The sequence below is a fragment of the Microthrixaceae bacterium genome (assembly GCA_016702505.1).
In the GTDB taxonomy this organism is placed as follows: domain Bacteria; phylum Actinomycetota; class Acidimicrobiia; order Acidimicrobiales; family Iamiaceae; genus Aquihabitans.
On record JADJDU010000003.1, the window covers coordinates 1 to 57,671 of the forward strand.

Consider the following 57,671-nt stretch of genomic DNA (forward strand, 5'->3'; position numbering starts at 1 on the left):
GTGCGCGGTGTCCGGCCATGATGGTCGGGTCACTCACCCATCGCACTGACTGCTGGAGTTCCCATCATGGCCTACACGCGCTTGACGTTGCCCGGGCACGAGGAGATCAGCCGGTGCCTGGCTGAGAACCCGATGGTCTCGTGGACCGAGCTGGGCCGGGTCTTGTGTCGACACCGGTCCTGGTCAAGCCCGATGTCGACGCCAACGGTGGCCGCCACCGCTACCGGGCAAGCACGGCGCAACGGGCCCTCGCGACAAGCGGCCCCGACGTGGGTGCCGGTTCGTCACAGCCCGAGCGGCAGCCAAGGTGACCAACCATCTCACTGCCGGGTACTCCCGGCAGGCACCACCTGCTCCGATCGGCGGGATCGCCACCGAAACGATCTACCAGGGCATCTACCGGGGACTGCTGGAAGTTAAACCCACCGAAGTGCTGCGCACCCGCCGGCACCGTCGCCGAGGCCGCAACCAGCGTCGATCCCAGACCAGCACTCACGTCTTGGGTGCCTTCACCTCGATTCATGACCGTCCCGCCGAGGTCGAGGACCGTAGCGAGTTCGGACACTGGGAAGGCGACGATCATCGGGGCCAGGAACCGGTCGCGTTGATCACCCTGGTCGAAACGTGTCAGCCGCACCCCAGGTCGTGCTCGCGTTGCCCCGGCGGTCACGACTCGCTCACCACCTACAGAACGCTCGACGACTGGGTAGCGGGAATGCCCGCCAGCCACGCCGGTCCATCACCTGGGACCGAGTCAGAACTAGCCAAATGGGCCCTGATCGCCATGGCCTGGGGCATCGACTTCTACTCGCGGACGCCCACTCGCCCTGGCAACGAGGCCAAAAACAAGCGGCAACCGCCAACTCCAGTTCTGGCTCCCCAAAGGAACCGACCTCCTCCATCCACCCCAAGCCCACCTCGACCACATCTGCCACATCCTCAACACCCAACCCCGCCGATCACTCCACTGGCAGAGCCCCAACCACGTCTACGCTGCACGCACCGCGCACTGAATCCTGGAACCTGCCGACTGCCGACGTCATGCGGTTCTCCGCATCGAACCGAAGGTTGCGGTCGTTCCCGACGGATAAGTCATCGGTCCGGTTCCTCCGGGCGTCATAAGCGCATCAGCTGATCTCCTCTCGCTCGACGACAGACAGGGCACTGGCTGCTGGAACTCAACGTCCCATCACCTCACGGTGTTACCGTTACGCCGGAACCCGTCGGCCTGCGTTCAGGTATGCAAGCCAATCAGCTGAGCCACAAATGCAACCAAACTGCACACAACAATGGCCCACCTGCCCATAGAGTCGAAACTTCCCAGGCGCGGTCATTCGCCGAGTAGGCCTTAGCAGGCGCGCTCCCGTCGCCTTCAGATAATTCGCTAGCATCGCGAATATATCGGCGGGATGAAACAACAATCACCAATCCACGACGCCATCATTAGAGGCTGCCATTGGTCGTCCATAATCAACAATCCGTAGGGGATGAGACTGAGCGGCACAAACAACATCGGGAAGAGATATTCGGGAGAAACCACATGCCGACATCATCACCCATGTGACGTCCCACCCAACCTGGAACATACTTTCCAAAGCCCAGTCCAACAGTTGCTCCAACAAGTGACCACCAGTCACAACTCGTGAAGATACATGAATAGGATTCGGATACAAAGTTGAGTGCCGTCGCCTTGCTTGCATATGCCGTGACGCAGGCAGGGCTGACAATGGCAAGGGGCCATCGAAGGTTAGCCGACAACACCACCGACAGTTGTAGCTGTGGAATCCCACCGCACCTTGTCCGCTTGACCGATTGCCGATAGCACCGTATCAGCGTTACCCATCGTGATGCCGTCAAGGACCCCGGCAGCGGAATTTGCCGCATCCTGGCCTCGGACCGGACTCCTATCCGCGATGTCGTCGACGATACCGCCCGGTGTGCACGGACCATCACCCAGAATCCGCAGAGACCGGTTGGATCAGAGCGATTGGCTGGGTTGCCTTGGTATAGCCGTAGGGTTCCTCGGTGATTGCTAAGAGTGGGTCGACTGTTGTGATTGGCCTGTTGTGGGGTCGTAGTGGCGGGCTCTTAGGTAGATGTAGCCGGTTTCGGGGTCGTGGTAATGGCCGGTGTATCCGTTGAGGGTTGTTCGAAGCCACCAGTTTGTGTTGGCGGTGATTTCACCGTGGGCGTTGTAGCTGATAGTGTTGCGGGTGGTTCCGTTGGCGTTGGTGGTGAGTCTGGTGGAGCCTTGGTGGTCTTGGTGAAGGTTATTGGACTTCGCCGGTGGTGTTGATCTGATAGATCGGTGTCCCGCCCGGCCCGTAGATCCTACGCGCTCTGTGCGCCTTGATGCTCGGCTAGCAGCAACGGCGGACCGGTTCCGCCGGGTCAGGTGTGTTCTTTACGCCACTCGACGCCGGTGCCGGCGGTGTTTATCGGAAGTTGTTTGGCGGTGCGCATGCCGGTGGTGTCGTATTCGTAACGCCACGTCCTGGTCGGTGCCTTGAACACGCCGATCACATCGACCGCCACGTCAGTTTGGGTCCAGGATCCGATCGTGAGAGTCGGTGTCGGTGAGCGGGATGATCATGGTCGTCGAGGCGTGTTGGGCGGGGTCGAACACCACGATCCCGCCACCCAAGTCGGCTTCGGTGGTCCCAACCCGGACACCGGTGCCGGTCGGGTTGATAGCGGTGACCGAAACCCATGACCGCCGCCAGTCTCACCCGACAGCCCCCCTGTCCGGTGGCCGCGACTTCGACTGGCGTGTTCGCCTGGGCGTGTCACGGGTTGTTGTCGCATATGCCGGTGCTGGTGGTGGTGTCGACGGGCGGGTGGGGGCTTCGAGTAGATCCAGTCCGGAGTCGGTGTCGTTTCCGGTGGGGATCTTCCAATACCCCCGTGACCGCGACCCTGATGCTGGTGACACCGGCGGTTTCCAAAGTGATGGTGCCGTCAGGGTTGGGGGCACGGTGAACACACCAGCAGCGCCGACACTGCCTGCCTCCCACCAACTCACCCGGCCGCATCCCCGACGGGGCGACACGCACCCTGGCCACGGGCGCGTTCTGGGCCAGGATCGACACGGTGACCGCGTTCACCCCCGGATGCGGGGATCCGCCGTGTCCGGCGGTGGCGATATCGGTTTCACCCGCCGGGAGGTTTCCACACGGCGAAGCGTCACACACACCAGTTCCCGACGTGGATTCGGCGGTGACTGTGGGGGGGAGCGGCCAGTAGTTCAGGGCCGGAACCCACGGCGACGGCGCCGGAAATAGCCGACCACATCGACCGACACATCACACCACCCCGCTGGCCAAGGTGATCGTCCCGTTCCAGCCAGTTTCGCGGTCACAGTCTGAGCCGGGTTTGCCCGCTGTTGAGTGGGAGGTTCCAGCGGCGGCGTCACCAGCGGGGTTCACCTCCAACCAACCATCCGATGTGGTGCCTGGCGCGATGATCGGCTCACCACCGCCGTCACCCCTGACGCCGGCACACCACCACACCGGCGACCTTCTGATTCGGACTGGGATCGCGCAAGGTGCTCCTGAGCTTGGAAGCGAGTATGGAGCATGGCAAGCTTAACAGTGGTGGCCGAAACGGCCGCAGAAGTACCGGACGAGTTGCGTGAGCGAGGCGGTCCCGGATGGTCCTGGAGATCCGCCGTGAGTCCGGCCAGTCTCAGGGTGATCGCCCGGGTGGCTCGTGACCTTGGTGTAGGTGCCCGGTCCTAGCAGGTGGCTGGGTAGGCCGAAGCTGAGGTCGACTCGGGGACCCGTCCGGGCACGTCGACGGCCTGGCACGCAGCGTATCGCGGAGCTGGTGAAGGAGAACCGTGAGCTCCGCAGGGCGAACGACATCTTGAAAGCCGCATCGGTTTTTCTTCGCGACCGAGCTCGACTGGTCACCCGAAGAGGGCAAGGCCGCTGACCTCGGCAGAGGTCGCTGCGGTTGTTGAGTTCATCGATGCCCACCGGACCCGTGAGTCCGGTGGGCTGAGATGGGGGATCGAGCCGATCTGTGAAGTGCAGAGATCGCCCCCACCACCTACTGGTCCGCCAAGACCCGCAAGCCCTGCGCCCGCAAGGTCCGCGACGCTGAGATGGGCCCGAAGGTCCGGGCGATCTGGAAGAAGAACTACTCGGTGTACGGCCGCCGCAAGATGGCCGTCGCCGTTCGTAAGGCCGGCATCGACATCGGCCGTGACCAGGTCGCACGCCTGATGAAAGCTGAGGGCATCAGCGGCCAGTCGAGCGAAGAAGCGTTTCACCACCCACGCCGATCCGGCCGCGACCCGGGCCCCGGATCTGGTGAAACGGAACTTCACCGCGACCGCACCCGATCAGTTGTGGGTTGCGGATTTCACGTACTGCTCGACATGGTCTGGGATCGTGTACGTGGCGTTTGTTGTCGACGTGTTCTCCCGGCGCATCGTCGGCTGGAAAGCAGCGCGCACCATGCACGCCGACCTCGTCGTGGATGCGCTGAACATGGCCGCCTGGACCCGGCGGGGCACCGACCTCGCCGGGCTGATCTGCCACAACGACGCCGGCTCCCTGGGCAGTACACATCCATCACCTACACCGACCGCATCGACGAGATCGGAGCGACGCCCTCCATAGGCACCATCGGCGACAGTTTCGATAATGCGATGGCCGAATCGGTGAACGCCCTCTACAAGACCGAACTGCACCGAAACCCTGCCGTGCTCGCCGCCAACGGCGGGCACTGGAAAGGGCTCGAGGACCTCGAACTCGCCACCTGTGGGTGGGTGTCCTGGTTCAACGAGGACCGCATCCACGGCGAGCTCGACGACCGCTCCCAGGCAGAGGTCGAAGCCGCCCACTGCCGTTCACGCGGTCAGGCCGATGCGGCCCTGACAAATCAAACCCACCGAGCACCCGTCAAACCCAGTCCGAATCAATCTGACCGCTCCAAACGCGACATCAATGGTATTCGCGCGTCGCAGTCCAGATGAGGTCAAACAATTCGTCCTCATCCGCCCGACGGGCACCTAACGCCACGGAGCTCTTTGGCCGATACCCGAGAGCCTCAAGACGAACCAGCACGGCGTCGAGAAGGTCCGCCCGACTTGCGGCATCCCAAGCAGGAAAAAGGCTGATTCGCTCCGTTCTTCCGCGCGGCAGCAGCCTCTCGACTCCACCCGGGAGTCGTCCCACCCTTGTTCCCGAGTAACGAGCAAGCTCTACATGTCGAATCCGGCTATCGAGTACTCCGAAGTCGCTAACCACGCAGGGCCTTCCCGACTTCCCAGATCTCAATGTGCCATTTCCGGTTTCCGATACCGATGCGGAACACGTCCTGTCCTGCCGAGGCGGATCCCTTCCACCCCCACCCGATACGCATCCATGTGTGGTTCAGAAGGCCACCGCCACCTTTCCCGCCGCGACCGAACAAGGTGCTTGACTTGCCGAACACCGATGAGTCTCGGATCCGAGCAGCCTGGGTTCCACCGGCTGCCCAGATGTCGATGACGAACATCGTCGCCTGCCCACCCCGGTACCAGCCGGAACATTCATTGGCATACTGCCCGGTGTCAGTGGCTCCTGTCGCATTCGTAACGGCGGTGATAGGGTTTATGTCGAGCATGCCGCTCGAGAAGTCCACGATGCCCTGAGCAACCTCGGGATGTTCATCACGGATGTTGTCGGAGGCGGTGTTACAACTCTCGTCGGACGGACCGTATTGAATGCAGAACCCGCCCGGCAGGTCGATGCCCAGGCCCGAGTGATCCGTATTGTTCAGCGGGTCTCCGCTTACGTAGCCGTAGGGTTCTTCGGTGATTGCGACTAACGGGTCGAGGGTTGTGAATTGGCCGGTTGTGGGGTCGTAGTGGCGGGCTCTTAGGTAGATGTAGCCGGTTTCTGGGTCGTGGTATTGGCCGGTGTAGCCGGCTAGTGGTTGTTCGAGCCACCAGTTGGTGTTGGCGATGATTTCACCGTGGGCGTTGTAGGTGATGGTGTTGCGGGTGGTTCCATTCGCGTTGGTTGTGAGCCGGGTGGAGCCTTGGTGATCTTGGTGGAAGTATTGAACTTCGCCGGTGGTGTTGATCTGATAGATCGGTGTCCCGCCCGGCCCGTAGATCACATACGCGCTCTGCGCGCCTTGATGCTCCGCTAGCAACAACGGGAGACCGCCGCTGGCGGTCCAGGTGTGTTCTTTACGCCACTCCACACCGGTGCCAGCGGTGTTGTCGAGTTGCTTGGCGGTGCGCATGCCGGTCGTGTCGTATTCGTAACGCCACGTCCTAGTCGGCGCACGGAACACACCGATCACATCGACCGCCACATCAGTTTCGGTCCATGATCCGATCGTGAACGTCCCGGTATCGGTGAGCGGAATGATCATGGTCGTCGACGCGTGTTGGGCTGGGTCGAACACCACGATCCCGCCACCCAAGTCGGCTTCGGTGGTCCCAACCCCGAGGACACCGGTGCCGGTCGGGTCGGTAGCGGTGACCGAAACCATGACCGCCATGATCTCACCGCTCAGCCCCGCCTGTCCGGTGACCGCGACTTCGACTGGCGTGTTCGACTGGAGCGTGTCACACGGGTCGCTGTCACAGACACCGACGTTGGTGGTGGTATCCACCAGTCGGGTGGGGGCATCGAGAAGATCCAAGCCGAGACCGGTATCGGTTCCGGTGGGGACCTTCCAGTAGCCCGTCACCGCCACCCTGATGTTGGTGGAACCGGCGGCTTCCAAAGTGATCGTCCCGTCAGGGTTGAGGGGCACAGTGAACACACCAGCAGCACCGACACTGCCCGTTTCCCACACCAACTCACCTGCTGCTGCCGTCCCAGATGGTGCGACACGGACCTGGCCACCAGACGCATGCTGGGCGAGGATCGACACGGTGACCGCGTTCACGCCCGAAGCGGGGATCCCGCCGTGTCCGGCGGTGGCGATATCGGTTTCACCCGCCGGGAGAGTCCCACACGGCGAAGCGTCACACACACCAGTTCCCGACGTGGATTCGGCGGTGACTGTGGGGGTGAGCGGCCAGTAGTTCAGGGCCGGCACCCACGGCGACGGCGCCCGGAAGTAGCCGACCACATCGACCGACACATCCACACCCACCCCACTAGCCAAGGTGATCGTCCCGTTCCCAGCCAGTTTCGCGGTCACGGTCTGAGCCGACGTTTGTCCGGCGTTGAGTGGGAGTGTCCCGGCGGCGGCGTCACCAGCGGGGTTCACCTCCAACCAGCCATCCGATGTGGTGCCTGACGCGATGATCGACACCACCACCGCCGTCACCCCTGACGCCGGCACACCACCCACACCGGTGACCTGCACCGCGACAGGGTCATCAGCGGCAAGCCGGGCACACGGGGCACCATCACAAGTTCCGGCACCCGTCGTGGTGTCCACGATGCGAGACGCGGGGACGGGTACGTATTGGCGGGCGGTGTCGTCCTGCCACGTCGTCGGCAGGACCGCGCTGGTCATGCGGTTCTCGGCATCAAACCCATACGTTGCGGTCGTTCCCGACGGATACGTCATCGAGGTCCGGTTCCCGCGGGCGTCATAACCGTAGGTGGTCGCATCCTCGGGTGGGGTCCCACAATCACCGCCCTCGACGGTTTGCGATGTCCAACACAGCCGTTGGGCGGGGTCGAACACCTGCAACACCCCATCCTGGTCGACCAGGTTCGTGGCCGCATCAAACCCGAACCCCTCCGTCCCAGTCGCGGTCAGCCGGTCCCGGTCGTCATAGGCCCACGACTGATTCTGACCAGCCACGACCCCGGTGCCGGCGACAGACGTGACCTGGCCCTTCAAGTCACGGGGCCCATAGGAGAGGCTGCCCAGCATTGTCGAGCCGCGGTTCCATGTGACACCGACCATCCGATCAGAGCGATCGAACGAGTAGACGTCACGGTTCTGTGACGACACCGGGAACACCGTCTCAGACCAGTTGCTGTTCTGGTCATAACCAAACGTGGTGAGCCGGCCCGTCCAGTCCGTGGTCGAGGCCATTCTTCCGGCCCCGTCGAAAGTGCGGGTGACCGCGGTGGTCTGGCCCGGGTAACCAATCGATGTCAGGTTTCCAGTGTCGTCCCACCCGTAACTGGTGGCACGGCCGTTCACATCCGTGTGTGACGTCAACCGTGACCGCTGATCCCACACCCATGTTTCGGTGTCACCGCCCCGAGACGCTGAGGTCCTTCGTCCCAGCGCGTCATAGGTGATGGCGGCGATGTCGGGGGTGGCCGGATCGGCGTAATCGACACCGGTCGGACGGCCCGCCAAGTCATATGTGTAGGTGACACAGCCGGTCTTGGGTGCGCCATTGCAGTTGCCGCCGGGTTGGGTGACCGACGCGAGCCGTGACGCCTCGTCCCAGCCGTAGCTTGTGGTCGCGTTGGTCGGGTCGGTCACCGACTCGACCCGCCCCAGAGCGTCGAAACTGTAGGCCCAGGTGCCGTCCAGCTCGTTGGTGAACCCGGTCCGGCGCCCGTCAGGGTCATAGCTGTAGGTGCGGTCCCCCGGACCGGGTGGATCAACCGTTGTGAGGCGGTCCGCGTTGTCGTAGCTGTAGGTGGTCACATCCCCCGCAGTGACCGTGGCCGACAAGCCGGTCTCGGTCGAGGTCACGTTGCCGTTGGCGTCAAAGGAGGTTTCGACCCGGTTCCCCATCGGGTCGACCTCGCCGGTCACCCGGCCCCAATCGTCATACTCCAAGGTCGTCGCCCACAGGGCCGGTGTCGCACCGGCGAGGTTGCCTTTCGGGGCCACCACCGTGTTCAGCCAGCCGATGTTGTTGTAGGACATCGTGGAACGACCGCCCACCGGATCAACCGCTTCGACCACATCACCACTGGCCGGGTCATAGCCATAAGTCCAGTGCTGTGAGCGGCCGTCGATCACCTCCACCAGATCCTCGCGGTGCACACTGTCATAGACGAAGCTGGTGGTTGCTTCCGAGGCGGTGCCGACCGCGTCCACCATCACCGTCGGCAAACCATCAGCGTTGTAGGAGATCGTCGAGGTCACCACGTTCGCTGTCGAGGACGGCAACGGTGCTGCGGTCTCACCCACTGACATCGACGTCACCTGATCCTGGCCGTTGTAGGTCCACCGTGTCACCCGCCCCGACCCATCACGGACCATCGTGGTGTTCCCGTGAGCGTCGCTGTCGAACACCGTCACCTCATTGGCCGCGTTCGTGACCGACTCCAACGCCAAAGTGGCCGGGTCACGAACAAAGACCGTCTCAGACTCCGCCGCAGTGCCTGGGGCCCACACCGTCGACGTGTGCACACCCAGCCCGTCATGATCATAAACATCGATCTTTTGGCGGCCCGACGCCATCGTTATCGTCGTCGCACCCGGAACCGGCGTGAAATACTCAAACGTCACTTTCTCGTTGTTCTCATTTGTTTGTGACGCGACCCGACCCAAATGGTCATAGGTGTTTGCCACCACCGCACCAGGTGCGCCGCCGTGATGGCGGGGTTTACGCATACTCAACAAACGATGCGAACCGTCGTAAGTGAACGACCATATCCCGTCACCAACATCGGTGAACGACACCAAATCACCGGCCGCGTCATAGGCCATGTGGATTGACCGAGGACCGCCCGAAGCCACCAGCGAGTCAGTGACCGACACCAGCCGGCCCGCCGACCACCCGAAACTCAACCGGCGACCAGCCTCGTCCTCCATGAACACTGCCACCCCGCCACTGTAGGTAACAGTGGTCTCGTTACCGAACTGATCACCAATCGAAACCAGCTTCCCAGCCGCGTCGAACGTGAACTTGTCGAAATGGTTACGGGTAAACACCCAGCCCCCACCCGGCAACGCCACCAAACCAGCAGAGAACCTCGACGGAGCCACCCAACCCCCGCTGCCATCCGGGCCGAAACGAACCGTCGAACCGCCCTCTTGGGACACCACCCGATCCCCGCCATCAGCCACCACCGTCATCGACAACACCGACGACCACCCAAACCCCGACAACCCAGCACTGCCAGCACCCAACGAGTTATACGCCAACCCGAACCCCAACGAGCCCCGACCACCCACCGAAATACCCGGCAACACCATGTTCTGATTACCAGTCCTAGTATCCACCGGATCCGCGAACACCTGCTGCACCGCACACGGCAAACACAAAGCCGGATTCACCCCAAACGTCTCCGACTCAGCAATCAAACCATTAGGACACCCCGGCGGATCATAAACAGCCCCACCAGACACCGTAAACCCAGCCGACCACTTCAAATCCGCGCCACCCTTACCGCGCTCGGTGCTTATACCCAACGTAAACCGCTGCGACACGCCCGTATCGTTGGTGAACAAATAGCCGGCATGATCTTCCAACTCGAACCTGCCAGCAGCACCATTCGTGTCAACGATAAGATCAAACGGTCGACCAGAAACCACCACGTCGTCAAGATCCGAAGTCTTGTACACCTCAACAAGACTCGCGAACTCAACCCACGTATGCGAATACGAACTCGTCGCCTGAGCCGAACCCTCCTGATTAGTCCACAAAGCCGCACCAGCCGGTACCCACACCGTCACCCACTGCGGCTCCGTGTAAACACCAGTCAACCCAGCATCAAATAAGGACACCCGCTGCGACGAGGAACACCACAACTCCGGCGCCCCCTCAGCACCAACCCCCGGATCAACCGCCGCCCACACCGAGACCGGAGCCACCACCAACACCCCCGCCACCAACGAAACCACCACCAGCCACGCGGCCCACCAACAAGGCCCTACCCGCCGCCCAGCCCGAAACCAGCCATCAAACCGAGAGAGAGAGAGAGAGAGAGAGAGAGCACCAAACCCACCTTCACACGAGATGTCCAACCCCCATCGGCACCAATCCACCGAGACTTGAGCACGAGACGGTCGGCGAGCCACAGGCTCCGGGCCAAGCCCGCAATCCCAACTGCCACTCGCCTTCCGGCGCGTACCCAAGCCGAGATCGTCGGCGCTTCACCTATCCGATGTTTGCTGGGTCGGGCTGCAGGCTTTCCAATGCGTCGGCTGCGGCTGGGGCTCCTCCGGCGGTGGTGAAGGAGTCTGCTATTCGTCTTGCTGCGGAACGTAAGTCGGGGTCGGTCAGGGCGTGGTGGATCACTTCTCGTAAGGCCTCGGCTCGGACCCGGGTGAACTTGACCCTCACTCCGGCTCCGGCATTCACCACCTGGTCGGCTACCACCGGTTGATCGTCTCGGATGGGGGCCACCACCAACGGCAGCCCGGCGGCCAGGCTCTCACACACCGTGTTGTGGCCGGCGTGGGAGACCACCGCATCACACCGGGCCAGCACCGCCAACTGGGGGATACGGGTCCGAACGACCACATTGGGCGGGGGGTCGGGCACCAGTTCGGGCGGGGCAACGAACACGGCCTGCCACGGCTGATCTCGACAGGCCTCGGCCGCGGCGGTAAAGAACCTTCCGCCCACCTCGGCGTTCAGGGTCCCCAACGACACCAGCACCGTCGGCATGTCCGGGGCCAGGAGGTCCCAATCGAAGTCGTCGGTATCGGGGCGGCCGAGGGTGGAAGGGCCGACGAAGGCCACCGGGACATCCAGGGACACCGGTCCGGTCAAGGCCTCGGTTGTGTAGGCCACCACCAGATGGGGCGACAAGCGGAGATCGCCGACTTCGGCCTGGTCGACGGGGATGCCGTGGGCCACCTGAAGATCGACGCGGAGCCTGTGCATAGCGGCCGCCACCAGGGGCAAGCCTTCGAGGGGATCGACCAGTTCCCCTGATGTGGTGGCCGACGTGGCCCACACCAGCCCTCGGCGCCGCGCCACCACCGCCCCGGCCAGGGCCTGCTGGTCCACCACCAACACGTCGGGCCCGAACTGGTCGACGGCGGCATCGACTCCGTCGACCATGGCCCCGGCCAGTGGCAGCAGCACCTCCTCCTGGAGGAACTTGAAGGCGGCGGCCCCCCGCAGGTCGGGGCGACGCTCCCCCGCCGCGGCCACGTGGTCGGCAACCTCCTGAGATGTGGCGGGCAGAAAGGTCGCTCCCGCCGGGAGGAGGTGCTCGACCGTGCCCGGCAGCCCACACCAGGCCACCTCGTGGCCCCGTTCGGCGAGGAACTTCGCCACCGGGACGGTCGGGTTCACATGGCCGGTGAAGGGGGGCACCACGAATAGGAAGCGGGTCACCCTTCAGCCCTCGCCGGAGGGGTCAGGGCGCGAGCCACCAGCCCCGACGCTGTCCCGACCAGCCATGGTGGTGAATCGCCCGATCCAGGCCAGCGCCCGTTCTCGTACCAGGGCCGACTGCTCGGTTAGCAGCGAGTGGCTGCAACCTTCCACTATCTCCAACTCACAGCCGGGCACCTTGGCCTCCAGCTCACGGGCCCGGTCCAAGATGTCGGACTCGCTGCCGTACATGGCGTAGGTCGGGCAGGTGATCTGGTCCAACCAGGCGATCGGGGGCTCGGCCTGGAGGTCATCGATCAGCGACGTCTCCATCAGGAACCGCTCGGAACGCTTGGCCAGGCGCGACAGCTTGCGGTCGGCGTTCTCGGCCAGCCAGTCCTGCACTGCCGTTTCGTCCAGGCCGAACGCGGCCAGCGCCAGGCTGCCGGCCATGTGCTCGCCCCAGCCCTCCACCGCGAAGTGGGCTTCGATCAGGAACAGGCTGGCCACCCGGTCGGGATGACGGTGGGCGAAGGCCAACGACACCACCCCGCCGAAGCTGTTGCCGAACAGGTGGACCGGCTCGTCGATCCCCCACTGTTCGAGCAGGGCGTCCAGGTCGTCGACGTTGTCGGCCACGGTGTAGCCGGTGGCGGGCATGTCGCTGCGGCCGTGACCCCGCAGGTCGACCAGGTACACGTCGGCATGGAGGGCCACCGCCGACGCGATCGTGTAGTACCAGCTCGACAGGTTGTCGATCACCAGCCCGTGCAGCATCACCACCTTGGGCCGGGTCGCCGCCGGCCCGCCGGGGGTGGTGGTGTCGGCGGGTTTGAGGACCTGGACGTGGAAACGCAGGCCGTTGGCCTCGACGTGGGGCACCGGTCAGCCGCCGAGTGAGGAGACCACGAACCCGACCACGTCACCGACGGTCAGGGCGATGATGTCGTCGAGCTCCATGCCCGCCAACCAGGTCACGAAATCGACCCTCTCGCCGTAGGTGACCAGAAGCTGTTCGGACAACGCCACGAACTCGATGCTCTCCAGTTGGAGGTCGGCATCGAAGGACGTGTCCATGGCGATCGGCCCATCGAGCAGCAGGTCCTCACCCACCACGTCTACCAAGATGCGTTCCATCTCGGCCAGGACCGACTCGGCGGTGACCCCATCGGGGGCGGCGGCGTCAGTCATCTCGGGGCTCGATGAGTGTCCAGGCAACGACGTGCTCCTGCGGTTGGGCGGGGCCGTCAGGCGCCGCGGGGTTGGTGACGGTCCGGGTGGCGATGACTCGGTTCCCGATGCGGACCCGGTCACCGTGGTCTTGGGACACCTCGAAGTCTCGCGGCCGTCCATCCATCCCGGTGCCGTCGGCTTTGGCCGCGGCCTCCTTGGCCGCCCACCAGCGGGTGATGGTGCGGTCCCGCTCGGAAGGCGGACCGGCCGCCAACAGGTCCCGCTCGGCGGGGGTGAGGGCCGTCGCCTCGAACGACGCGGGACGCGGCTCGACCAGCTCGATGTCTATGCCCACGTCGGTCCCGACCGCGGCGAGCGCCACACCTATCCCGGCGGTGTGAGCGATCGACACCACCACGTCGTCCACTCCCGGTCCGGTCACGGTCGGTCGGCCATCGGCGTCGTTGGCAACGGAGATCTCGACCGGGAACACCGGGCCCGTCCCCTCGGACCACAACAGCGTACGGACCGCGTCCTTGGCCGCGATGCGGCCCAGCAACCAGGTCCGCTGGACGTTGGGGTTGCGAGCGAAGTAGTCGTCCCGTTCGGCCTGGCCCAGGAAACGGCGCATCACCACGTCGCGCGACGCCGAGTCGGGCCAGCCCTCGCGCACCATCACCCAACCCTCGGGCTGGGGTTCGGCCAGCGGAGTCACCTGGGGTTTGCGCAACACCATGAACAGGCGATCGTTGCTCTGGAACCGGCGGTCCTCCCACCCATCGATCCGACACCACACCTGCCCGTCAACGGTGAGCTCGAGGTCGGCCCGAACCGTCTGGTCGGTCAGCGAAGTGCAGTTGACCACGCACCCGACCCTCGAGCCCGGTTCGGGCAGCGGGCCGTAGAACGTCATGGAGTCGATCGAGGTGGGAAGCACCAGACGGTCACGATCCACCGCAGAAGCCATCCATAGGCCGAACACCTGCCCGGCGTTGTCGAGCAGGGCGCCAGGCGCGGAGCCGGCCACCAGGACGCCGGTGGCGCCGTCAGCCCCGAAGGTGAGCTCGGCCAGACCCTGGTACTCGGGGCCGTGGAACAGGTGGCGCTCGACGTAGATCCGCTCGGGAGCAACCGGGACCTCGATGTGGCCGGTGACCGGTCGGGCCTCCGGAGCGGGCGCGGCGGGCCAGTCGGCGGCCAGGTGGACGATGGCCCGGGCATGGCCGTCAACCGAAGCCTTCACCACCGTGGTGCCCGGCGGGGCCGCCGCGGTTGCCGCGGCGTCGACCGCCACCTTGACCGTCACCGACGTCGGCGGTTCCACGGCCAACCACCGGAACGCCCGTATCGACTCCACGCTGAGCACTACCGACCCTGGGACCAGGGCCTGCGCCTCGGCCGCCAGCATCTCGATGATGCCGGTCATGGGTACCAGCGGGAACTCGTCTTCGATGCAGTGCCATCCGGCCGGTTGTTCGTAGAACGAGTGATCCCGCCACCACGGTTGGTCGGTGACCGACAGCTCCCAGGTGACCTCCCGCGACGTCACTGGAGCGTCTGGACCGGAGGCCGACGCGGCGCCGGTAGATCCGCCCCCTCCGATGGATGCAGCGGTCTCGGCGGGAACCGACCCACGTGTTGCACCGTCGGTACCGCCGGTGGCGGCAACGTTGGCCGACGGCGCGCCCGTCGCACCCGGGCGTCTTGCCCCGGTGACCGGTGCCGGGCGACGGAGGGCGGGGTTCGCCGCGGCGTCCAGCACCGCTCGGGCCGCGGCCCCGGCCTCGCCCAGCGCGGCCCGCATCTCGGCCAGCAACTCGGCCGATCCCATCGCGGTGCCGGCCAAGGGCGACCCGGCCGAATCGGCGGTCGGCCACCCAAGATCGTCGATACCCGTCCCACCATCGCTGACTTCTCCGGCTCCGGACACGGTGATGGCGAGCGGGGACAGGTCACGGATCAGTGTCGAACCCAACACCAGGGGAAGACCGACGGTAGGCCGCGGCCCGGACGAACCGCCGGGAGACGCCCCTACTGACTCGGAGGCAGCACCGGAAGAGACATGACCCTGACCGGCGGGGTCCAACTGGTGGCCGAGGGGCGCGAAGTCGACGTCCACCCCCGAGCTCCACAGCGCGGCCGCCACCCGGCGGAGCTGACCGATCCCGGTCTGCTTGGCCACGTTGGCCGAGATGGTCAGCACGTCGTGGTCCCGAAGGGTGTCGTCGAGGAAACCGGTGAGGCTGCCGGTACCGACCTGTACGAAGACCCGCACGCCGTCGTCGACCAGCGCCTCGGCCAGTTCCCGGAACCGCACCGGTTCGACCAGGTGACGCCCGGCGAGGGTCCGGGCCTGGTCGGGGTCATCGGGGTAGGGCGCCACGCTGGTGGCAGACCACATCGGTACCGTGGCGGCGACGACCGGAATGGTCCCGAACTGGTCGGCCAGCGCGGCCACGTGGGGCGCGAACAGCGGGGAGTGGAACCCGGACCGGAACGGAAGCACCTGGGCCAGCACCTTGGCCGCCTTGGCTCGAGCCAGGATCTCGGCCACAGTGACCTCGGGGGCGCACACCACCGACTGGTGCGGGCAGTTGTCGTGAGAGACGTGGGCGTCGCTCAGACCCGCGACCACCTCGGCGGCCATGTCGGCCCCCGCACCCAACGCCACGAACACCACGTCTGACACCTCGACCGAACCGGGCCGCAACGATCCGAGGAACTCCTCCACCGACTCGTCGGGGATCATCCCCGAGACGATCTGGCCGGTCCACTCCCCCAGGCTGTGTCCGGCCACGGCGTCGGGACGGATCCCGAGCCGGCCCAGGGCATCGGCCAGGAGGCGACCGACCGCCACGATGCCCCGGCCCTGGGAGTGGAGGCCGGTCAGGTCGGCGTCGAGCCCTTCCCAGGTCATCTCGAAGAGGTCGGCGACGTCGTCGACGCGAGGCTCGAAAACCGGCTCGACCCCGGGGAACACGAACGCCACCTTGCCGCCGGCGGTGACCAGACCGTCGGGGTCGAACCACACGTCGTTGCGGCCCCGGAAGGCGGTACCCCGTTCCAGCACCTTGCGAGCCAAGGTCAGGCGTCGTTCGTCGGGTGCCACCACGGCCAGGCGGGCCGGCCCACCGACGGGGACGGTCAGCGTTGGTTGGCCGGGAACCCAGCCGTCGAGCTGGGCCAACAGGTCGGCGGCGTCGACACCCGCCAGCAACAGCACGTCCTCTGGGGCTTCGCCTACCCGGCTGGTAGCAGCGTCCGAACCAGAAACAGGGCGACCGGCGATGACCGGTGATGCCGCGCCTCCACGCAGTCCGGGGGGTTCGGCCAGGACCACGTGGGCGTTGATGCCTCCGAAACCGAAGGCGTTGACCCCAGCCAGGCGGCGGTCGTCCCCGGCCCAGGGCTCGGCCTGTGAGATCAGACGGAATCGGGTTTCGGCCACGGCTGCGGCCGGCTCCTCCACGTGCAGGGTCGGGGGCAGCACCCCGTGGTACACCGCCAACGCCGCCTTGATGAGACCGGCGGCCCCGGCCGCGGGCATGGCGTGGCCGATCATCGACTTCACCGATCCCAGACCGGCCTTGGCCGACGAGGCCGACGACGGCGCTCCGAACACGGTGCGCAGGGTGTCGAGCTCGGTGCGATCCCCCACCGGGGTGGCGGTGCCGTGAGCTTCGATGAGCCCGACCTCGGCGGGGTCCAGTCCGCTGGCCCGCCACGCCGCCTCCACCGCCAGCACCTGCCCCTCGGGCCGGGGGCTCATCAGGCTGGCGTCGCGACCGTCGCTGGCCACGCCGGTGCCCGCCACCACGGCGTAGATCCGGTCCCCGTCCCGTTGAGCGTCGGCCAGGCGTTTGAGCACCACGATCCCCGTTCCCTCGCCGACCAGGATTCCGTCGGCGACCTCACTGAACGGACGGATCGCGCCGCTGGGCGACAGGGCCCGAAGTTGGGAGAACACGCTCCACAAGGTCAGGTCGTGGCAATGGTGGACCCCGCCCGCCAGCACCACATCAGCCCGCCCGGAGCGAAGTTGGTCCACGGCCTGATCCACGGCGATCAACGAGGAGGCACAGGCGGCGTCCACCGTGTAGGCCGGGCCCTGGAAGTCGAAGCGGTTGGCGATGCGCGACGCCGCCAGGTTCGGCACCAGCCCGATCGACCCCTCGGGGCGTTCGGGACCGAGGCGGTCCTGGAACTCGGCCTTCACCGCCTGGATCCGGTCCTCGTCCAAGCTCGGCATCAGCGATCGCAGCGTCTCCACCAACTGCTGGGCGGTGCGCACCCGTTGGTCGAGGCGGGCCACACCGTCACCCAGGTATCCACCTCGGCCCAGGATCACCGCCACCCGCCGCGGGTCGACCCGCTGGTGGACGTCTCCGGAGTCGGCCAGGGCCGCAGCCGCAGCACCGAGGGCGATGAGCTGGTCGGGTTCGGCCGTCTCCATGGCCACCGGCATGATGCCGAAGGCCAGGGGATCGAAGGTGACCAGGTGATCCACGAAGCCACCGCGGTTGCAGTAGAAGCGGTCGGCACCTTTGGCGTCGGGGTCGTAGAACACCGGATCCCAGCGGTTGGCCGGTACCTCCGAGATGGCATCCACCCCGCTGGTGATGTTGGCCCAGTAGGTGGCCAGGTCGGGCGCGCCGGGGTAGAGGCAGGCCATGCCCACGATGGCGATGCCGTCGTCGGGACCGTCAGGCCAGCCGGGCCGGTCAGGCACCGGGCTTGAACCCTCCGACCAGGTCGTCGCTGGCCGAGGTGTGGTCCACCGGCGGACCGAACGCGGCCGGAGTACCACGCATGACCACGAGCTGAGACGGACCGGTCGGTGCCGCCACCTCGTGAAGCAACGCCATCACGCCGTCGGCGGGATCGACCAGGCCGATGCCTCGGCGGGCGTACTCGCGTTCCAGTTCGGCCGACACCATGCCCCCGCCGCCCCACGGACCCCAGTCGATGCTGATGACTCGGCAGTCGTGCAGCCCGTCCCGGGTGCGGGCCAGGGTGTCGAGGGCGTCGTTGGCCGCGGCGTAGTCGGCTTGGCCCTTGTTGCCGAACACGCCGCTCACCGAACCGAACAACACCACGAAATGCATCCCGGCCTGACGGTCCAAGATGGCCCGAGCACCGTCCAGCTTGGTGCCGTAGACCCGGTCGAAACCGGTGAGGGTCTTGTCTCGCAAGAAGTGGTCGTCGAGCACTCCCGCCCCGTGGATCACACCGTCGATACGACCGTGACGGTCACGGATCTCATCGAGGAGCTTGCCGAAGCCGGGGTCGCGGACGTCGAGGGACAGGTACTCGACCTCGGCCCCGAAGGAGCGGAGGGTGGTCAGTGTGGCCCGCATCTCGCGGTCGGCCTCGATGCGGTTGCAGGCTGCTTCGATCTCGGCCGGGGCGTGGAGCTCGCCGATCTCCAGCAGGGCCCGGCGTAGCGATTGGCGGTCGGCGGCCCCTGCCGTGCGGGGGTCCTCAGCCCGTTCGGGCAGGCTGGATCGACCCACCAGCACCACCCGGCACGGGTTGGCTCGGGCCAGTCCCTCGGCCACCCGGGCGGTGATGCCCCGGGCTCCACCGGTGATCACGATCACCGCGTCGGAGCCGAGGCCCAGCTCGCCGGGCACGGACAGGTCGACGGCGTCTCCCACCGTCCGGGTGGTGCGCTGACCCCCGGCCCGGCTCACCGCGGCGGGGGCGTCGAGGTCGAGGAGCTCGTCGACGAGGGTCTCGGCCAGTTCGGCCAGATCGCCTTCTAGGTCGGCGGGTTCGACCTCGACCGAGCGGACCAGAGCGTCGTGACGTTCGCGGGCCAGCGCTCGCATCAGCCCGGGGATCCCGGTCGGGGTGCCGTCGGGGTGGACGGCGACGGTGACGGCCAGGGCCCGCCGGGTCGCCCCGAGCAGTGCCGGTTGAAGATCGGCGAACACGGTGCGGGCATCGATGGCGGCGTCGCCGGTGGTGGCGGTGAGGTCCACCACCACATCGGCGGTGGCGAGCTGTTGGGAGCGGGCCTGGTCGGGTTCACCCCGTTCCAGGACGGTGGCGGTCGCGCCCCGCTCGCCCAGTGCGGCGACCAGCGCCGAGGTCAGGCCGTCGTGGCCGTCGATGACCACCGCCGAAGCACCCTTGAGGTCTCCCACGGCCACCGCCGGGTTCAACGGGGTGACGTGAACCTCGAAGCGCTGGGCCACCGGTGGCAGCGGGCCGTGGTGGTGTTCCTCGTGCGCGTTGTGGGCGGCGACCACCGACTCGACCGTGACCGGAGACGCCTCACCGGTGGTGAGGGCCTCGATCCATTCGACTATGGCTCGCAGCGACTTGTGCTGGGCCAGTTCCTCGACCATCTCCTCGTCGACCGCGCTCTCATCCAGACCGGCCAACCCGATGCGCTCGGCCAGTTCACCGACGATCTCGATGCGCTTGATGGAGTCGATGCTGAGATCGGCTTCCAGGTCGAGGTCGGGGTCGAGCATCTCGACGGGATACCCGGTGCGTTCGCTGACGATGGCCTGTACCTCGTGCATGAGTTGCTCACCGGTGAGCACCGGAGCCGGAGCGGCCGCGCCAGCAGCCGGGGCCGGCATCGGGGTGGGCGCAGACACCGGTGCAGCCGAGGCGGGGACGGCGGCCGGGACCGCGGCGGGGGCCAACGCCGGCTGGGCCGCCCCGGCGATCACCTCGGTGTAGTCGGCGAAGGCGGCGGTGGCCGGCACCGCGGCGCCGAGGTAGCGCAGCATCACGTCGCGCTCGGCGGCCACTATCTGGCGGACGCTGCGCAGGTACTCGAGGACGACGCCGCTCGGATCGTCGGGGGTGTGGGTCATGGCGATAGCTCCGAAATCCAGGGCGGGCAGGCGGTCGGCGGGCTGAAGGCTGTTGGGCAGGGGCACGCCGGCGGCGTTGGTGACCAGGGCCCCGTCGATTCCCCAGTTGGGGGCCGGGACCGGCAGGGCGTGCAGATCGGCCGGCGTGGACCGGCCTTCGAACAGGGCGGAGGGATCCACCTCCACGCCGAGGGTGGCGAGCTGGGCGACGGCGGTGAGGAACCGGCGCACCCCTTCTTCGCCGGCTACGTCGCAGGCCACCATGGCGTGGGGACGGTCGCCGAGGATCTTGGGGACCTGCTGGGTCAGCACCCGACCCGGTCCGGCCTCGACGAAGACCCGGACCCCGGCCTCGTACATCGATTCGATCTGGTCGACGAAGCGCACTCCGGCGGTCACCTGTTCGGTGAGCAGCCGGGACACGGCGTCGACGTCGCCTTCGGGGTAGGGCTCGGCGGTCACGTTGGACCACACCGGGAAGGCGGGGGCCGCGACGGTCACCTCGGCGAGACGGGCGGCCAGCAGCTCACCGGCCTCAGCGATCAGGGGACTGTGGAAGGCACACGCCACCGGCAGGACCTTGGCGGTGGCCCCGCCCGCCTTGAGGGCGGCCACCGCTTCGTGCACCGTGGCGGTGGGTCCCGACAGCACGGCCTGCCGAGGCCCGTTGTGGTTGGCGAGCACCAGGTCGGGCCAGGGGGCCAGGGCCTCGATCAGCTCCTCACGGCTGAGGGCGACGGCGGCCATGGTGCCGGGGTCACCGCCCGAGCGTTCCACCGCTTCGAGAATCGAACCACCCCGGGCCGCGCTCAGTTCCAGCAGGGTGGCGTCGTCGAAGGATCCGGCCGCGGCCAGCGCCGCCAGCTCGCCGTAGCTGTGACCGCCGGCGACATCGGGGCGGATACCGAGCCGACCGAGCAGCCGGGTGAGGGCGAGCGACGCGATGCCCAGGGTGGGCTGGGCCACGTCGGTGGCGGTGATCGCCTCCTGTTGGGCGTCGCGTTCGGTCCGGGTGAAGGCGGCGGGCGGGAACATCTGGTCGGCCCAGCGTTGCCCGGTGCGCAGGAGATCATCGAGACCCCCGAAGGTGACGAACAGGTCGCTGAGCATCCCCGGTCGTTGACTGCCTTGGCCGGGGTACAAGAACCCGACGGTGGGGGCCGGGTCGGTGACGTCCCGTTCGGGGTCGGCCACGAACACCCCGGCCCGGGGGTCAGATGTTCCGGTCCGGGCCATCTCGACGGCTTCGGCCAGTTCTGACAACGATCCAGCCACGAACGCGGCCCGGACCGGCCCGGTACCGGCTCGACAGACCGCGTGGGCCAGATCGGCCACGCGGTGCCGTTGCCCGGCCGGGTCGGACTCGATCACCGACCCGACGGTGGCGGCCAACTGGTCGAGGGACCGGGTGGCATCGGCGACCGAGGCGCCACGGATCAAGAACAACTCAGCGGGCCAACGAACCGCTCCGTGGACGGGGCGGTCGCCAGCGTCGTAGGAGGACACCACGGCGTGGAAGTTGGTGCCCCCGAACCCGAAGGCACTGACCCCGGCCCGGCGGGTCTCGGCCGCCCACGGTCGGGACTGGTGCAAGAACCGGAACGGGCTGGTGTCGGCGTCGTAGTACGGGTTGGGCTCCACCAGGTTGACGGTGGGCGGCAGGACACCGTGATGCACGGCCTTCGCCGCCTTGATGAGACCGGCCAGACCGGCCGCGCACTTGGTGTGGCCGATCTGGGACTTGACCGATCCGAGCACCGCGGCACCGGGGGCGACACCGGCTTCGGCGAACACCTCGGTGAGGGTGGCCATCTCGGTGCGGTCACCGACGACCGTCCCGGTGCCGTGGGCTTCGACCAGACCGATCTCGGTGAGCGGGTGACCAGCCTGGGCCAGAGCCCGATGCACGGCGCGCTGCTGGCCTTCCTTGCGGGGTGCGGTGAGCCCGAGGTGGCGGCCGTCGCTGGACCCGGCCACCGCGTCGATCACCGCGTAGATGCGGTCGCCGTCGCGCTCGGCGTCGACCCGACGCTTGAGCACTACGCAGGCCACGCCTTCACCCAGGGCGATACCGTCGGCGGCGGCGTCGAAGGTGCGGCACCGGCCGGTGGGCGACAGGGCGTGGACCGAGGCGAACAGGAGGTAATCGTTGAGACCGTTGTGGAGGTCGGCACCACCGCACAGCACCAGGTCCGATGTGCCGAGGCGCAGCTCCTTGCAGGCGGCATCGAGGGCGGCCAGCGACGAGGCACAGGCGGCATCGACGGTGTAGTTGACCCCGCCCAGGTCGAGCCGGTTGGCGATGCGTCCGGCGATCACGTTGGCCAGCACCCCGGGGAAGGAGTCCTCGGTCAGCGACGGCAGCCATTCCTCCAGGGCGGGGGGGATGTCGCCCAGCAGTTGGGGTAGGAAGGCACGCACCCCGTAGGCGCCACCCAGTTCGTTGCCCGATTCGGTGCCGAAGATGACCGATGCCCGCGACCGGTCGAAGGCCCGTTCGGCGTAGCCGGCATCGGCCAGGGCTCGGGCCGCCACCTCCAGGCTCAGCAGTTGCACCGGTTCGATGGCGGCCAGCGACGCCGGGGGGATGCCGTAGCCGAGAGGGTCGAAGCCGATGCGGCGCAGGAACCCGCCCCACTTGGACGGGGTCTTGCGGCCGGCGTCGCGGGTGAAGGCGTCGGCGTCGTAGTAGCGGTCTACGTCCCAGCGCCCGGCCGGAACCTCGGTGACGGCGTCGGTGCCGGCCACGATCTCGGCCCAGAACTCCTCTAGGTCGTCGGCACCGGGGAACAGCGCCTCCATGCCGATGATGGCGATGTCGAGCGGGTCGGCCTGCGGCTCGGGTTCGCGCACCTTCACCCGCGGCGCGGGAGAGCCATCGGCAGTGCCGGAGTTCCATGCCGCGCTGCCGTTGCTGACCTCGGCGTGGAGGTCGGCGATGGTGGTGACCTGGTGGCGCAGGGTCGCCACCTCACCGATCATGTACATGCCCTCGCGGCGCTGGTGGTCGGGGTCGACGGTGACCAGGCCGGTGTCGTCACGGACGATGCCCTTGGATGCGATGCGAAGGCGTCCCAGGTTCAGCGTCTCCAGTTCGGCCCAACGGGCCTTGGGGTCGACGCCGGCGTCTTCGAGTTCGGTCTTGCGAGCGGCGAAGGCCCGGACGAAATCGGTCTCGACGCAGCGGGTGGCGTGGCCGGGTGCGGTCTCGAGCAGCACGGTGGTGTCGCAGTGCACGGCGACGTCCTGGAACGCCGGCTGTATGGCCCCACCCTCCACCGCCTCTTTGGTGAACAGGTAGGCGGTGCCCATCAGCACGCCGACCTTGACTCCCCTCTCGGCCAGGGTGGCGCAGGCCGCGGCGGCCATGGCCGCGGAGCGGGCATCGTGGATGCCTCCGGCCAGGAGGATCTGGAGGTTCTCGGGGTCGTCGACGGTCAGCAGACGTTCGATCTGGGCATCCCACAGGGCGAAGCTGGAACGGGGACCGACGTGACCACCACATTCGCGCCCTTCGAACACGAACTTGCGGGCCCCGTCCTTGAGGAACCGGTCCAATAGGCCGGGCGACGGCACGTGCAGGTAGGTGCTGATTCCTGCCGCTTCCAACGGTGTGGCCTGGCTGGGTCGACCACCAGCGATCAGGGCGACGGGTGGAGCGATCTCGTGAACCACCTCGAGTTGTTCGGCCCGGAGTTCAGCGGGAACGAAGCCCAACACGCCCACGCCCCACGGCCGGTCGCCCAAGCGTTCGGCGGTCTCGGTCAGAAGGTCGCGGACCTCTCGGGCCGGGAGCAGGGCCAGAGCCAGGAACGGCAGTCCTCCGCCGTCGGCCACCGCGGCGGCGAAGGCGGCCCGGTCGCTGACCCGGGTCATGGGGCCCTGGGCGATCGGGTACTGGGTGCGGTGGGCTTCGGCCACGCCGTGGCCGGGTGCGAGCGGAGGCTCGGAGGCGGCGGCATCGAGGTGTTCGGTGACGGCGTGCCTGATGGCCTGGACCACTCCACCGACGGTGGCGTGGCGGCGGGCCAGTCCTTCGGCGAATCCACCGTCCTGGCCGAAGGGGACCAGATCGTGGCGGAGGCGGGACCCGAGGCTGGCCGCGACCTCGGCATCTGGGGTGTCTTCGGCCAGTGCGGCCGCGGGTAGGTCCGGGCGGGTGTAGATGCGGTGACCACCGACCACACGGGTCTCGCTGCCATCCATGGCGGCGAGGGCATGGCGGGTGTCGGTGTCGAGGCCCGATTCCCGCAGGAGGCCGAGCTGGACGTCGAGCACGACACCGGCGCCACCTCCGGCCATCACCGCGGCCGCGGTGTGAGCGCCGATCCCTCCCCGAGACCAGACCGGCACTCCGAGGTCGACCACCTGTTGGAACAAGATGAAGGCCTCGGTGGTGCCGACACGGCCACCGGCTTCACAGCCCGACGCCACCAGGCCATGGGCGCCGGCGGCCACTGCGGCCTCGGCTTCCTCGCGCGAGGTGACCTGGGCCAGCACCCGCCACGTTCCGCTGGAACGCCAGGCCTCGACCGTCGCTCCCAGATCCTGGGCGTCCACGACCACAGCATCGACACGGACGTCGGACTGACCGATCAGGGCGGCGGCCACCGACGGTTCGAGGCCGGTCCCGGCTCGTAGCCAACACGAGGCGACGTTTCGTCGGGCCAGTTCGGCCACCGTCGTCGCCAGGGTGGCCGGGTCCGATACATCGAGCACACCGCGCCCGCCGGCGCGCTGGGCCGCCGCCACCAGCGCCGGGTTGGGAAGCCCGCACGGGTCGGCCGCCACCACCATGTCGGTGGTCTCGGCGATTTCGGATGGCTGCGCTTCGTTCATTCTTCCCCTGTCACCAGGCCGGTGGTCGGGGAAGCCCCGAACGCCGGAATGAGCCGCCTGTCACACGGTAGGTTACCCACTGGTAGCAACCCCTGCCTACCGGTCGGTAGGGAGGGGCCGCGGTCCAAGTTTCACCGTTGCCAGACGGGACAAGCCCCTAGGACGGACTCATCCATGGCCCTTCGACTGGCCGGCAGCGACGCCGGTTTCCTCTACATCGAGAGCCCGACCAACACGTCCACCTGCGTCGACCTGATGGTGTTGGGCCCGGCCGGCGACGGCCGCCCGTCGCTCACCGTCCACGAACTTCGAGACCACCTGGCCGCTCGCCTGCCCCGGGTTCCGTCCCTTCGCCGGCGACTGGTCCCCGTCCCCGGAGGCCTCGACACCCCCCGTTGGGTGGACGACCCCGACTTCGACCTCGGCTACCACGTCCGCCACGCCACCATTCCGGCGCCTGGCGGCGACGACGAGCTGCGCCGCTACGTCGCCACCCAGCTCCCCGGCTTGATCGACCAACGCCATCCGCTGTGGCAGGTGGTCCTGGTCGACGGTTTGGCCGACGGCCGTCAAGCCCTGGTCTGGCGTTGGCATCACACCTTGGCTGACGGCGCCGGCCTGGTGACCACCTTGTCCCGCCTACTGGGCCCACCCCGCCCCGGCTCGGACCCAGGCCCGGGCCCAGGCCCAGACCTTGCAGCCGGGTTCGACCGGTTCGACGATGCGTCGCCACTGCCCCGCCCCGCCCAGTTGGTCAAGGGTGCTCTCGGCCACCAGGCTCGAGCCTGGCGCGATGTGCCGCCGCTGCTCGTCGAGACGCTGCGCCGCTTCAAGGCGGTGGACGAGCGCCGCGCCACCGCCGCGGTCGCTGTGCCCCGATCGATGGGTGATGCTCCCCGCACCGTGCTGAACCGCTCGGCCGATGCTCGCCGCGGGTTCGGTCTGGTCGAGGTGGACCTGGCCCGGCTCCAGGCCGTCCGCAAAGCGGCCGGGACCACCCTGAGCGACGTGGTGCTGGCCGTGGTGGCGGGCGCGTTGCGAGCTCACCTGCTGGCCGACGACGAGCTGCCCGATGGGCCCCTGGTGGTCAACGTGCCAGTGGCCAACGATGCCCCCGGGGCCCCGCCCCGCATCACCGGAAACGTGTTCGCCAACTACTTCTCGTTCCTCGCCACCGACGAGCCCGATCCCATCACCCGGTTGCGCCGCGTGGCCGAAGCCAACCAGGAAGCCAAGGACCAACTCGAGATCCAAGGTCGCCACACCCTGCCGGCCTGGCTCGACCGCATCCCACCGGTGGTTGCATCTAGGGCCTCGGCGTGGATGGCCGGTCGTCAACGCACCGGCACGGCCCCACCTGATTTCAACGTGTTGGTCTCCAACGTCCGGGTCACCGAGGCCAACTGGTCGCTCGGAACCCGCCCGGTGGAGCGCTTCGCCATGTCGGGCCCGGTGGCCGACGGGGCCGGTCTGAACATCACCGTCACCGGTTACGGTCCCACCGTGCACTTCGCCCTGGTGGTGAACCCCGCCGCGGTAGCCGACCCCCAGGGACTGGCCGAGCGGATCGATGATGCTCTCAACGACCTGGAAGAAGCTCTCACTGCGCCCACCGACGACCCCGCTGCCTCACCCACCGAGGAGGCCTGAGATGATGCGCCTGTCGGGAGAAGATGCCGGGTTCTTGTACATGGACCTGCCCGGTCAACCCATGAACACCATGGCGGTCGGTGTGCTGGCTCCCACCGACGGCGCACCGGTGACCCTCGATGATCTGGCTTCCCACCTGGAGGATCGCCTCGATCAGCTTCCGTCGTTCCGGTGGCGGATGGTGCGGGTGCCGCTGCGCCTCCACCATCCGGTCATGGTCGACGATCCCGATTTCGACCTCGCCTTCCACCTTCGTCACGAACGGGTTGCGGCCCCCGGTGACCCCGCCGCCTTGAACGCCCTGTTCGCCCGGATCGCCGAACGACACCTGGACCAGCGACATCCCCTGTGGCAGGCGACCCTGGTCGACGGGCTCGAAGGTGGCCGTCAGGCGGTGATCCTCAAGTACCAGCACTGCCTGGCCGACGGCGTGGCGGCCTACACCATCTTCTCCCGGGTGTTCTCCGACGAGGTCCGAGATCCGCTCCCGGGGGCGGGCCCCTTCGCCCCGGCACCGCTGCCCGGCCGGGTCAGGCTGATCGGCAGCGCTTTGGCCGACCACGCCCGCGCCCTGGCCCGCCTGCCTCGGCTGGCCGCCACCACCCGGACCCGGACCGGCGCCGTCAAGGCCCGGCGAGCCCGAGCCGAGGTGGCCACGCCCGGCTTCAGCGGAGAAGCCCCGTGGTGCGTTCTCAACGACGCCTTCTCCCCTCCCCGCGCCTACGTCCGGGCCGAGCTTCCATTGGCCGGACTGAAGCAGATCAAGGCCACCGCCGGGGTGACCCTCAACGACGTCATCCTGGCCGTGATGGCTGGTGCCTGCCGCCGCTACCTGGAAGCCCACGGCGGCGTTCCGACCCTCCCGCTGCTCACCAGCGTGCCGGTGTCCGACGAGCCCGCTGACGCCCCGGTCCGCCAGCACGGAAACCGGTTCTGGAGCTTCACAACCTCATTGGCCACCGACGTCGAGGACCCGTGGGATCGGCTGGCCAAGATCAGTGCCGTGACCCGCGAGGCCAAGGAACAGCTCTCGATCCTGGGCACGGACCTGATGCCGGCCTGGCTGGACGTGGTGCCGCCGCTGGTGGCCGAGCCCGGGGCCCGTGCCCTGGTCGGTCGGCTGAAGGCCAGCACCGACCGCGTCGACGCCAACATCTTGATCTCCAACATCAAGGGCCCCGACCAGCCCTGGACTCTGTTCGGCCGCACGGTCGAAGACCTGCACGTCGACGGCCCACCCAGCAACGGGGTGGGCTGCAACGTGATGGTGTGGAGCTACGGCGACCGGATGCTGCTGGGGATCTTGGCCTTCGCCGACGCCCTGCGCGACCCCGATCTCCTGTCCCGTTCGATCACCGAGTCATTCGAAGAACTGGCCGCCCAGACGGTGAAGACATGAGCTTCTACCGGGAACGGCTGCTACCCCGCCTCGTCCACGGTTGACGCCTGAGGTTCTGACCTCATCGGGTGGTCATACCGGCAACAGTCCCAAGGAACGTTCGAGCGACCCGGCGGTGATCGCGCTCCGGCGCAGGAACCACTCGTGGGCCAGTACCTGGTGGAAGATCCCCGGTGGGATGCCCATGAAGTCGGCGGCATCGGGGACCTGACTGGCGTGGGCGGCCAACGCCGCTTGCTTGGCTGCCCACTCCCGGGTGGGATCCAGGTCCAGTCGGGTCAGCGGCTTGGGCTCGTCACCGATCCCGGCGTGCCATCCGCCCGCGGTCGGGGCGACGCCCAGGGCGGCCAGTTCCGCCGCACACCATGCCTGTGGCGCCAGCCGGCCCGCCTCGATCCGCTCGGCGCGGAGCTCCCCGAGCCAGCGACGGTCGATGGTGGCCTCCAGGATCTCGGCAACTCCGGCAGCGGCGGCGGCGGCGGCCACGATCTGGTGCACCGCCGTGTGGTCGGGGTGACCGTAGATCCCGTTGGGGTCCTGACCGACCACGGCATCGGCACCGCAACGGACCAACAGCCGCTCCAACACCTCGGTGGCCTCGACGACGGAGGCGGACAAGGTTCCCGGGCGGTGATTGGCCGACGTGCCGGCCATGCCCGAGTCACGGAACCCGAGATAGTGGATCTCATGGGCACCGAGCACCGCCGCGGCCTGGGCGGTCTCCATCCGGCGGTGATCGGCGGCGTCGAGGGTGACCCAGTCGGGCATGGTCCCCTCCTCCCCTGCCGTCCCCAAGACCAGGATCACCCGCCAGCCGGCGTCGGCAGCGCGGCGCATGGCACCACCGGTGAAGATGGCCTCGTCATCGGGATGGGGCTGAACGAAGACCGCAGTTGGCATCGAGGTGGCGACGCGGCCCGACGCCGCCGTCAGCGCCGAATGGACTTGAGGACCTGGCGGGCCACCGCGGTGTTCATCTGGTAGATCACCGACTTGGACGCGTCCTTGGCCAGCTTCACCACGGCCCCACCGCTCACCTCTTCCAGCGAGTCGAGCCCGTCGTGCAACGCCTGCTTGGTGGTGTCGGTGGCCTTGTAGCCGGCACTGGTGAGCGCCTTGACCAGTTCGCTCTGGGCCACCGGTTCGGGGGCGGCGGAAGCGATGATGCGCAACGCCTCCTTGGTGAGCTCGGCGCTCTGGTCGACGACCTCGTGGGTGGTGAGGTTGCCTTCCTCTTCGCCTTCCAGCGATGCCAGCCAGCGGCGGACCTTCACCACGAGCTCGCCGTGCGTTTCACCTTCGAAGGACAAGGTCGCCATGGTCAGATGGTATCGCTCCAACGGTTCCAAACGGCGATGCAACCCCCGGCCAGCGGGCTAGGTGGGCGGTGTCAGTTGGCCGACGGGTTCAGCGGGCAGTTGGCGAACCATCCCGTCGTTCCGGGTTGGCGACGGACCACCCGGCGCCACAGCCCTTCGGGGTCATCGGTCAGGGCATCTTCGGGTAGCGCCGGCACCAGCCACCATGCACCCTCGCGCATCTCGTCCTCCAGTTGGCCGGGGGCCCATCCCGATGATCCGGCGAACAGGCGTAACTGCCCGAACGGCGCCACATCGCCTCGGGGCGGTCGACCCAAGTCGACCGAGCCCAGACCGTCCACCAATGGAGAAAACCCGTCCAGGTCACAGTCGTCGTCGGCAGGTCGCCCGATCCCGATGACGGCGTCGGGACCTACGGGTCCCCCGACAAACAGCCGGTCTGGTGGAGACATGTGGCCATCCCAGCCGTCGACCACATCTTCGGCCGCGGTGTCCGAAGGGCGGTTGAGGATAAGCCCGAACGCGCCCTCGTCACCGTGGGTGAGCAGCAGCACCACGCTGCGCTCGAAGTGCGGGTCGCCAATAAGAGGGGTGGCCACCAGCAACCGTCCGGCATGATCGGCTACGCCCATCAGCAGACCAGCGACGTGATCGCCCAGCACTTCACGACCACAACGCTAGGCATCTGACCCGACTGAGACGACCACGCCGGCCGAACCGGTCCTCGCTCGGACACCAAGCGCCGTTCAGTCGTGGTCGAGGTCGCCACGAGTGAGGGTCCCTGTGAGCAGCCCCAGCAGCTGGCGCAACATGGCGGCGGTGGCCCCCCAAACCGTGTCTCCCATCAACTCGAAGAAGAAGATGGGCCTGACCATCCCGAAGATGTGCCATCGCTCCTCCCGGTAGACCTCCGGTAGGAGCAGCTCGGACAGAGGCACGTGCAGCACTGCCTCCACCTCGGCCGGGTTCGGTGTCACCACGGGTCGCCCCGAGGCCAGAAGCCCCACGTAGGGAACGATGAACGAGCCGCTGGTGATGGTGGTGAGGTGGTCCAGTTCACCCACCACGTCCACACCACTCGGGTCCAGGCCGATCTCCTCGCGGGCCTCGCGCAGGGCGGTGTCGACCAGTCCTTCGTCGGGCTCACGTCGACCGCCGGGGAAGCTGACCTCACCGCTGTGGACCCGCAGCGACGGTGAACGACGAGTCAGGATCACGTTGAGATCGCCGTGGTCCTCATAGAGGGCGGCCAACACCGCCGAACCCCGCCCCACCTTGTTCTCCCGCTCTGAGCGGTGGGCCGGCCCCAAGACCTCGAAGGCGTTACGCACGTCGTTCGGGGTCAGCGATGGCCTCTGGTGCTCGGCCCAGGGGGCTGGTCGACCCGGCTCCACCAGCGGAGGGCGGGGGATGTGTTGGGGACCACCCCGGCCCTCGGTCATCGACACAGCCTACCGAGGCCACCGCCCCCGCGGCCCTGGGTGGACGTCCGGCAACGTCGCCATCGGCGACTCCGGTACCGTGACGGCACCGGCGAGCCAGCTCTGGGAGCACCGTGTCCGACGAGAGCAACCCCCATCTGAGAAACATGCCCCGCCAGGCCCGTTCCGCGGCCCGGGTCGAGCACCTACTGGACGTGGCCGAGGAGGTGTTCGAGGAGGTGGGCTACGACGCCGCCACCACCAACCTGGTGGCGTCGCGAGCCGGGGTCCCGGTGGGCACGTTGTACCGCTGGTTCCCGGACAAGGCCGCCTTGGCTGAAGCCCTGACCGATCGATACCTCGACCACCTGATGGGCCTCTACAGCGGGATGCTGGACCAGATCTCGCCATCGGATCGCATCGGTGACTTCGTACGACGGGTGTTGAACCGCCTGGCCGAGGAGACCCGCACCCAGCGGGCCATGCCGGCCCTGTTGGTGTCGGCCATGGTTCCAGGCGGAAGGTCACGAGCCGGGGCCCGGCTCCGCCAGGGCCTCGAAGGTCACGTCCGGATGCTGTTGGAGCTCCGGGCTCCCGGCATTCCCGAAGACATCCGGGACCGATCCTCAGAGGTGATCGTGACCCTGGTGTACCTGGTGTTGGCCGCCGCCGCCGACAGCGCCACTGATGCTGACTCCGACGCCGATGTCGCGGTCGGAACGGAGATGGACTTCCGCTCGCAGATCACCGACGAGTACATAGACGTCGTGTTGTCCTACCTGGAGGCCAAGTTCCCGAGTCCCGGGCACCCCGCCTGGAGCGACCCCGACGTACCGGTCAAGCCGGTGTTCGCCGCCCCCGACCGCAGCCACCGCCTGGCCGCCGCCGAGTCGGCCAGCGCCGACTGAACAACCCGCCCGTCACCGCAGCATCGTCGGGCAGCATCCTTAGCCTGGATCCACCGATCGATCTTGGGTTGTGCTCGATTCTCCTTGGTCACCCAGGCGAATTCGGCTCGCTGTGCGGCCACCGTTAGTGCTCGGTTGTCTGACGAGCTGAAGCCACAGGACTGGGCGGGGGTTCGGGGCCAGAGCCCTTTGTGGCGGAGCCCCCGACCTGCGGAGATCGGCTTTGCCGGTCGTAGCAGCGAAGGCCGCGGCCGTCAGGCCGGCGATCGAACTCCGCCGGAAGGCTCTGCCTTCGGCGGATCCAGGCTTAGCCTGGACGCGAAGGAGCCCGGGCTCGCGGCCCGGGCTCCTTCAGTTCATTTCCCTGGGTGGGAAAGGGTCACATCATTCCGCCCATGCCACCCATACCGCCCATGCCACCGGGCATGCCGCCGCCAGCGGGCTCATCCTCGGGCTTGTCGGCCACGATGGCTTCGGTGGTGAGCAGCAAGCTGGCGATCGATGCCGCGTTCTGCAACGCGGCCCGGGTCACCTTGGCCGGGTCGATGACGCCGGCCTTGACCAGGTCCTCGAACTCACCGGTGGCGGCGTTGAGGCCGATGCTGCCGGTCTCACGCTCGATCTGTTGGACAACGACGGCACCTTCGAGGCCGGCGTTGTCGGCGATCATGCGAGCCGGGGCGTCGAGGGCCCTGTGCACCGAGCGGGCACCGGTGGCTTCGTCCCCCGAGAGGGTTTCGAGCACCTTGGCCACCGCGGCGCGGGCCCGGACCAGGGCGGTGCCACCGCCGGGGACGATGCCCTCCTCGATGGCGGCACGGGTGGCCGACAGGGCGTCTTCGATGCGGTGCTTCTTCTCCTTGAGCTCCACCTCGGTGGCGGCACCGACCTGGACGACGGCGACGCCGCCGGCCAGCTTGGCGAGGCGCTCCTGGAGCTTCTCGCGGTCCCAGTCCGAGTCGGTCTCGTCGATCTCACGCTTGATCTGGGCGACCCGACCGTCGACGTCGTCGGCGGAGCCGCCACCCTCGACAATGGTGGTGTTGTCCTTGGTGATCACGACCTTGCGGGCGGTGCCCAGCAGGTCGAGCGTGGTGTTCTCGAGCTTGAGACCGACGGTCTCGGAGATCACCTGACCACCGGTGAGGATGGCCATGTCGCCGAGCATCGCCTTGCGGCGCTCGCCGAAGCCGGGGGCCTTGACGGCCACGGAGTTGAAGGTGCCACGGATCTTGTTGACCACCAGGGTGGCGAGGGCCTCGCCCTCGATGTCCTCGGCCACGATCAGCAGCGGCTTACCGGTCTGCATGACCTTCTCGAGCACCGGGACGAGGTCCTGGACCGAGCCGATCTTGGATTCGGTGAACAGCACCAAGGCGTCCTCGAGCACGGCCTCTTGACGCTCGGGGTCGGTGACGAAGTACGGCGACAGGTAGCCCTTGTCGAACTGCATGCCCTCGGTGAACTCGAGGTCGATGCCGAAGGTGTTCGACTCTTCGACGGTGACCACACCGTCCTTGCCGACCTTGTCGATGGCGTCGGCGAGGACCTCGCCGATGGCCTTGTCGTTGTTGGCCGAAATGGTGGCGACCTGGGCGATCTCGCTGCGGTCGTCGATCTCCTTGGCCTGCTCGGCAATGGACTCGACCGCCGCAGCCACGGCGGTGTCGATGCCCCGCTTGAGGGCCATGGGGTTGGCGCCCGCGGTCACGTTGCGGAGGCCCTCACGGACCAGCGCCTGGGCCAACACGGTGGCGGTGGTGGTGCCGTCACCGGCGACGTCGTTGGTCTTGGTGGCGACCTCCTTGACGAGCTGGGCGCCCATGTTCTCGAAGGGGTCCTCGAGCTCGATCTCACGGGCGATGGAGACACCGTCGTTGGTGATGGTGGGGGCGCCGAACTTCTTCTCCAGCACCACGTTGCGGCCCTTGGGGCCGAGGGTCACCTTGACGGCGTCGGCCAGCTTGTTGACACCGGCCTCGAGGCCGCGACGGGCCTCTTCGTCAAACTTCAGGATCTTGGACATGTGGTTTCCTCAGCTCACTTCTCGACGATGGCGAGGACGTCGCGGGCATTCAGGATCAGCACGTCCTGGCCATCGACGGTGATCTCGGTGCCGCCGTACTTGGAGTAGACGACGGTGTCGCCGACCTTGATGTCCATGGGGATGCGGTTCTCGCCGTCCTCGTCCCAACGGCCTTCACCCACGGCGAGCACCTCGCCCTGCTGGGGCTTCTCCTTGGCGGTGTCGGGGATGACCAGGCCGCTGGCGGTGGTCTCTTCGGCGTCGCCGGGCTTGACGACGATGCGGTCTTCGAGCGGCTTCAGGGACATTGCGCCTCCAGTGGCGGGTGTGGTTCCGTGCCAGCCGCGACGGTTCGCGGGCGTTAGCACTCCTCTTTGTCGAGTGCTAACGATACGGCCCGAATCCACCAGTCGCAAGCAGTCGACCCAAGAGAGTGCTAACGGGTCCCTGGCGGCCCTGCCCTGGGTGCTGACCGCGTGTTGTGGGCGATGCCCGGTGGCGTACCGTCCCAGCGATGTCCACTCAGGCTTTCGCCGGCGTCGTCGCCATCGTCGGCGGGGTGATCATCGCCGTGCTGGCGTTCGTGCCGATGGCGGCGGTGACCTACCGGAGGCGGGGCCAGCTCACCCGCCGTGACCTGGCCAACCTGTTGGTGTCAGCGGTCTACGGGTTGTCGCTGTGGACCTACACGCTGCTGCCGTTGCCGGCGAGCGATGACTTCGAGTGCCGTGAGGCCATCACCCGTCCTGAACAGGTCCTCGACATCATCCGTGCCCACCCCCACCACACACTGTTGGACCTGGCCCGCAACCCGATGGTGATGCAGATCGCCCTCAACGTGGCCCTGTTCGTCCCACTCGGAGTCCTTCTGCGGGTACGGGCGCGCCGAGGCGTGTTCACCGCCGCATTGGTGGGGTTGGCGATGTCGTTGGCCATCGAGGTGACCCAGCACACCGGCCTGTGGGGCATCTACGACTGCGCCTACCGCTACTTCGACATCAGCGACCTGATCTCCAACCCCACCGGTGCGGTGGTGGGTTCCGTCCTCGCCGCAATGGTCGCCGGCCGCAGGCCTGCCCCCCTTCCCCGGGTCACACCGCGCCTGACTAGGGGGCGACGGGTGGTCGCTCTGGTCAGTGACCTGCTGGTCGTCGCCCTGCTGGGCTCGCTCACCGTCGTCCTGTGGCGCGCCTGGCAGTTCCTGGGAATCACCGAGACCTCGCCCCTCATCGCCCAGCGCCAAGCCCTCATCCAGTGGGGCCTCCCGCTCGCCGTCCAGACCATCTCGGTAGTCGGCTGGGGGACGACGATCGGTGAGCGGGTGGTCCAGGTCCGCACCCAAACCCACCGCCGGACCTGGGCCCTGCCCGCTCGCCTGATAAAGCTGAGCACCGGGGTCGGGGCTCTGGCGGTGCTCGGGGCTGGGGTAATCCCCGGCTCGGGCTGGCTTCTGCTTGGCCTCACTACCGCCCACCTGGCCGCCGTCGCCATGCCCGGCGGGCGGGGCCTGTCCAACACCCTGGCCCGCCTCGATCTAGTTCTCGACTCGACCACCGGGCCCTCCGCTGAGGGGTCAGCGTCGACCCCGGCGGCCAGCTGACGGTCACGTGAGGATCTGACCGGTAGTTTGCCGAGCATGAGGTCAACATCGATCCCACCGCGGTGCGCACCTTTCCGATCGATCTCGGCTCGGCCGTCATGGAACTGAACGCTCAGGCAGTGAACGAGATGTTGGCCGAGTTCTTTCCCGGCGCGGGGGCATCGTGTGCCGAGCTGGGACCCGACTTCGCGGTGGCATCCAACCCGATCTCAGACTTCTCGATCCGTCCCGGGGGCTTCGTATCGGGACCCACGCAGTTCGCCATGGCCGATGCCGCCCTGTGGTACCTGACATTCGTGGCCATCGGCCGCATCGAGCCGATGGCTCTCACCTCGGAGCTGTCCATTCGCTTCCTGCGGCCGGCCCAAGGCGAACGGATCTGGGCCCGAGCCCAGCTCAACACCGCCACCCGCCGCTCGGTGGTCGGGTCCGTCGACATATGGATGGACGACCAGCAACACCGTCCGACCGCCGTCGCCCAGGGAACCTACGTCCTCCCCCGCACCTGACCTCGGGCCGCCCGGGTTCGAGCGGACCTAGTGTTGGGCCATGCCCACCTACGACTACCGATGCCTGGTCTGTGACCGGGTGTTCGAGAAACGGACCGCCATGGCCGTCGCCGACGACGTGAGCTGTCCCGAAGGTCACTCCGACGTGAAACGGCTCATGTCGGTGTTCGCAGTGTCGGGCAAGGCAAACCCAGCGTCGTCGGCGGCGCCTTCTCCCGCCCCATCGGGCGGAAGTTGTTGCGGTGGCGGTTGCGGGTGCGGCTGAGCCCGCCGCGAACGACTCGAACCGGGGGGAGCACCTAGATGAGCAAAGACGCGCTGGCCGGAACGGCCGAGGATCGGGCCGTCGGGGCCCTGGTCGGGCTGGCGGTTGGGGACGCCGTCGGCACCACTCTCGAGTTCAAGCCTCCGGGCACCTTCACCCCGATCACCGACATGGTGGGAGGCGGACCGTTCCGGCTGAAGCCCGGGCAGTTCACCGACGACACGTCGATGGCCATGTGCCTGGCCGAGTCGATCCTGCACGCCGGTGACCTCGATCCCGCCGATCAGCTCAGCCGCTACGTCGAATGGTGGCGCAACGGCTACTGGTCCTCCACCGGCATCTGCTTCGACATCGGCGGCACGACCACCCGGGCCCTAAGCCGCTTCGAGAGTTACGGCTCCGTGATCGACGCCGACACCAACCCTGAGGACGCCGCCAACGGGTCGCTCATGCGACTGGCCCCGGTACCGATTCGTTGGTGGACCGATGTGGCCGAGGCTGCCGAACGTTCCGGCCGGTCCAGCACCACCACCCATGCCGCCGCTCGCCCGGTAGATGCCTGCCGGGCCTACGGAGCGATGATCGCCGCCACCATTGCGGGCACGCCGTTCGACGATGTGCTCGACCCCGGTTTCTGGCACTACGGCGAACTGCATCCCGCTGTCGAGGAAGTCGTCCGCGGGTCGTGGCGCACCAAGCAACCACCCGCCATCCGGGGCACCGGGTACGTGGTCGATGCCATGGAAGCGGCGCTGTGGGCAGTGGCCGGGGCCGACGACTTCGCCGCCGCGGTGCTGCGTGCCGCCAACCTGGGCGACGACGCCGACACCACCGCCGCCATCGCCGGGCAGTTGGCCGGCGCTCGTTTCGGTTGTTCCGGCATCCCGCCGCGGTGGCGGGATCTGTTGAGCGAAGGTGACCGCATCGCCGCGATCGCCGCAGATCTGTTCCGAGCCGGAGGAGGAGGCTCGTGACCGACACCGAGGCCCAAGCTCACATCTGGGTTCACGATGACTCCGTGCACGGCTACTGGGTGGAGCCGGGTTCGATCCTGGCCGGCGAATATCCCGGGGCGCTCGACCCCGACCAAGCCGCCCACCGCGTCGACCTGCTGATCGCCAATGGGGTGCGAACGTTCGTGGATCTCACGTCTTGTTCCACCACCGATCGCCATCTGCTCCCTTAGGACCCGAGCGGATAGGTCCGATCGTCGTCGCTACCAGGTTGACCAGACCGAGGCTTCGCCTCGGTTTAACCATGCCGTACTTATGGGTCGGCTCGCCTCCGCTCGCCTCCTTACGAGCACCTGATCGCTCCATCCGCCGAACGTCACGAGGTCGAGGCGTCGTGGGTCAACCATCCCCTTCCTGACATGGGTGTCGGTACCAGAGGTGACTACGACAGCATTGTGGCCACCATCGTCGAGGCCACCGAGCGGGGCGTGGTCTACGTGCACTGCTGGGGTGGGATCGGACGGACCGCCACGGTGGTGGGCTGCCTGCTGGTCGACCAAGGTCTCGACGGTGGGCAAGCCCTCGAGCGCATCGGGACCTGGCGGGCCCTCACCCGCAAGGCTCACCAGCCGGCACCCCAACACCCGACCCAGTTCCAAGTGATCCACGACCGGGCGTCAGCCCAGCCATGACTGGACACCAACGTCCTGCCCCGACGTGATCCAGTTGTGGGCGAGGACCGGACAGCGATGACGGCTGGACCTACCCGCTAGGGCCCTAGGGCTCGAGAGAGGTCATGGCCTCGGTCAGTACTGCGAGGGTGCGGGCCTCCTCGTCAGGATTGCCACCCATTGGCACGGCGGTGAAGTCGGTGGCTCCACAGGCGGCGATATCTCCAAGGGCATCGCGCACGAACTCCTCGTTGCCCACGATCGACAGGTCGCCCAGGCCTTCCACACCCTCGATGTCCATCATCGCCCGGTAGCTGGGCAGGGTGGCGTAGTTCGCCAGGATCATGGCCAGGAACTCACGGGCCGGGGCTGGGTCATCGGTTACCCAAACCGGAATCGAGCACACGACGGATGGAGCCGGGCGATCAGCGGCCGCGGCAGCATCGTTGACGAGCGGGGCAATGTGGGTGGCGATGGTCTTGGGGCCCACGCACCACAAGATGGTGCCGTCAGTGCGTCGACCGGCCACCTTCAGCATCTGGGGACCGAGCGCGGCGATCATCACCTTGGGCACTCCCGCCGATGGCTTTGCCGCGGTCCCGTCGAACGACCAGGCCTCTCCTTGGAACGACGCCGATCCCGTGGCCAACAGGTCGTTGAGGATGGCGAGGTAATCGATCATGTGACGGACCGGCTTGTCCCATTCCATGCGCAGACTGGCTTCAACGTGGGGCTGATGATTGACCCCGATGCCCACGATCAGTCGCTCGCCCACCAGCGACTGGGTGGTGAGGGCCTGCGCCGCCAGGGTGTGGGGGTGGCGTTCCCATGTGGAGATGACGGCGGTTCCCAGCTCCATGGCGGAACCGGTATCACCGTGGGCGGCTATCGCGGTTAGGGCGTCGATCAAACCAACCTGGGCTACCCAATAGCTGGAGAAGCCCGTCGCCTCGGCGGTCTTCATGTCGTCGAGCAGCCCGGCCACCCCGTGGGAGATCATCCGGCCAGACCCGTTGATGCCGTAGCGCATGACGTCAGGCTAGGTGAGCAACGGCAGCTTGAGGTTGGGGTCGGCTCCGTGGTCGAGACCGCTGGGACCGTCCGATCCGAGTCGCCACCACGCGGCAGCAGCCACCATGGCGGCGTTGTCGGTGCACATGGCTCGGCTGGGCAAGAAGCCGTGGACCCCGTCTTCAACACACGCCGACAGGAACCGTTCCCGCAGCAGTGAGTTGGCCGCCACCCCACCGCCCAACACCAGACCCTTGGCGCCGATCTGGGCCGCGGCCCGCCGAGCCTTCGCCACCAGCACATCTACCACCGCTTCTTGGAAGCTGGCCGCCACATCGGCGGTGGCGGCATCGGGGTGCTTACGAACGTGGTTGATGACCGCGGTCTTCAAGCCTGAGAAGGAGAAGTCGAGACCATCGGCCATCATGGCCCGAGGGAAGGCGATGGCGTGAGGGTCGCCGTCCATGGCGATGCGGTCGATGGCCGGACCCCCGGGATAGCCGAGCCCGAGGTAGCGAGCCACCTTGTCGAAGGCCTCGCCGGCGGCATCGTCGAGGGTGGAACCGAGCAGCCGGTAACGACCGTGGCCCTCCATGGCCACCAGCATCGTGTGACCACCCGACACCAGCAGCACCACCACCGGCAGCTCCAGGCTCGGGTCCTCCACCAAAGCGGCGTACAGATGAGCCTCGAGGTGGTTGACGGCCACGAACGGCACATCCCACACCAGGGCCAAGGCCTTGGCGGTACTGACCCCGACCAGGAGCGAACCGACCAGGCCGGGACCGACTGTGGCCGCCACCGCATCGAGGCCCGGGCCATCGACGCCAGCTTCTACCAAGGCTTCGGCGATGACCGGGGTCAACAGGTCGACGTGGGCCCGGCTGGCGATCTCGGGCACCACACCACCGAAACGGGCGTGGATGTCGACCTGACTGGACACCACCGACGAGCGGACGATGTGCCCGCCGACCACCACCGAGGCCGCGGTCTCGTCGCACGAGGTCTCGATGCCCAGGATGGTGGTGGACGCGTCGACGGTCGAGTCGGGGTCGGAAGCGAGATGGATCATGTCAGCACGAACCTCGGGAGGGATGCCCTGACGGTACCGGGACCGGCTCGGCAAACCCCTGCCTGACGGTGGGCGGGTCGAACGACGCTGCCAGCTCGCTCAGTCGCCCGGCGTAGTCGGGACCCGACACCTCGTGGGCCCACATGACCAGGGCGTCCTCTCCGTTGTCGGCGTAGTACGCCTTGCGGGCCCCGGCCGGAGCGAACCCGAAGCGTCGGTAAACCGACTGCGCCGCCAGGTTGGACACCCGCACCTCCAAGGTGAGCTGGTTGGCACCCATCTCCAGGGCTTGGTGGACGAGCTCCACCAGTAGCCGGGTGGCAAGACCCTGGCCCTGCCAGTCGGGGTGGACGGCCACCGTGGCGACGTGCCCGTCATCGGCGATCATCAACAACCCGGCATAGCCCACCACGGTGGCTCCGACCCGGGCCACCAGGTAGGTGCGCCCCGACCGATCCAGTTCGTCCTCGAACAGGCGCGACGACCACGGGCGCGGGTACACGAGGCGTTCGATCTCGAGCACTGCTCGCAGGTGCCGACGCCGCATGGGCGAGACGGTCACCTCCACCGAGCCGGGATGACCCTCGACCCTGTCCCCAGCTACACCGGCCGCCGCTGGGGTCACGCCCCCTCCCGGGTAGTCCAGTTGATCTCGGCATCGGGCTTGCGCAGGTAGTTCAGCTCAATCTCCTGGGGCCGGACCCAGTCTTCGCGCAAGGCCCGGGCATGGGCGAGCTGTACCAGCGAACGCGCCGACGGGTAGGCGTGGTCTCCGCCGGCCACTTCTATGTCGGCTCGATCGATGAATCGGTCGGCGTAACGGATGGCCCCGTCTCCGGCCAGCAAGGTCTCCCCCGGTTGGGCCAGCAGTTCGGCGGCCAGCTCATCGGGTGAACCCACCGTCGGTTCGCCTAGCCGCTGAACCCCGCCGGGGACCTGGCGGTAGAAGGCCCAGAACACCTCGCCACGGCGGGCATCGATCACCGCCGCGATGCGCCGGTCGGTGTAACGCAACGGAAAGGCCAACAGGTCCAGGCTCGACACCGCGATCATCGGGACCCGCAGGGCCTGTGCGATGGCCTTGCCCGAGGCCACCCCCACCCGAAGTCCGGTGAACAGTCCCGGCCCGTTGTCCACGGCCACACAGGAGATCTCCTGCAGCTCGACGCGGGCCTGGCGGCACACGAAGTCGATGGCCGGGGTCAGGTTCTCGGCATGGCGCTTGCCCCGGGCCGAATGCGACGAGGCCAGCACCCCTTCGTGGCCGCCGATGGCACAACCGACCTGGGCGGTGGCGCTCTCCAATCCGAGGATCAACATTTCTGTCCCTGACCCTCCTGGTCACACCAGCGTTGAACGGTCTCAGCCAGCAGTCGGGTGCGGGCCTGCCACCGACTACCTCGAGCCGACACCTCCAGGCGCCGGTCGTCATCACCTTCGCCGAAGGTGATGCGCACCTCCAAGATGTGCTCACCCAGGGCGGGAAGCACGGCGTCGCCCCATTCCACGACCATCACCGCGTCCTCGTCGAGCATCTCGCCTACGCCAAGCTCGAGGACCTCACGAATCTGGTCGAGCCGGTACACGTCGAGATGGTGCAGGTCGAGGCGCTCCCCTGGGTACTCGCGCACGATGGTGAAAGTGGGGCTGGTCACCGAGTCCGACACCCCGAGTCCCAGTGCGAACCCCTGGGTGAAGGCGGTCTTGCCGGCCCCCATCTCACCGGCCAGCACCACCACGTCTCCTGCCCGGCACAGCCCGGCCAAGGCTTGGGCCAGTGCCTTGGTCTGGTCGGGGGATCCGGTGCGAACGAGCACGAACCGATCGTAGTGACCACCTCCCCCCGAAGGAACAGGCTGGTCAGGACCGGTGGTTCGCTGCGGTCAGAACGGACCCCCGGCCGCTTCCACCTGATCGGCCTCCACTGGCCGGTCGTCGGCGGCCACCGCTTCGGCTACCGAGGCAACCTGCCCTTCGACACGGGCCACGAGGGCGTCGATCAGCTCGGCCAACTCATCGGGACGTTCCTGCATGAGCTGATGCCCGGCCCGGGGTAGCACCACGAACTCCGAGCCCGGCATTACACGGGCGATGGCCCGTCCGGCCGGAACCGGGGTGAGGAGGTCCCTGGTTCCCACCACCACCACCGATGGGGTTCGGGTGGCCGCCAGCGCGTCACGGGCGTCGTGTTCGACGATCCCGAGGAGTGAGTCGATCAGGTGACCGTCGTGCATGGAGGTGGTCATCTCGTGGACGATGTCCACTGCCCGCGGGTGAGGTCGGTCGCCGAACACCATCCTGACCGCGGGGCGACCCACCACCTTGCGGGTGGGAAGGCCTGCACCGCGATCGATCTGGCCACGACCGCTGGCCAGAACTCGTCGGGCCATCCCTTCCATGTAGGGCGGGACGGCCTGGTGGCCAGCGGTGGCGACCAGGGCCAAGCCGGCCACCCGTTCGGCCAGCACGTCGGGATGGTCGCCGCAGAACCTCATGACGGTCATCCCGCCCATCGAGTGGCCGACGACGATCGAATCTCGCAGGTTCAGTTCGGTCAGCAGGGTGGCCAGGTCGGTGGCCAATCGGGGTAGACCCAGACCCAGCGAACCAGGCTGTGATCGACCGTGGCCGCGCAGGTCCACGGCGATGACCCGATAGCGGTCGGCGAGCTGGTGGAACTGAGGCGACCAGACGTCGTGGCGGAGCGTCACGCCGTGGAGCAAGACCAGCGCCCGCCCGGAACCCTTCTCGGCGTAGTGGATGGTGCCGCCGTCCGGGGTGGGCACATCGCCTTCGGTCACGCCGTCGGGCATCTCGAACAGGTGCGGCGGGAGCGGCGGCCGGTTACGGCCCGGATCGGGGGACACCGGCCCCGAAGCTTCTGCTGGGTGGGTCGACCGGTAGAGGCCGATGGCGGCAGCGCCCACCGCGGCCCCGGCCCCGAGCAGCCCGATGGTACGGGCGGTATGACGGTTCAAGATCCTGCTCACACTTCGTCTCCGTGGGTGAATGACCGGACAGCATGCTGCCACCGCGCCAAAGGATCGGCACGTCCGTCGGCCGTCACCGATGAAGTCAGTGGTAGCAGCGGGGGACGCGGAGGCTGACCCCGCACACCACCTCGTAGTTGATGGTGCCGAGACGCTCGGCCCACTCGTCGGCGGTGATCTCCTCGTCTCCCTGACGGCCGATGAGCACCACCTCCTCGCCCACCTGCACAGGTCTGTCCCCGCAGTCGACCAGCAGTTGATCCATGGTGACGGTTCCAGCCACCGGGAAGCGGCGACCGCCGATCAGGACCTGGGCCCCCGTGGATCCGAGGCGGCGGGCCACGCCGTCGGCGTAACCGAGGGGCACGGTGGCGATGTTGGCGTCGGTGGCAGGGTGATAGCGAAGGCCGTAGGAGAGACCTTCGCCGGCCGCGACCCGCTTGACGTGTGATACCCGGGCCTTGAGCGACATGGCGGGGCGCAGACCGACTCGGCCAGATAGGGCGGGACTGGGAGGGAGGCCGTACATGCCGATTCCGATTCGCACCAGGTCGTAGCGGCTGGCCGGGTGGGCAATGGCGGCCGCGGTGTTGGCGGCGTGGCGCATGGCTACGTCTACGCCGGCCTGAGCCAGGTCGTCCAGCACGTCCTGGTAGCGGCGGAGCTGCACGTCGGTGAAGGGGTTGTCGGGTTCATCGGCCACGGCGCAGTGGGTGAACACCGACGCCAACCGCAGCTCGGGTCGGGCGATCACGGCCTGAGCCAATCCGACGACCTCGGCAGGCTGGGCCCCCACCCTGTGCATGCCGGTGTCCACCTTGAGGTGGACGGCTATCGGCTGTCTGGGGCTGCGGGATGCGGCGGCTGCGGCCAACTCCTGGACACCGGCGGCGGTGTAGACGGTGGCGTCGAGGTCGTGGCGGACCAGGTCGTCGAGCTCGTCGGGAGAGGCTTGGCTCAGCACGATGATCGGGCCGTGAAGCCCGGCGTCACGAAGCTCGGACCCCTCTGCGGCCAGGGCCACTGCCAGCCGGTCCGCTCCCCCGGCCAGAGCGGCGCGGGCGACCTCTACGGCTCCGTGGCCGTATCCCTGTGCCTTCACCACCGCGCAGACCCGAGCCGGAGCCACCAGGTCGCGAAGCACGGTCACGTTGTGGGTGACGGCTCCTAGATCTATGTCTGCCCAGGCCGGACGCACCGTGTCGGTCAGCTCTCGGGGCTGGGGCGGTCGCGGTCCAACAAGGCCCGCAAGATGTCGACCCGGGCGACGATCCCGACCAGCCCGCTGTCTCCCACCACCGGCAGGCGCGAGATGTCGTGGTCGTGGAGCAAGGTGGCGGCTTCCTCCACGGTGTCGTCGGCGCCGATGGTGATCGGGTCCGGTTGCATCACGTCGGAGACCGTGCTTCCCAGGGTCTTGCGTAGATCTTCCTCGAAGTGCCGCTTTGCACTGGGAAGTTCGATGGTGGCTCCGAGGATGGAGATCACCGTCGGAAAGTGGAGGCGGCTGCTCTGGACGATCAGATCACCGGTGGACAGCATGCCGACCACGGTCCCGCCCTCAGCCACCACCGGGGCACCGTCGATACCTCGGTCGACCATGGTCTCCATGGCCTCGTATGCCTGGTCGTCAGGGGCGAAGGTGAGGACCTCGCGGGTCATCACCTCGGATACGGGGGTCTCACGAGACATCAGGGTTCCTGGAGGTGGGAGAAGGCGACAGGTAGGAGGGCTACCAGGTCCGATGCGACCAGGCCCCGGGGCCAGGCTAGGGCGCCGGCCCGGCCGTGCATGTGTGCGCCGGCGGCCGCCGCTTCCAGCCCACCCAGCCCACCGGCCAGGAGGGCAGCGATGATCCCGGTGAGCACATCGCCGGTACCGGCCGTGGCCAAGCGGGCGTCGCCGCTGGTCACCACGAGCACCGACCCACCGGGGTCGGCAACCACGGTGGTCGCTCCTTTGAGCAGCACCACCGCCCCGACGCGAGCGGCCAGTTCCCGGGCTGCGGCGAACCGGTCGGAGCCCGGCCGGTGGCCGGTGAGGGACTCGAACTCGCCGTCGTGGGGGGTGAGCACCACGGGGCCGGCGCCCTCGGCACGAGCCGCGACCACCGATGCCGCCGCGGCACCCAGGGCGCTGAGCGCGTCGCCGTCGACCACGGTGGCTAGATGGCACTGGCTCACCAGCCGGCGAACCTCGGCTTCGGTGCCGGGACCTCGGCCCAGGCCGGGTCCTACCGCCAGGGCATGACAACGGTGAAGACCATCTGACAGCACGGTCTCGGCCCACCCGTCGACCGGCAACGGCGTGTACACGCACTCGGTGGGTGCCCCCGGGTCGGTGACCGCCCCGGGGGTCGACGCCCACAGGTATCCGGCGCCGGCCCGCATGGCGGCCGCGGCCGAGAGCCGGGCAGCACCGGTCATGCCGGGGGAACCAGCCACCAGGCGCACCGCGGCCTTCCACTTGTGGGTGTCGGCTGGGCGGACAGGAAGCCAAGATCTCACCTTGTCGTCGTCGAGGAGACGTGCGCGGGCAGATGAAACATCCAGGCCGATATCGGCCACCTCCACCCGACCGGCCAGTCGCCGGCCGTCGGCCAGCAGCAGCCCCGGTTTGAGGGCCGCGAAGGTCACGGTCACATCGGCGGCAAGAGGCTCACCCGCGGCGACGCCGGTCAGCCCGTCGACACCAGAAGGGATGTCGACGGCCAAGACCGCGGTGTCGGTGAGTGCCGGCTGGGGGGCAACGTATGTTCCTGTGAACCCGGTGCCGTAGGCGGCGTCGATCACCAGGTCTGCCGGTGGCAGAACGGCCGGCGCCGAAGCAGCATCGAAGATCTGGCAGCGGACGCCGCGCTCTGTCAGTCGACGGGCAGCTTCCCGCCCGTCGTTGCCGTTGTTGCCCTTACCCGCCACCACCACAACCCGTCGGCCGTAGGAACCGCCGAGCATCGCCACCGCGGTGCGAGCCACCGCGGTGCCCGCCCGACCGATCAGAACTTCGACCGGCTCAAGCGCCTCGGCATCTATGACGCCCATCTCCGTCGGGGTGACGACCGCATCCATCACCACAATCCTGCCCGATCATCGCCGAGGGATGATCGTCGACGGACTCTGCCAACAACCCTTCACACACGAGCGTGACGAGTTCGGTGGAACGCTCAGATGGCCCGGACCGGAATTGTGACGCGGCCTGCTCCGAGATTGCGGTCGGTCACGCCCGGTGAGAGCTGTTCGAGCAGCCCGAGGGTCTCGTCTCTGTCGGCGATGAGCTGGTCGGCCTGCCACTCCGGTCCGACGAAGGCCATCATCGGGTCCTCGGCCACAGCGCGGATCCGATCGGCGATGTAGTTGACGGAATCACCGTTGCAAGTGGTGCACAACGGACCCCGGTTCCGGGTGTAGTCGAGCTTGGGACCGAAGATGTCGATCAGGCTCCGGTCGAACACCGAGGAGAACGGCACCCGCTTCTCCCAGTCTGAGCAGCACAGGAAGTAACGCCCGTCGAAGCCGATGAACTGAGACGTGAACGGCCACACGCACTCGGGGGCGCCTCCGCGCTCCTCCAGGATCACCCGCGCCTCGGCCGGCTCGGACCGCTCCGAGAAGTACATGTGATCGAGCGGAAGTGAGCCACCGCGGTTGATCAGTGGGAACGCAAAGAAGTTGGTGAACCCGTGACCGCTCCAGAAGCTCCTCATCGTCTCGATGTGCGCCGGATCGTTGCGGTGGTCGACCAGGATGATGTTCACCGCGCTCCGGCCCTCGGCCAACTCCCGGAAGCGGAGCAGGTTGTCGAGCGTTCGTTGCCATGGGAGCTTGTAGATGGCCTCGTACTCGTCGTCCTTCTCGCCCACGTTTATGTCGAAGCGTTTGACCCCGGCGTCGATCAACGCCCGCGCCTTCGTCTCATCGAGCAGAGAACCGTTGGAGGAGACGGTGCACAACAGCCCGGCATCGACCACCGCTCTTGCGAAGTCGACGGCATGCTTGTTGATGAGCGGCTCACCCAGGCCGCAGAGGCTCACCCACACGTCCCTGCCGGTTCGTTCCTTGGCCACCGCCTCGAACTCGACGGCGCGGGCCAGCGCTGCCTCGAACGTCTCCGGCGTCATCAACCCCTGGTCCGGGGTGGCGGCGCGAGGGCAGAAGTAGCAGTCCGCGTTGCAGCGGTTCGTCAGCTCGATGTCGATGGTGAAGTGGTCCGGGATGGTCACTCGGGACTCCTAGGGGCAGGTCGCCTCGGCGCGCGAGAAACGTTTCACACGCTACCAGCCCGCTGGCTGGACAGCATCGGGGCCTGGCCCCAGGCCGTAGTCACGAGAACACCCTGGTCAACGGACCGTCCAAGAGCGGGTCGGTAGATTGCGGCGGTGACCGCTTCCTCCACCTTGACCCTCGCCGATGGGCGGGATCTGGGCTTCGACGACGTTGGCGACCCCGAGGGCGCGGCGGTCATCTTCGTCCACGGCACCCCTGACTCCCGACGGTCACGTCACCCCGACGACGACCGGGCCCGCGCCTTGGGGGTGAGGCTGGTGGCGGTGGACCGGCCCGGCATCGGGCTGTCATCACCACATCGGGGCTTCACGGTGGGTTCGTTCGCCGACGACGTGGCCGCCTTGGCCGACTGGCTCGGTTTCGAGCGGTGGGCGACTTTGGGATGGTCCGCTGGCGTGCCGTTCGCGGTGGCCATGGCCGCCCGCCATCCCGCCAGGGTCGCACGGGTGGCAGCCGTGGCCGGCCTGGTTCCCTTCGCCGCCTACACCACTCCCGGGATCCTCGACGACGCCGACGGGGGACGCCACCTGGTGGCAGAGTTGGGCGCCGAGCTGGGCGCCGTGGCCACCGCAGAGATGGCGGCTCCGATGTTGGCGCCGTGGCCTTGCGATCTGGACCTGGCCCGCCAGCACGTGACCGAGGGAGCCGACGACAAGCGCCGAGCCGACCTGGGAGCGGTGACCGGTGCGGTTGACGCCATGGCCTGGGGAGTGGTCGATGCCGTCGCTCAGGGGTTGGACGGCCTGATCCGGGAGGTGGAGCTGCAGGTGGAGGCCCCTGACGTCGACTGGTCGATGGTGCAGTGCCCGGTCGACCTCTGGTACGGAGGGCGGGATCAGACATCCCCGCCCGCGTTCGGAAGGTGGTGGAACGAGGCGTTGTCGACCAGCGATCTGATCGTCGACCCCGACGCCGGGCACCTGATCGCCCTCACCCACTGGGATCAGATCCTGGCGCGTGTCCTCGCCTGACCAAGACCCGGGGCGGGGGGTACCGGTAGCGTCTGAGGCCATGGCAGACACCGGTTCGTGGATCGAACGAGACGTGGCTTCGGTGTGGCACGGCTTCACCCAGATGGCCTGCTACGCCGACAACCGGCCGGTGATCGTGGACCGCGCCGAGGGGCGTGAGGTGATCGATGTAGACGGCAACCGCTATCTGGACGCCATCTCGTCGCTGTGGGTCACCACCCTCGGCCACCGGGTGCCCGAGCTGGACCAGGCGATCCGGGACCAACTGGACCGGGTAGCCCACACCACCATGCTCGGGAACGGTAACCGGATCGTGATCGAATTGGCCGAGTCACTCGCGCCTCGGGTTCCCGTCGACGGGGCTCGGTTTCTGTTCGCCAGCGACGGTGCCGCCGCGGTGGAACAGGCCCTGAAGGTGGCGTTCCAGTTCTGGACGAACCAGGGTGTTTCGGGGCGCACCAAGTACCTGGCCTTCGGCGGCGCCTACCACGGCGATTCGATCGGTTCGCTTTCGGTGGGTGACGGCGGCTTCGGCACCGACGTGTTCGATCCGTTGCGCTTCCCCGTGTTGCGGGCGCCGTCTCTGGGTGAACCGGGAGCGGTGGAGGCCGCGCTGTCGGCGATCGAACAACATGGGTCGGAGCTGGCGGCGGTGGTTCTCGAGCCACTGGTACAGGGCGCAGCGGGCATGGCTCTGGTGCCACCCGAAGCGGTGGCAGCCGTCGCCGCCGCGGCATCGGCCCACGACGTGTTGGTGATCCATGACGAGGTGGCCACCGGGTTCGGACGGACCGGCACCCTGTTTGCCACCGAGCAGTGCGGCACCCGACCCGACCTGTTGGTCCTGGGCAAGGGCATCACCGGGGGCTACCTACCCCTGTCGGCCACGGTCGCTTCGGACCGGGTATGGCGAGCGTTCCTGGGACCTGACCTGTCCGAGCGCACCTTCTACCACGGGCACTCCTACAGCGGGAACGCCCTGGCCGCGGCGGTAGCGCTACGGCACCTCGGACTGTTCGAGGAGTGGGATGTGCTGACCAACGTCAACGACCGAGCCGACCAGTTGGCTCAGCGGTTGGCTCGATCGGTGGCGTCACTTGCCACCGTGAGAGAGGTGCGCCAGTGCGGGTTGATGATCGGTGTGGAGTTGGCGCCACCCGCCGACGGGTTGCGATGGGGTCGGAGGGTGTCGGCGGCGTGCGTGGACCAGGGGGTGTTGATCCGCCCCCTGGGTGACGTGATCGTGCTGATGCCGCCGCTCACGACAACTGCCGCTGAGATCGACCGGATCGTTGACGCCTTGGCCTCTGCCATCGTCGAGGTGACCGACCCCGATGCCGCCGCCCGAGATGCCGATGGCCACCACGATGACGTGGCCTGACCTGATCGACCAACGGCTGAACTCGATTCGAGTCGAGGGCCGATGGCGGTCCTACCGGGATCTCGACGGGCTCGGCCCGGTGGGGGTGCTCACCGCGGAGGGCCGCGAGGTGGTTTCGTTCGCGTCGAACGACTACCTAGGTCTCACCGCGCACCCGAAGGTGATCTCAGCCGCGCACGCCGCCTTGGATCGTTGGGGTTCGGGGAGTGGCGGCTCGAGGCTGATCACCGGGGCCCGCCCGATCCACCGGGAACTGGAGGAGACGTTGGCCGAGTGGAAGGGGACGGATCGGGCCGTGTTGTTCCCGACCGGCTTCGCCGCCAACCTCGGGGTGCTGTCCACCCTGGGCGGGGCCGAGGTGACGATCGTGTCGGACTCGCTCAACCACGCTTCGATCATCGACGGCACCCGTCTGGCCCGGGCCCAGGTGGCCATCGCCCCTCACGGAGACGTAGACGCGATCGAGTCCCTGGTGGGGTCGGCTGCGGGTCTGGTGATCGTCGTCTGCGACACCGTGTTCTCGATGGACGGAGACGTGCTCGACGTGGCCGAGGTCGCCGATGTGTGTCGCCGCCACGGGGCGCTTCTCGTTCTCGACGAAGCTCACGCCGTGCTCGGACCTCACCCCGACCCCACCGACCTCAGCGGTGTGGAGGTGGTTCGGGTGGGCACCCTGTCCAAGACCCTGGGGTCGCTGGGGGGATTCGTGGCCTGCTCGGGTCCGGTGGCCGACCTGTTGGTCAACGCAGCCCGGTCATCGATTTTCACCACCGCTCTGAGCCCGGCCGACACTGCTGCCGCGCTGGCGGCGCTGGGGGTTCTGCGTAGCCCCGAGGGCGACGATCTGATCGCCCGGCTGCGCCGACACGTGGACCGTCTGGCACCGCGTCATCCGTCGCCGATCGTGCCGGTGGTGCTGGGAGACGAGTTGCGGGCGGTGGAGGCCGCGTCGGCGTTGTTGGATGCCGGTCTGTTCGTGCCCGCCATCCGCCCGCCCACCGTTCCGACCGGCACCAGCCGCCTGCGGGTCACGTTCTCGGCAGCCCACACCGACGCCCAGGTGGAGCGCCTCATCGCCGCGCTCGAGGCCTTGGACGTCCCCGCTCTCGAGGCAGTGGACGGGGTCGACGGGCCGACCGCCGGGGGGACAACATGAGCCGGCCACATCACCTGGTGCTGGTGACCGGCACTGCCACCGAGATCGGCAAGACCTGGGTTGGCGGCAAAGCAATAGCGGAACTGCGGGGACGAGGTCTGGTGGTGGCGGCCCGAAAACCGGCGCAGTCCTTCGACCCCGATGATCATCACCCGAGTGACGCCGAGGTGCTGAGCGCAGCCAGCGGCGAACCAGCCCACCAGGTGTGCCCGCCCCATCGTGCCTACCCGGTGGCGATGGCCCCGCCGATGGCGGCAGAGGTCCTCGGGCTGGCAGTGCCGACCACCGCCGACCTGCTGGCAGAGCTCGCTTGGCCCGACCCTCCGGTCGACGTTGGTTGGCTGGAGACGGTGGGTGGACCCCGTTCCCCCATCGCCGTCGATGGTGATGCCGTCACCATCGCTCGCGCCTTGAGGCCCGAGGTGGTCGTGGTGGTCGCCGATGCCGGTCTCGGCACCGTCAATGCTGTGGCGTTGACGGTGGATGCGTTCTCCGGGTTCCGCGTCGAGGTGATCCTCAACCGGTTCGATGCCGCAAGCGACCTCCACCACCGCAACGTGGCCTGGCTGGTCGAACATCACGGTCTTCGCTGTGCCACCACCATCACCCAACTGGCCGACCACATCTTGGACGGCTAGAGAGGTGAGTCAGCTCACCCACCCGGTCCCGACGGCCCCGACGTTCCCGATGGTTGGGTCGGAGTCGACACGATCGGCGTGACAGGGCTGAAGGTGGCCGACACCGAGTCGAACCTGACCACCCGGGCCTGACGAGCCACCACGGGGTCGGTCGGTGTCGCCTGGAATCGGATTCCCTCGAAGGCCAGTCCGGCGTCGGTGACGTCCAGAGAGGACAGCGCCGTCATCAAGGCAGACCGACTCACCGAGCCGGCCGAGGCCACAGCCCGGGTGAACAGGTCGGCCATGGTCCAACCCAGCACCACGTTGGGGTCGTCGGGGCTGGCCGTGGGGTTATCGAGGTCCTTGGCCCATGTCTCCACTTCGCTTCGGTACCGCCGGACCCGAGGATGGTCGACGAACTCGGGATCTGACGGGTCCATAAGGTTGGCGGCGGCCAGGACCCCTTCGGCGGCGTCACCGGCCTGACCCACCAGCGGGGCCGAGGCACATCCCCCGGCCGCGACCACCACCGGGGACCACCCGACCTGGCGGGCTGCCTCTATGGCCCCGGGACAGCTCAACAGGTCGACACCATCGACCATGACGTCGGCACCGGACCAGGCCAGCAGTTCCACCTCGGCCGAGGTGTCGGTGTCGACACCCACCGGCACCCGCTGAGCGGCCACAACGCTCAGCGACGTACCCTCCACTGCGGCCCTGTAGGCGTCTTCGATGCGGTCACCGTCCTCACCGGCGGAGGCCAGCACACCGATTCGGGCACCGGGGCTGGAGATCACCAGGTGGGATACCACGGCTGCCGCGGCCGTGGCCTCGGAGATCACCGGCCCACCGACAGACCAAGGTTCTTCGACACCGCCGACCAGTGCCGAGGTGACGGGGAAGATGTTGGGCACGCATTTGTCGGCCAGCGTCCCCGCCACCCCCGCGTTGTTGGCGGTACCGATGATCCCGAGCACACCGAAGGCGCCGAGCCCGTCGGGACCAAGGGCGGTATCGAGGTTCTCCGCGGTGCGCGCTGCTCTTCCGTCGTCGTTGTTCGCCTTCACCACGATCGACCAGTTCTGGCCACCGATGGCCACCCCACCGGCGGCGTTTCGAGCCGCGAAATAGGCCTGGTAGCCGGTGACGATCCCCGACCTTGCAGCGAACGCTCCCCCGCTCGGATGGCTGGCGACCAGGGTCAGCGTTCGGCTCTCCCCAGGGTCGCCGCCACCAGCGTCACTTCTCTCACCGTCTCGCGTGATGTCCAGGCCGGCATCATCGGATCCCGATGGGCAACCCTCGCCGGCTGGAGGTCCTGGGGGTACCGTCGACGCTGCCGATGAGCGGTCGTCGGCACCATCGGTCTTGCCCGAACAGCCCGAGACGGATCCGACCAGCACGGCGGCAGCCATCACGGCGGGGGCGAGGGTACGGATGGACATGACGACGAGGCCAGGGTAGGTCGTCGGGAACGCGAAGATGCCCCGGGGTAGCCCCGGGGCATCTTGTCTAGTTTCGGGCCGGGACCGATGGTCCGCGGAGCGATCAGTTGTTGATCAGGTCCCCGGGGTGAACTCGGCGGTCTTGCCTTCGAAGTCCAACACCTCACCCACGTTGTTGAAGTGGCCAGCAGCGGCGTCGTACTGAACCATCTGTAGGTACTCGGCCAAGAACGGATCGTCGGCGCTGGTCTGCACCTTCACGCCGTCGATGAGCATGCCCGCACCCTCGATGCCGTCGATGGAGTGCATGGCTTCCATGAACGAAGTCCGGTCCAGGGTGTCGAGGCCTTGGAGCACCTCGACCATGATCGCCGCCTGGGTGTAGCCGTAGGCCACGATGCCGTTCTCCGGGTCGACGTCATCGGCGCCGAACTCATCGAGGGTGGCCAGGTACTCCTTCATCTGGGGGCCGTCGGCGTAGGCCGGGTTCATGGGGTCGATGGTGTTGGTGGCGGCCAGCACCTTGTCTCCGTTAGCGCCAGCCAGGCCCATCAGGGTCTTGGAGATGCAGGTTCCGGAGATGAAGGTGATGGGCGACCAGCCCGCGCCCTTGGCCTTCTCGAGGGCGTTGGGGCAGGCCAGCAGGGTGCCGCCCATGAAGAAGGCGTCGGCCTTGGTGGCGGCCAGGCTGGTGACCTGTGAGCCGACGTCACCGGCGCCCGCCGGGTAGGTGGCGACCTCGACCACCTCGATGTCGGTGCCTTCGATGGCCATCTTGAAGGACTCCTCGTAGGCCTTCCCGAAGTCGTCGTCTTGCACCAGCATGGCCACGGTGGCATCGGGCTTCTCGGCTGCCAGGTAGTCAGCGAACGCCTTGGCTTCGAGCGAGTACGGCGCCAAGGTGGACCCGATCAGCCACGGGTAGTTGGTGTTGCCCCACGTCGGGGAGCCGGTGGCGGCGAACACGTTGGGCACGCAGTTCTCACCCATGGCTTCTCGGATGGCGATGTTGTTGGCGGTGCCGACCACGTTGAAGATGGCGAAGGCCTTGGAACCGTCGGTGCCGGCCAGTTCGTTGATGTTCTGGACTGTCTTGGACGCGTTGTACTCGTCGTCTTTGTCCTCGACCTCGATCTTGTACTTCTTGCCAGCGATCTCCACGCCGCCTTCGGAGTTGACCTTGGCGAAGTAGGCGTTGTAGCCGTTGGCGATCTGGGCGAAGGCGGCGGTGAGGCCCGACTGGGGGAACGATGACGCCAGGGTGATGGTGTCGCCGTTGATGCCGGCGGTGCCGTTGTCGGGACAGTCGGCGGTGTCGATGAGGGTGTCGGCGGTTTCGCCGCCGGAGGTGTCGGTGGGCTTGTCCCCACCACCGCCCGAGCTGGCCTTGTCGTCGTCACGACCACCGCATCCGGCCGCAATCAGGCTGAAGGCCAGTAGCGCGAGCAGTGCTCGGGTGGTGGGGGTGCGTCTCATCGGGTTTGCTCCTGGGGTGGGGGGGACGGTTCAGGTGGGTTCAGTGTGACTTTGCCAGATCGACGCCGGGGTCGGCAGCCGGATCAGGCGCTTGGGGAGATCCCGACCGGCGGGCCAGCACCTTCGCCGAGACCCGGCGGTACAGGCCGACGATGCCGTCGGGCATGAGGAACACGGCCGCGATCAACGCCCCGCCGAGCAGGGCCGGCGCCATGGCTTCGGTGCCTTCGAACCGGCGACGGATGGTCACCAGCAGCGCAGCACCCAGGAAGGGCCCGGTAAGGGTGGCGGCACCACCGATGACCACGGCGATCAGGAACTCGATCGAGTATTGGAAGTAGATGAGCGGGTTGGAGCCGTCGGCCACCCGGTTGACCAACACCGACAACGACCCAGCCACACCGGCGTACGCGGCAGAGATGGCAAAGCTGGCCACCTTGACCTGGGCCATGTTGATGCTTACGGTGGAGGCCGCCACCTCCTGGTCTTGAACCGCGATCATGGCCCTCCCGGCTCGGCTGCGGACGAGGCTGGCGGCCAGCGCGAACAGCACGACCATGATTCCGAGGCACACGAAGTACTGGTACTGGTCGTCGGCCAACGCCGGTATCAGCGACGCGACCTGGCTGCGCTTGGGCTGGAGCAGCGGTACGCCGCCGGGCCCCTCCACGAACTTCTTGACCACCGACGGGAACAGAACAGCCAGACCGAGGGTGACCAGCGCCAGGTACAGGCCCTTGACTCGCAGGGCCGGGAACCCGACCAGCACACCTAGGGCCGCAGCGGCCAGCGCGGCCACCGGGATGGTCGCCTCGATGTACCAGCCGTGGTCGACCACCAGGATCGCCGAGGTGAACGCTCCCACCCCGAAGAAGGCGCCATGACCGATGGAGACCTGTCCGTTGTACCCGGTGAGCAGGTTGAGCCCCATGGCCGCGATGGCCAGGTAGAGGACCTGGGAGAAGACCTGGACTGTTTCGGCCTCGTTGTTGAACGGCAGGCCGATGGCCACCGCGGCCACCACCACGCCCACCGCCACCCGTAGCCACGGGATCCGGGCCGCCATCACACCCGCTCCACGATGGTGCGTCCGAACAGGCCGTTGGGCTTGACCAGCAACACCACCAAGATGAGCCCCAGCGGGACCACCAGTTCAATTCCGGCCAGGCCGATGTCTGGCCCGTACTGGTAGGTGAGCGCTTCGGCCACGCCCACGATGAGACCGCCGACGACGGCTCCGATGGGGCTGTCGAAGCCGCCCAGCGCGGCACCGGCGAATGAGTAGACGAGGATCTGTTGCATCAGAGACGTGTCGAACCCGCTGGATTGGCTGGCCACCAACGATCCAGCGATGGCGCCAAGGCCGGCGGCCAGGCCCCACCCGACCATCAACATGACGCCGGTGTTGATACCGACGAGACGGGCACTCTCAGGGTTGGAGGCCACGGCCCGCAGCGACAGGCCGAGCTTGGTGCGTTGCAGCAACACCCACAACAAGACGCATTCCAACGCCAGGACCAGGGCCAGCCCGATCGTCTCCTTGCGGATTCCCATCAGTTCGCCCTCCGGGAACGGCGAGGGCATCTGGAGGGCTTCCTGTCCGGGCTTGATGAAGATGAGCTGGGCCAGGGCGTTGATGGCCAGGAACATGCCCAGGGTGACGATCACCACGTTGAGCGGGCTGTGTGCCGACTCGACCGGTCTGATCAACAACCGTTCTATGGCGGCCCCGGCGATCACCGAGAACACGACCGACCCGATGATGGCGGGCACGATGCCCACCCCCTGGTCGGTCAACCACCAAGTGACGAAGGTGGAGAACAAGGCCATCTCGCCCTGGGCGAAGTTCAACAGGCCGGTGGTGCGGTAGATGATCACCAGGGCCAGTCCGACCGAGGCGTACACCGCGCCTCGGCCGATGCCGTTGAGGACCTGATCGATGAACAGCTCCATCAGAACCCCAGGTACGCCTTGCGGACGGTTTCGTCGGCCATGAGCTGGCTGGCCGGACCCGAGGCCACGATGGACCCGGTCTCGAGCACGCAGCCCCTATCGGCGATGGCCAGCGCCAGGCTGGCGTTCTGTTCGACCACCAACATGGCCAGACCGTCCTGTTTGTTGATCTCACCGAGGCGTTCGAACACCTCTTTGGTGATGAGGGGAGCCAGACCCAGCGAAGGCTCGTCGAGCAGCAGGATCCGAGGCCGGGCCATCAGGGCCCGGGCGATGGCCAACATCTGTTGTTCGCCGCCCGACATCGACCCGGCCGCCTGGGTGCGGCGCTCGGCCAGGCGGGGGAACATCTCGAACCAGCGGTCCAGGTCGGCGTCTATGCCACCGTCTCGGCGGTTGATGGCGCCGAGACGCAGGTTCTCTTCCACCGAGAGATCGCCGAAGGTGCCACGTCCTTGGGGGACGTGGGAGATCCCGGCTCGGGCGATGACCTGTGCGGGCTTGTTGGTGATGGCCGAGGAATCGAAGAACACCTGGCCGCTCACGTTGTCGAGCATCCCCGAGATGGCTCGCAGGGTGGTGGTCTTGCCGGCGCCGTTGGCGCCGAGGATCACCACCACCTCGCCTTCGTCGACGGTGAGGTTCAAGTCTCGCAGGACATCGACCTGGCCGTAACCCCCGCCCAGGCCCCGCAGTTCGAGCAGGCTCATGCCGGGGCTCCCAGGTAGGCCTCGATCACCTTGGGGTCGTTGCGAACCTCATTCGGCGGGCCATCGGCGATCTTGCGGCCGAACTCCATGACCACCACCAGATCTGAGATGGCCATGACCATGCTCATGTGGTGTTCGACGAGGAGCACGGTGAGGTCGAACTGGTCTCGGATCTCACGAATGGTGTCGCCTAGTTCGTCGACCTCGCCGTGGGTGAGACCGTTGGCTGGTTCGTCGAGCAACAGAAGCTTGGGTCGAGCGGCCAACGCCCGAGCGAACTCGATGCGCTTGAGGGTACCGAAGGGCAAACCGACGGCGGGCCGGTTGGACAGGTGCCCAAGCGACAGTCGCTCCAAGATGGCGGTGCATTCGGTTCGAAGGCGCTTCTCCTCCTTGGCGACACCAAGGTGGAGCAACCCGCGGCCGAACCCGACATGGCCGTGGGTGTGGGCGCCCACCATCACGTTCTCCACCACCGACAAGGCCGGGAACAACGCCAGGTTCTGGAAGGTGCGGGCCACTCCCACCCGGGCGATTCCATGGGGCGGCATGGCCAACAGATCCTGGCCGTCGAAGGTGATCTTGCCCGAGAAAGGTTCGTAGAGACGGCTGACGCAGTTGAACAGCGTGGTCTTGCCGGCGCCGTTGGGACCGATGAGCGCACAGATCTGGCCCTGATCGACGTTGAAGCTCAGGCCGTCGAGGGCCACGATGCCGCCGAACCGCACCTCGATCTCACTCACCTCGAGCAATGCCAACGCCTAGGTCCTCTACCGATCGGGCCGGCCCGCTCCCGAATCAGCGAGCCGTGATGGCGTCACCCTAGCCAAACCCAGTTTGCCGAGAGCCCATGTGTCCTCTCGTGCCACCTGATGATCCGTCAGAT

Annotated in this window: 42 protein-coding genes and 1 pseudogene; 14 read left to right on the forward strand and 29 right to left on the reverse strand. The window is 67.5% G+C overall.

Annotated elements, in window-relative coordinates; genetic code table 11:
• Nucleotides 1-2,391: 2,391 nt before the first annotated feature.
• Complete coding sequence (locus tag IPG97_03180) at nucleotides 2,392-2,535, reverse strand: hypothetical protein (protein MBK6855575.1); 144 nt, start codon at nucleotides 2,533-2,535, stop codon at nucleotides 2,392-2,394.
• 1,570 nt (nucleotides 2,536-4,105) lie between these two features.
• On the opposite strand from IPG97_03180, the gene IPG97_03185 reads away from it, so the two are divergent.
• A complete protein-coding gene (locus IPG97_03185; GenBank protein ID MBK6855576.1) occupies nucleotides 4,106-4,981 on the forward strand; it encodes an IS3 family transposase in 876 nt (291 codons plus the stop codon).
• A gap of 266 nt (nucleotides 4,982-5,247) precedes the next feature.
• Here IPG97_03185 and IPG97_03190 read toward each other — a convergent pair whose 3' ends face one another.
• The 6 genes from IPG97_03190 to IPG97_03215 all read right to left on the reverse strand — a co-directional run bounded on the left by IPG97_03190 (nucleotide 5,248) and on the right by IPG97_03215 (nucleotide 24,954).
• Nucleotides 5,248-10,119, reverse strand: coding sequence for a hypothetical protein (locus IPG97_03190; protein ID MBK6855577.1), 4,872 nt, complete (start codon nucleotides 10,117-10,119; stop codon nucleotides 5,248-5,250).
• Between the two features lie 862 nt (nucleotides 10,120-10,981).
• Nucleotides 10,982-12,172, reverse strand: coding sequence for a glycosyltransferase (locus tag IPG97_03195; GenBank protein ID MBK6855578.1), 1,191 nt, complete (start codon nucleotides 12,170-12,172; stop codon nucleotides 10,982-10,984).
• Between the two features lie 3 nt (nucleotides 12,173-12,175).
• Nucleotides 12,176-13,033 (reverse strand): alpha/beta hydrolase, encoded by an 858-nt coding sequence (locus IPG97_03200; GenBank protein ID MBK6855579.1) that lies wholly within the window; start codon nucleotides 13,031-13,033, stop codon nucleotides 12,176-12,178.
• Nucleotides 13,034-13,036: 3 nt separating this feature from the next.
• Nucleotides 13,037-13,342: an acyl carrier protein gene (locus IPG97_03205; GenBank protein MBK6855580.1), complete on the reverse strand. Its 306-nt coding sequence runs from the start codon at nucleotides 13,340-13,342 to the stop codon at nucleotides 13,037-13,039.
• Nucleotides 13,335-18,053 (reverse strand): polyketide synthase dehydratase domain-containing protein, encoded by a 4,719-nt coding sequence (locus IPG97_03210; GenBank protein ID MBK6855581.1) that lies wholly within the window; start codon nucleotides 18,051-18,053, stop codon nucleotides 13,335-13,337. Before IPG97_03210 ends, IPG97_03205 begins: the two co-directional genes overlap by 8 nt.
• Nucleotides 18,046-24,954 (reverse strand): SDR family NAD(P)-dependent oxidoreductase, encoded by a 6,909-nt coding sequence (locus tag IPG97_03215; GenBank protein MBK6855582.1) that lies wholly within the window; start codon nucleotides 24,952-24,954, stop codon nucleotides 18,046-18,048. Before IPG97_03215 ends, IPG97_03210 begins: the two co-directional genes overlap by 8 nt.
• Nucleotides 24,955-25,170: 216 nt before the next feature.
• On the opposite strand from IPG97_03215, the gene IPG97_03220 reads away from it, so the two are divergent.
• Both IPG97_03220 and IPG97_03225 read left to right on the forward strand, forming a co-directional pair.
• Nucleotides 25,171-26,646, forward strand: coding sequence for a wax ester/triacylglycerol synthase family O-acyltransferase (locus IPG97_03220; protein ID MBK6855583.1), 1,476 nt, complete (start codon nucleotides 25,171-25,173; stop codon nucleotides 26,644-26,646).
• A gap of 1 nt (nucleotide 26,647) precedes the next feature.
• Complete coding sequence (locus tag IPG97_03225) at nucleotides 26,648-28,045, forward strand: wax ester/triacylglycerol synthase family O-acyltransferase (GenBank protein MBK6855584.1); 1,398 nt, start codon at nucleotides 26,648-26,650, stop codon at nucleotides 28,043-28,045.
• Between the two features lie 72 nt (nucleotides 28,046-28,117).
• Here the strand turns inward: IPG97_03225 and IPG97_03230 are convergent, their stop codons facing one another.
• The 4 genes from IPG97_03230 to IPG97_03245 form a co-directional block, all read right to left on the reverse strand.
• The gene (locus IPG97_03230) at nucleotides 28,118-28,945 is read right to left on the reverse strand and encodes a PIG-L family deacetylase (protein MBK6855585.1); all 828 of its coding nucleotides are present in this window, start codon (nucleotides 28,943-28,945) and stop codon (nucleotides 28,118-28,120) included.
• Between the two features lie 29 nt (nucleotides 28,946-28,974).
• A complete protein-coding gene (locus IPG97_03235) occupies nucleotides 28,975-29,364 on the reverse strand; it encodes a hypothetical protein (GenBank protein ID MBK6855586.1) in 390 nt (129 codons plus the stop codon).
• Between the two features lie 71 nt (nucleotides 29,365-29,435).
• Complete coding sequence (locus tag IPG97_03240) at nucleotides 29,436-29,996, reverse strand: YqgE/AlgH family protein (protein ID MBK6855587.1); 561 nt, start codon at nucleotides 29,994-29,996, stop codon at nucleotides 29,436-29,438.
• A 114-nt stretch (nucleotides 29,997-30,110) separates the two neighbouring features.
• The gene (locus IPG97_03245) at nucleotides 30,111-30,806 is read right to left on the reverse strand and encodes a CoA pyrophosphatase (protein ID MBK6855588.1); all 696 of its coding nucleotides are present in this window, start codon (nucleotides 30,804-30,806) and stop codon (nucleotides 30,111-30,113) included.
• Nucleotides 30,807-30,952: 146 nt separating this feature from the next.
• On the opposite strand from IPG97_03245, the pseudogene IPG97_03250 reads away from it, so the two are divergent.
• Nucleotides 30,953-31,150: pseudogene (locus tag IPG97_03250) on the forward strand (helix-turn-helix transcriptional regulator).
• 922 nt (nucleotides 31,151-32,072) lie between these two features.
• Here IPG97_03250 and groL read toward each other — a convergent pair.
• Nucleotides 32,073-33,719, reverse strand: a complete 1,647-nt coding sequence (gene groL / locus IPG97_03255; protein ID MBK6855589.1) for a chaperonin GroEL — start codon at nucleotides 33,717-33,719, stop codon at nucleotides 32,073-32,075.
• A 14-nt stretch (nucleotides 33,720-33,733) separates the two neighbouring features.
• Nucleotides 33,734-34,027 (reverse strand): co-chaperone GroES, encoded by a 294-nt coding sequence (gene groES, locus IPG97_03260; protein MBK6855590.1) that lies wholly within the window; start codon nucleotides 34,025-34,027, stop codon nucleotides 33,734-33,736.
• A gap of 206 nt (nucleotides 34,028-34,233) precedes the next feature.
• Here groES and IPG97_03265 point away from each other — a divergent pair, with 206 nt between their 5' ends.
• From IPG97_03265 to IPG97_03290, 6 genes are all read left to right on the forward strand, one after another.
• On the forward strand, nucleotides 34,234-35,319 hold the full coding sequence (locus IPG97_03265; protein ID MBK6855591.1) for a VanZ family protein: 1,086 nt from the start codon (nucleotides 34,234-34,236) through the stop codon (nucleotides 35,317-35,319).
• A gap of 104 nt (nucleotides 35,320-35,423) precedes the next feature.
• Nucleotides 35,424-35,828, forward strand: coding sequence for a PaaI family thioesterase (locus IPG97_03270; protein ID MBK6855592.1), 405 nt, complete (start codon nucleotides 35,424-35,426; stop codon nucleotides 35,826-35,828).
• Between the two features lie 40 nt (nucleotides 35,829-35,868).
• The gene (locus tag IPG97_03275; protein MBK6855593.1) at nucleotides 35,869-36,093 is read left to right on the forward strand and encodes a zinc ribbon domain-containing protein; all 225 of its coding nucleotides are present in this window, start codon (nucleotides 35,869-35,871) and stop codon (nucleotides 36,091-36,093) included.
• 53 nt (nucleotides 36,094-36,146) lie between these two features.
• Nucleotides 36,147-37,067, forward strand: coding sequence for an ADP-ribosylglycohydrolase family protein (locus IPG97_03280; GenBank protein ID MBK6855594.1), 921 nt, complete (start codon nucleotides 36,147-36,149; stop codon nucleotides 37,065-37,067).
• Nucleotides 37,064-37,279, forward strand: a complete 216-nt coding sequence (locus IPG97_03285) for a hypothetical protein (protein ID MBK6855595.1) — start codon at nucleotides 37,064-37,066, stop codon at nucleotides 37,277-37,279. Before IPG97_03280 ends, IPG97_03285 begins: the two co-directional genes overlap by 4 nt.
• A 186-nt stretch (nucleotides 37,280-37,465) precedes the next feature.
• Entirely contained in the window at nucleotides 37,466-37,738 is a 273-nt protein-coding gene (locus tag IPG97_03290) for a hypothetical protein (protein MBK6855596.1), read from the forward strand.
• An 85-nt stretch (nucleotides 37,739-37,823) separates the two neighbouring features.
• Here IPG97_03290 and IPG97_03295 read toward each other — a convergent pair whose 3' ends face one another.
• From IPG97_03295 to IPG97_03340, 10 genes are all read right to left on the reverse strand, one after another.
• Nucleotides 37,824-38,747 (reverse strand): TIGR03564 family F420-dependent LLM class oxidoreductase, encoded by a 924-nt coding sequence (locus IPG97_03295; GenBank protein MBK6855597.1) that lies wholly within the window; start codon nucleotides 38,745-38,747, stop codon nucleotides 37,824-37,826.
• A gap of 9 nt (nucleotides 38,748-38,756) precedes the next feature.
• Complete coding sequence (gene tsaD, locus IPG97_03300; protein ID MBK6855598.1) at nucleotides 38,757-39,800, reverse strand: tRNA (adenosine(37)-N6)-threonylcarbamoyltransferase complex transferase subunit TsaD; 1,044 nt, start codon at nucleotides 39,798-39,800, stop codon at nucleotides 38,757-38,759.
• A 1-nt stretch (nucleotide 39,801) separates the two neighbouring features.
• A complete protein-coding gene (gene rimI / locus IPG97_03305) occupies nucleotides 39,802-40,347 on the reverse strand; it encodes a ribosomal protein S18-alanine N-acetyltransferase (GenBank protein MBK6855599.1) in 546 nt (181 codons plus the stop codon).
• A 74-nt stretch (nucleotides 40,348-40,421) separates the two neighbouring features.
• Nucleotides 40,422-41,120 carry a tRNA (adenosine(37)-N6)-threonylcarbamoyltransferase complex dimerization subunit type 1 TsaB gene (gene tsaB / locus IPG97_03310; GenBank protein ID MBK6855600.1) on the reverse strand — a complete coding sequence of 233 codons (699 nt, stop codon included), beginning with the start codon at nucleotides 41,118-41,120 and terminating at the stop codon, nucleotides 40,422-40,424.
• On the reverse strand, nucleotides 41,114-41,617 hold the full coding sequence (gene tsaE, locus IPG97_03315; protein MBK6855601.1) for a tRNA (adenosine(37)-N6)-threonylcarbamoyltransferase complex ATPase subunit type 1 TsaE: 504 nt from the start codon (nucleotides 41,615-41,617) through the stop codon (nucleotides 41,114-41,116). The genes tsaB and tsaE overlap by 7 nt, the downstream gene beginning before the upstream one ends.
• 66 nt (nucleotides 41,618-41,683) lie before the next feature.
• The gene (locus tag IPG97_03320) at nucleotides 41,684-42,790 is read right to left on the reverse strand and encodes an alpha/beta hydrolase (GenBank protein MBK6855602.1); all 1,107 of its coding nucleotides are present in this window, start codon (nucleotides 42,788-42,790) and stop codon (nucleotides 41,684-41,686) included.
• Nucleotides 42,791-42,875: 85 nt separating this feature from the next.
• A complete protein-coding gene (locus tag IPG97_03325) occupies nucleotides 42,876-44,000 on the reverse strand; it encodes an alanine racemase (GenBank protein ID MBK6855603.1) in 1,125 nt (374 codons plus the stop codon).
• The gene (locus IPG97_03330; GenBank protein ID MBK6855604.1) at nucleotides 43,997-44,482 is read right to left on the reverse strand and encodes a CBS domain-containing protein; all 486 of its coding nucleotides are present in this window, start codon (nucleotides 44,480-44,482) and stop codon (nucleotides 43,997-43,999) included. The genes IPG97_03325 and IPG97_03330 overlap by 4 nt, the downstream gene beginning before the upstream one ends.
• Nucleotides 44,482-45,858: an NAD(P)H-hydrate dehydratase gene (locus IPG97_03335; GenBank protein MBK6855605.1), complete on the reverse strand. Its 1,377-nt coding sequence runs from the start codon at nucleotides 45,856-45,858 to the stop codon at nucleotides 44,482-44,484. The genes IPG97_03330 and IPG97_03335 overlap by 1 nt, the downstream gene beginning before the upstream one ends.
• A 95-nt stretch (nucleotides 45,859-45,953) precedes the next feature.
• The gene (locus tag IPG97_03340; GenBank protein MBK6855606.1) at nucleotides 45,954-47,009 is read right to left on the reverse strand and encodes a radical SAM/SPASM domain-containing protein; all 1,056 of its coding nucleotides are present in this window, start codon (nucleotides 47,007-47,009) and stop codon (nucleotides 45,954-45,956) included.
• Nucleotides 47,010-47,165: 156 nt separating this feature from the next.
• Between IPG97_03340 and IPG97_03345 the strand changes: the two genes are divergently transcribed.
• Genes IPG97_03345 through IPG97_03360 form a run of 4 tightly spaced genes read left to right on the forward strand, consistent with a single transcriptional unit; the run spans nucleotide 47,166 to nucleotide 51,219 of the window.
• Nucleotides 47,166-48,044 carry an alpha/beta hydrolase gene (locus IPG97_03345; GenBank protein ID MBK6855607.1) on the forward strand — a complete coding sequence of 293 codons (879 nt, stop codon included), beginning with the start codon at nucleotides 47,166-47,168 and terminating at the stop codon, nucleotides 48,042-48,044.
• Between the two features lie 40 nt (nucleotides 48,045-48,084).
• Entirely contained in the window at nucleotides 48,085-49,425 is a 1,341-nt protein-coding gene (gene bioA / locus IPG97_03350; protein MBK6855608.1) for an adenosylmethionine--8-amino-7-oxononanoate transaminase, read from the forward strand.
• Complete coding sequence (locus IPG97_03355; GenBank protein ID MBK6855609.1) at nucleotides 49,379-50,581, forward strand: 8-amino-7-oxononanoate synthase; 1,203 nt, start codon at nucleotides 49,379-49,381, stop codon at nucleotides 50,579-50,581. The genes bioA and IPG97_03355 overlap by 47 nt, the downstream gene beginning before the upstream one ends.
• A complete protein-coding gene (locus IPG97_03360; GenBank protein ID MBK6855610.1) occupies nucleotides 50,578-51,219 on the forward strand; it encodes an AAA family ATPase in 642 nt (213 codons plus the stop codon). Before IPG97_03355 ends, IPG97_03360 begins: the two co-directional genes overlap by 4 nt.
• Before the next feature lie 14 nt (nucleotides 51,220-51,233).
• Here the strand turns inward: IPG97_03360 and IPG97_03365 are convergent, their stop codons facing one another.
• The 6 genes from IPG97_03365 to IPG97_03390 form a co-directional block, all read right to left on the reverse strand.
• Entirely contained in the window at nucleotides 51,234-52,646 is a 1,413-nt protein-coding gene (locus IPG97_03365) for an ABC transporter substrate-binding protein (protein ID MBK6855611.1), read from the reverse strand.
• Between the two features lie 114 nt (nucleotides 52,647-52,760).
• Nucleotides 52,761-54,122 carry an ABC transporter substrate-binding protein gene (locus tag IPG97_03370; protein MBK6855612.1) on the reverse strand — a complete coding sequence of 454 codons (1,362 nt, stop codon included), beginning with the start codon at nucleotides 54,120-54,122 and terminating at the stop codon, nucleotides 52,761-52,763.
• 40 nt (nucleotides 54,123-54,162) lie between these two features.
• Nucleotides 54,163-55,188 carry a branched-chain amino acid ABC transporter permease gene (locus IPG97_03375; GenBank protein ID MBK6855613.1) on the reverse strand — a complete coding sequence of 342 codons (1,026 nt, stop codon included), beginning with the start codon at nucleotides 55,186-55,188 and terminating at the stop codon, nucleotides 54,163-54,165.
• Complete coding sequence (locus IPG97_03380) at nucleotides 55,188-56,075, reverse strand: branched-chain amino acid ABC transporter permease (GenBank protein MBK6855614.1); 888 nt, start codon at nucleotides 56,073-56,075, stop codon at nucleotides 55,188-55,190. The genes IPG97_03375 and IPG97_03380 overlap by 1 nt, the downstream gene beginning before the upstream one ends.
• Nucleotides 56,075-56,785: an ABC transporter ATP-binding protein gene (locus IPG97_03385; GenBank protein MBK6855615.1), complete on the reverse strand. Its 711-nt coding sequence runs from the start codon at nucleotides 56,783-56,785 to the stop codon at nucleotides 56,075-56,077. The genes IPG97_03380 and IPG97_03385 overlap by 1 nt, the downstream gene beginning before the upstream one ends.
• A complete protein-coding gene (locus tag IPG97_03390) occupies nucleotides 56,782-57,543 on the reverse strand; it encodes an ABC transporter ATP-binding protein (protein ID MBK6855616.1) in 762 nt (253 codons plus the stop codon). Before IPG97_03390 ends, IPG97_03385 begins: the two co-directional genes overlap by 4 nt.
• Nucleotides 57,544-57,671: the final 128 nt, after the last annotated feature.

Excerpts from the sequence above, each read along its gene's own strand:
- IPG97_03185 (MBK6855576.1), top strand. The coding sequence starts at position 4,106 with ATGGGCCCGAAGGTCCGGGCGATCTGGAAGAAGAACTACTCGGTGTAC.
- IPG97_03290 (MBK6855596.1), top strand. The coding sequence starts at position 37,466 with ATGGGTGTCGGTACCAGAGGTGACTACGACAGCATTGTGGCCACCATC.
- rimI (MBK6855599.1), bottom strand. The coding sequence starts at position 40,347 with ATGCGGCGTCGGCACCTGCGAGCAGTGCTCGAGATCGAACGCCTCGTG.
- IPG97_03355 (MBK6855609.1), top strand. The coding sequence starts at position 49,379 with ATGCCGCCGCCCGAGATGCCGATGGCCACCACGATGACGTGGCCTGAC.
- tsaB (MBK6855600.1), bottom strand. The coding sequence starts at position 41,120 with ATGTTGATCCTCGGATTGGAGAGCGCCACCGCCCAGGTCGGTTGTGCC.
- IPG97_03330 (MBK6855604.1), bottom strand. The coding sequence starts at position 44,482 with ATGTCTCGTGAGACCCCCGTATCCGAGGTGATGACCCGCGAGGTCCTC.
- IPG97_03205 (MBK6855580.1), bottom strand. The coding sequence starts at position 13,342 with ATGACTGACGCCGCCGCCCCCGATGGGGTCACCGCCGAGTCGGTCCTG.
- IPG97_03220 (MBK6855583.1), top strand. The coding sequence starts at position 25,171 with ATGGCCCTTCGACTGGCCGGCAGCGACGCCGGTTTCCTCTACATCGAG.
- IPG97_03360 (MBK6855610.1), top strand. The coding sequence starts at position 50,578 with ATGAGCCGGCCACATCACCTGGTGCTGGTGACCGGCACTGCCACCGAG.
- groES (MBK6855590.1), bottom strand. The coding sequence starts at position 34,027 with ATGTCCCTGAAGCCGCTCGAAGACCGCATCGTCGTCAAGCCCGGCGAC.
- IPG97_03380 (MBK6855614.1), bottom strand. The coding sequence starts at position 56,075 with ATGGAGCTGTTCATCGATCAGGTCCTCAACGGCATCGGCCGAGGCGCG.
- IPG97_03295 (MBK6855597.1), bottom strand. The coding sequence starts at position 38,747 with ATGCGCTACGGCATCAACGGGTCTGGCCGGATGATCTCCCACGGGGTG.
- IPG97_03335 (MBK6855605.1), bottom strand. The coding sequence starts at position 45,858 with ATGGATGCGGTCGTCACCCCGACGGAGATGGGCGTCATAGATGCCGAG.
- bioA (MBK6855608.1), top strand. The coding sequence starts at position 48,085 with ATGGCAGACACCGGTTCGTGGATCGAACGAGACGTGGCTTCGGTGTGG.
- IPG97_03275 (MBK6855593.1), top strand. The coding sequence starts at position 35,869 with ATGCCCACCTACGACTACCGATGCCTGGTCTGTGACCGGGTGTTCGAG.
- IPG97_03215 (MBK6855582.1), bottom strand. The coding sequence starts at position 24,954 with ATGGTGGTGGCGGCCGACCCGTGCGGGCTTCCCAACCCGGCGCTGGTG.
- IPG97_03235 (MBK6855586.1), bottom strand. The coding sequence starts at position 29,364 with ATGGCGACCTTGTCCTTCGAAGGTGAAACGCACGGCGAGCTCGTGGTG.
- IPG97_03225 (MBK6855584.1), top strand. The coding sequence starts at position 26,648 with ATGATGCGCCTGTCGGGAGAAGATGCCGGGTTCTTGTACATGGACCTG.
- IPG97_03375 (MBK6855613.1), bottom strand. The coding sequence starts at position 55,188 with ATGGCGGCCCGGATCCCGTGGCTACGGGTGGCGGTGGGCGTGGTGGTG.
- tsaD (MBK6855598.1), bottom strand. The coding sequence starts at position 39,800 with ATGATCCATCTCGCTTCCGACCCCGACTCGACCGTCGACGCGTCCACC.
- IPG97_03385 (MBK6855615.1), bottom strand. The coding sequence starts at position 56,785 with ATGAGCCTGCTCGAACTGCGGGGCCTGGGCGGGGGTTACGGCCAGGTC.
- IPG97_03240 (MBK6855587.1), bottom strand. The coding sequence starts at position 29,996 with ATGGGCGTAGCCGATCATGCCGGACGGTTGCTGGTGGCCACCCCTCTT.
- IPG97_03365 (MBK6855611.1), bottom strand. The coding sequence starts at position 52,646 with ATGTCCATCCGTACCCTCGCCCCCGCCGTGATGGCTGCCGCCGTGCTG.
- IPG97_03370 (MBK6855612.1), bottom strand. The coding sequence starts at position 54,122 with ATGAGACGCACCCCCACCACCCGAGCACTGCTCGCGCTACTGGCCTTC.
- IPG97_03230 (MBK6855585.1), bottom strand. The coding sequence starts at position 28,945 with ATGCCAACTGCGGTCTTCGTTCAGCCCCATCCCGATGACGAGGCCATC.
- IPG97_03265 (MBK6855591.1), top strand. The coding sequence starts at position 34,234 with ATGTCCACTCAGGCTTTCGCCGGCGTCGTCGCCATCGTCGGCGGGGTG.
- groL (MBK6855589.1), bottom strand. The coding sequence starts at position 33,719 with ATGTCCAAGATCCTGAAGTTTGACGAAGAGGCCCGTCGCGGCCTCGAG.
- IPG97_03245 (MBK6855588.1), bottom strand. The coding sequence starts at position 30,806 with ATGACCGAGGGCCGGGGTGGTCCCCAACACATCCCCCGCCCTCCGCTG.